Here is a 57,671-nt window from a genome sequence, read left to right on the forward strand (position 1 = left end):
CCGGCACCACGTCCGATCGTGGGCGCTCCTTCACCTTCGCCCTGCTTGGCGACACCCCCTACGGCGCAGCCCAGGAGGCCGCGTTCCCCCTTCTGGTCGATGACGTCAACTCCGACCGGGACGTCAAGCTCGTCCTGCACGCGGGAGACGTCAAGAGCGGCTCCACCACCTGTGACGACGCCCACCTGACCGCGACGGCGAAGCAGTACCAGACCTTCGAAGACCCGTTCGTGCTGACCCCCGGCGACAACGACTGGACCGACTGTCACCGCGCCGCCGCAGGTGGCTTCCTCCCCACGGAGCGGCTCGAAGCGTTCCGCCGGCTCTTCTACCCGGTCGCCGGCCGTACCCTCGGGCGTCACCCGATGAAGGTGGAGACCCAGGCACGCGACCAGGACCACCGCGACTACCTCGAAAACGTCCTCTTCACCGAGAAGCGCGTCGTCTTCGCCACGGTGCACGTGGTCGGCAGTTCGAACGACCTCGCCCCGTGGGGTGAACTGCCCGGCGGCGACCGGCCCGAGGCGCGGATGGCGGAGTACGAGGCACGGAAGGCCGCCGCGCTCGACTGGATCGACGACGCCTTCAACACGGCCAGGCGCACCCACGCCCCGGGCGTCTTGCTCATGATGCAGGCCGAGCCCACGCAGACCGAAGGGTTCGCCGACATCCGCGAGCGCATCGTCGAACGCTCTCGCGCGTACGGCAAGCCGGTGCTGCTCGTGCACGGTGACGAGCATGTCCAGGAGGTGGAGCCGAACTACGCGGGCGTGCCCGGCCTGACCCGGCTGGAGACATTCGGCGACACCGCGAGCCAGTGGCTGCGCGTAACCGTCGACCCGAAGTCGCCCGAGGTCTTCTCCTGGGAGCGGCGGACCGTCCCGGCGGCATGACACACCACGCGAAGCCAACGCGCGGCTGTACTTCGACGAGCTGTCCAAGGCTTGAACAGCTCCTCCTACGACGCGGCCGCCCCGTTCCGGACGGGACTGCGAGCGGTGCCGTTCGTGACCGGATATGGCCAGACCGGCGGTGGCCGCTCGGGAGATCCTTACCTCCTCACCGCGCTACCACTGCTCGCGCTAAGGCGCCGACGGCCTTGCCGAGCCGGTCGGGTAGGCCGTACCCGTTCGCGAGTACGTTCGCGAGGGTTTCGGCGGATGGGAAGGCGTGCGTGAGCCCGTGCCCGAGCCCGGCGATGGGCGTCCCGTAGGAGCGAGCCAGGCGGCCAAGACCGCTCCTCGCATCCGGGCCGCAGAGCTCTTGGCTGATGACCGCGTGAACGGCAACCTCGAACGGTCCCCATGCGCCCGGGACACGCACTCCCGGCCGGGAGGTGATCAGGGGCCCGAGTGCCGCGTCCGCGGCGAGCTGCCCCAAGGCGAGGATTGGGTCCGAGTCGATGCCTGCGAGCCGGGCCGCTCGCTCCACGACGTGGATGACCCCTTCCCAGTAGGGGAGGTGCGCTCGCAGCTGCAGGTGGTCGGTGCCTCCTGGCCCGATCTCGAGCATCCCGGGCGCCCCATCGAGCGCGATGGTCCGGCGGTACATGCCTGATTCGACCGACTCGACACCAGGGATGGCTCGCTCGGCGAGGAAGTCAATGGTGGCATCCCAGTCGTAGGGGGCCGTGAACGGCATCCGCAGCACGAGCCCTCCATCGGCGGTGAGCCGATCGCCTCGCCTGCGACGTTCCCGGAGCTCGCGCGGGGTGGACCGGAACACCTCCTGCATCGCCCGGTTGAACTGGCGAAGGCTGCCGAACCCGGAGGCGAAGGCCACCTCCGCGATCGACAGGTCGGAGTCGTCGAGCAGGCGCCGGGCGAAGTGCGCACGACGTGAGCGGGCGAACTGGTCCGGGGTCACGCCGAGGTGGTCGTTGAACATGCGCCGCAGATGGCGCGCGGACACACCGAGCCGAGCGCCGAGCGCCGCCTCGTTGGCGTCGTCCAGCACGCTACTGATGATCAGCTGGACCGCCCGGCACACGAGCTCGGGGGCGTCATCTCCAACCGTGCCGGCCACCCGGTAGGGCCGGCAGCGCAGACACGCCCGGTAACCCGCGGCCTCCGCGGCGGCCGCCAGTTCGAACGTCCGGATGTTCTCGGCGAGAGGTTTGGCCCCGCACCCGGGCCGGCAGTAGATCCCCGTCGTCCGCACGGCGGAATACGTCGTCACAGGCTAAGACTCGCCTTCGCCGGCGAACGGGTCTAGCCGGATTCGGACACGACGGATCGGTGCCTCGCGGGTGTGAAGCACAGGGCCGATGCCAGTGGGAACGCAGATCCATGACAGTTGCGCGCGCCCGGCGTATCGATGCGGGCGGTGCCCGCGGGGCGGACTCTGGTGTGGCCCAACAACGCCTGACGGTGGTGGACCTGCCGACGGGCGAGCGCTGGGAGTCGGCGCGATGAGCTTGTTCCTGACGAAAGTCAGGGGTGGTGGGTGTCGTTCGGGTCCTGTGCCGGGGGGCCGCGAAATCTAGCGTGACCGGCGTCGACGAGACGATCGGAGCACGTTGTGTGGCAAGGCAAAGGCTGGTGGCGGAGTGTTGCGGCCGTGGTGGCCGCCGGTTCGGTGGTTCTGGCGATGCCAGGTCCGGCATTCGCGAAGGGGGAACCGGACGAGGCGGCGGTCGAGCGGGTGGTGTCCGGCTTCGCCGGCAAGGCGGGCTACCCGGGCATCGCCGTCGCGATCACCAAGGGCGACAAGGTGCTGTATGCGGGCGGATACGGCCATGACTCCTCCGGCGCCGCGGTGACCGCGACGACGCCGATGCCGGTGGCGTCGGTCAGCAAGTCGTTCACCGCGCTCGCCGTGATGCAGCTGGTCGAGGCGGGAAAGGTGGCGCTGGACGCGCCGGTGCGCGACTACCTGCCCGAATTCCGGATCGCCGATCCTCGGGGGGCGCGGATCACGGTGCGTGAGCTGCTGAACCAGACTTCGGGGATCACCGACGGCACGCTCCCGGAGAAGAGCCTGCCGCAGCCGGATTCGCCGGCGGGCGCCGTGACGCGAGCCCGTGACGCGACGCTGGCCGCCGAGCCCGGCACGAGGCACTACTACACGAACACGAACTACCACCTCGCCGCCCGGCTGGTGGAGGTCGTGGCGGGCGAGCCGTTCACGGGCTATCTGCGGCGTCACGTGTTCGAGCCCATCGGCATGCGGGCGACCACCACGGTCGGCCAGACCCCGCGCGACCTGCCGGGTGACGTGCGCGAGGGACACATCTACGCCTACGGGGCGTCGATACCCACCCCCGAGCCGAAGCGGTTCGTCAACGGCTCCGACGGTGTGATCACCACGGCCGCCGACATGGCCAAGTGGCTGATCGTGCAGAGCGGCGGAGGCCTCGCCGCGAACGGCAGGCGCCTGGTCTCGACCGCGAGCGTCACGGCCATGCACACCTCGACGGACCGGCGGTGGACGTACGGGATGGGCTGGGACACCGACCAGAAGGGCCGGGTCCACCACGGCGGCATATGGTTCACCTACACGGCCGAGCAGCTTCTGCTCCCCGGCGGCTACGGCATCGCGGTCATCGGCAACAGCGGCATCGGCCTGGGCAACGAGGGCATCGGCGCGCTGGCGGACGAGTTGGCCGTCCTCGTGACCGGCGGCGAGCCGTCGACCGGCGCCCCGGTGCGGCTGATCGTCGACTTGACGCTCGCCGGCCTAACCCTGCTGAGCCTGTTCCTCGGGGTCCGCAACCTGCGGCGTACCCGGGCGTGGGCGGACCGGCGCGCCGCCCGGCCGTCCTGGCGGCTCGTCCTGCGGCTGCTGCCCCGGCTCATCCCCCTCGCCCTGCTGGTGACCCTTCCGGACCTGCTCGGCCGGCTCGTCGGAGGCGGGCGGGACATCACCTTCATCCAGCTCTGCTACTACTCGGCAGCGCTGGTCACCTGGACGGCGGTCGCGGCCGTGCTGAACGTCAGCGTGCTGATCTCCCGCGTCGTCGCGCTGGCCCGGCTGCGCCGTCCGGCCGGGAGCCCGCCCCTGCGGGACGCATCGGCTCAGGTCGGCGCGAGATAGTGTCGGCGCCGTGACGGGATACGGCCGCGGGCGGTTGACGACGTTGCCCGCCCCGCCATGGGCGCTCGGCGTGCTCGCGGGACTGCTGGCCGTCGTCGCCCTGTCGTATGCCGAACTACCGGCGTGGGCATGGGCAGGGGCCTTGCTGGCGCCGGTCGCGGCCGTGGCGCTGCTCGGGACGTACCCGGTGATCTCGCTGGGGGTGTGCGCGGCCATGAGCATCGCGACGGCACTGGGCATGGGCGACGCCGTCCCGGTGTGGAGCAGCGCGGTCGCCGGGGCCATCTTCGTGATCAGCCTGCTGGCCGGCCGCCGGATGCCCCGGCCGGCCCCGGCGCTGAGCGTGTTCGCGGTGGGGACGGCACTGGACGTCGCGCTCGGTCTGATCGCCGGTGATGTGTGGAGCGTCGGGCTCCTGCTGCTCGGTCTGACGGTGGTACTGCCGTGGGTGCTGGGCCGCTCCATCCGCCAGCAGGCCGAGTTGGTCGCGATCGCCGCCGAGCGTGCCCGGTTGCAGGAGCGGAACCGCATCGCCCACGACATGCACGACACTCTCGGGCACGAGCTGAGCCTGCTGGCGCTGCGCGCCGGAGCGCTCGAGATGGCGCTCGATCTCGATGACCGGCATCGGACGGCCGCGACGGAGTTGCGTGCCGGCGCCGGACTGGCGACCGAGCGGCTGGCCGAGATCCTCACCGTGCTGCGCGCCGGCGAGCCCGCGCCCCTGCGGCCGGTTTCGGACCGCATCGAGGACCTCGTCGATCGGGCGGCCCGGGCCGGCCTGGCGGTATCGCTGGAGTGGCACGGCGTACTGCACCTGCCGCCGATGGTCGACCGGGCCGCCCACCGTGTCGTGCGGGAGGCGCTGACCAATGCCGCGAAGCACGCGGCCGGGGCGGCCGTGCGGGTGCGGCTGGCGACGGCGGACGGCACCACCGTGGTCACCGTCACCAACGCCCTGCCGCCGCACGCGCGGCGGGGTACGGGGGGACGCGCCGGCCTGACAGGACTACGGGAACACGTCCGGCTCGCCGGTGGAACCCTCCGAGCCGGGCGGCGTGATCACGAGTTCGAGGTCGTGGCCACGTTGCCGCACATGGGGGAATCATGATCCGGGTCCTGCTGGCCGACGACGACGTGATGATCCGGGCCGGGGTGCGTGCCATCCTCAACACCGACCCGGACATCGACGTGGTCGCCGAAGCCGGCGACGGGCGGGAGGCCGTCGAACTCACTCTTGCGCACCGCCCGGACGTCGCCCTGCTCGACATCCGCATGCCCCGCCTCGACGGCCTCGCCGCCGGCGCCGAGATCACCCGCGCGGCGCCGTCGGTCGCCGTCGCCATCCTCACCACCTTCGGTGAGGATGCCTACCTGGCCCGAGCACTCGACGACGGCGCCCGCGGCTTCCTGCTCAAGTCCGGCGACCCACGCGAACTGATCGCCGGCGTCCACGCAGTGGCCGGAGGCGGCGCCTACCTGTCACCGAGGATGGCCGCACGGGTGATCGGCCGACTCCGAGCCGGCGGACTCAGCCGCGCCACAGCAGCACGCGCCAGGGTGGGGGCGCTCACTGACCGGGAACGCGACGTACTGGCCCTGCTCGGCGCCGGGCTGTCCAACGCCCAGATCGCCAACCGGCTGGGCCTCGTCGAAGGCACGGTCAAGGGCCACGTCAGCGCCATCTTCACCCGGCTCGACCTGCGGAACCGCGTACAAGCGGCCATCCTGGCCCACGAGGCCGGCCTCATAGCGGAGTGACGCTCTCGCCACCGTTCCCAACCTGAGCGCGGCCCCCAGATATACACGCTGGATTTCACGTACACGGGGGCGGGAGCCCCGAAACCCGCCGCGCCTGAGAGGCGGCACGTACGGTTTCGCCGCCGGCGCGTGCCCGCGCGACGGACGAAACCGTCCTGAAACCGCTACCCCCGTATACCTGTCCCCCATGTCTCACTGCCGGCGACTGGGCATCCGCCAAGGAATCCCGCGCGATGAAGCGCCTGCCGAAAACCAGCGAGCCGAAAGGACCACGTCCAGGCCGGCACCGTCCTTTCCCCGAATCCTCTCCCTAGATCCCTGGAGGGCACCTTGATGAGATTTCCAATTCGCGGACGTCTTGCCGTGCAGAAACCTCGCCGCTCGACATCCCTTCTCGCGGGCGCGCTGATGCTGGCCGCATCGGCGATCGCCGCCGCCCCGGCCGACGCCGAAGCCAAGGCGAGCAAGATCGACTGGCACTCCTGCTCTGCGCCCGCCGCCGGAGCGGTCGAGTGCGCGACCATCAAGGTGCCACTCGACTGGTCCAACCCCCATGGAAAGACCATCGACATCGCCCTGGCCCGCCGCAAGGCCACCAAACCCGGCGCCCGCATCGGTTCCATCCTCCTGGATCCCGGCGGCCCCGGTGTCCCCGGTATCGACGAAGTCAAGCGCAAGCCGAATTTGTTCACCCCGGCCGTGAGCGAACGCTTCGACGTGATCGGCTTCGACCCACGGGGCGTCGGCAGCAGCACCTCGGTCAAGTGCGACACGAAGCTGCTCGAGCAGGCCACGACCGCCAAAACCCTTGCAACCCGTAGTGCGGCCGACTACGCCGCCTTCGCAGGCGCCAACGCGAAGCTCAGCCAGAACTGTCGCAAGCTCACCGGCGCGCTGTATGACCACCTCGACAACCGGCAGGTCGCCCGAGACATCGAGGCCATCCGGGTCGCCCTCGGCGAGAAAAGGATCACCCAGGTCGGATACTCCTACGGAACCCTGACGGGTCAGCAATACGCCGAGATGTTCCCCGAGCACGTCCGGGCGATGGTCACCGACGGCAACATGGACCACAGCGTGCAGTCGATTTGGGACTTCCTGGATGCCCAAACCGCCGCGATGGAGAACAACTTCGTCCAGTGGGCCGACTGGTGCGACAAGACCTCCGATTGCGCCCTGTACGGAAGGGACGCCAGGAAGATCTACGGTGAGCTGCGCGAGCGGGCCAAGAACGGGAACCTGGTCGACCCGGCCACCGGCGAGAAGGTCGACTTCGTCAGATTGACCGGAACAGCCCAGCGCGTCAACGCCCCGGAATTCTGGAAGGACCTCGCCGAGACTTTGGAGACGCTCTACGACGGCACCAGTCCGACACCGGGTGAGACGCCCACGACCATGCCACCCCGGACGCCGCCTAAAGTACAGAACTACGCACGCCAGGCGATGTATTGCCAGGACTGGTCCTTCCGGCTCAAGAACTACGCCGAGTTGAAGAGCGGGCTCTCCCGGCTGACCAAGCGGTACCCCAATGTCAACTGGAACCCCAACGCCACCGAGGCCGCGTTGGACTGCGTGGGATACCGCGGAAAGGCCACCAATCCCCAGGCACCTCTGATGGTCAAGGGCGCCCCGCCGCTCGTCATGGTCGGCAACGTCAACGACTTCGCCACCGTGTACCCGTGGTCCAAGAACGCCGCCAAGCAGAGCGGAGCGACCCTCGTCACCTACAAGGGTTTCGGACACACCATCTACCCGTCCACCGTCGCCTACGGGCCGAGCAAGTGCATCAACGACGTGATCGACGCCTACCTCATCCACCTCAAGGTTCCCGGCGCCGGCGTCAAATGCCCGGCCATCGAAGTGCCGGGCCAGGGCAACCAGCCCGCACCGCCACAGTGAGCGATCGGGCCAGGCTTCGTACCGTTCGCCACTACTCGCTTTCAGCCCGGAACGGGCCTCCCCGCAGGGGGATCAGAGGCTAGTGCGGTGTCAACCGACGTTCGCCGGGTCTGCTACGAATGAACCAGCCAAAGTCGGCGCCGGGTCGAGCATCCGTGACGCGATCAAGGAGCTGGTGACCGATGAACGACTTCACAGCACAGACGGGGCGGGTCGCCGTCGTCACCGGCGCGGGCAGCGTCGACGGCATCGGGTTCGCCTGCGCGCGGCGCCTCGCTGCGGACGGGATGCGCGTGGTGCTGACCTCCACCACGGAGCGCATTCATGCACGCGCCGCCGAGCTGCGGGAGCAGGGAGCCGACGCGGTGGGCCTCGCCGCGGACCTCACCGACCCCCGCGCGGCCGGGGAGCTGATCCGCCTCGCCATGACGCAGTACGGCCGGCTGGACGTACTGGTCAACAACGCTGGCATGACCTCAGTGAGCGACCCTGATGACCCGGCCGACATCGGCCGGCTCTCTGACGACCAGTGGAGACGGTCGATAGCCCGGAACCTGGACACCGTGTTCTTCATGACCCGGGCGGCGCTGGAGCCCATGCTCGCCGGCGGCCACGGCCGGATCGTCAATATGGCCTCGGTCTCCGGACCGGTCCTCGCCTTCCGCGGCGACAGCGCCTACCACGCGGCAAAGGCCGGGGTCGTCGGCCTCACCCGCGGCGTGGCGATCGAGGTGGCGGATCGGGGTGTGACCGTCAACGCGGTGGCTCCCGGGTGGATCGCCACAGGCTCCTCCACCGACCGAGAGCTGATGCTGGGCGCGGCCACACCGGTGGGCCGGTCGGGCACCGCCGAGGAGGTGGCCGGCCTGGTGGCCTTTCTTGCGTCGCCGGAAGCGAGCTACATCACCGGCCAGGTTTTCGTGGTCGACGGCGGGAACTCGATCCAGGAGGAGGGGGGTGTCCAGCACCACCCCATCGACTGACCAGCATCGCCCGCGCCAGATCGCTGGCCGTGACGACGGATGCCGGTCACGCTGCGGCGTGGCCGGCATCCGTCACGTTCTCCGACGGCGTTCAGGCCCGCGAGTCGTGGTCGGGATCCGGGCGGTCGGCGGAATGCGTGGCCCCGGCGGCGTTGGGGCACGTTCCGGCGGTGCGGCTAAAACGGCTGGTGCGGCCTGTGGGAGGTAGGACAGATTGGTCCCATGGAACGCCAGTTCATCAGCCATCTCGCCCATCGAGACCATCCCATCGCCGCGCCGGTCTCCGGCGCGCACGTCACCCGGCTGCTACGGCGGGCACGGCTGCCCGAGGCGGCGAGGATCCTCGATCTCGGCTGCGGTGAGGGAGCCTGGACGCTGCGTGCGCTGGCGCTCTACGAGGACGCGACCGCCGACGGCGTCGACATCTCCGCCGACGCGCTCAAGGCGGCCGAGGGGAATGCAGAAATCCAGGGCGTCTGGGAGCGCATCCGGCTGCACGAGAGGCCGGCCGCCGACTTTCCGGTGGCCGAGCGGTACGACCTGGTGGTCTGCGTCGGGGCGACGCACGCGTTCGGCGGACTCGGCCCCACCGTCGACCACGTACGGCGCTACCTGAGGCCGAACGGGCTGGCGCTGATCGGCGAGGCGTTCTGGGAGCGCGAGCCGACGCCGGAGGCGCTCACCCGGCTGGGCGCCGAGCCGTCTGAGTTCCTCGACCTACCGGGTACCGTCGCCGCCGCCGAGTCCGCCGGTTTCGACACGGTCTATGCGTACACCAGCGACCTGTCCGAATGGGACGAATACGAGTGGTCCTGGACGGGGACGCTGCTGCGCTGGGCCAACGAGAACCCTGGCCCGGACGCCGACGCGGCCCGCGCTGCCGCCCTGGAGCACCGCGACATGTGGCTGCACGGCTACCGAGGAATTTTGGGCTTCGTCACCCTCCTGCTCCAACGGACAGGCTGACCCATCCGCCACGCGATCTTCGTATAGCTGCCGCGTCCACGGCAGGCATCACGACCCGCGATGCCTTGACCTGAGGTAATCGTCCACCGACTTCTTACTGCTGCGCCACAGACCGTCGTCCCCCTTGATCGCACGGAGTCGTCCCCGTGCGGCAGCGACCCGGAGGGCGTTTTCGCTGACGGCGTGCGTCGCAAGAACGGGTAGGGGGACGAGCTCGACCGGACCGGCCACCGCCGGCATGACGAAGCGGTACAGATTCGTCGTCACGCTGCGTGCGATGAGCTCACCCAATGGGCCGAGCTCGTCATTGTCGGCTCGACGCTCTGAGCGTCACCACTGGCGATCTGGGCCGGCTTGGCACTCGTGCCTTGGGCCGCACCCCGGTAGGGGCGCGACCCATCCACAAGAGGTCAGGCTTCGCCCGGTGGTGAGACCGATTGGGCAGCTCACGCCGGTGCCTACGAGCGTGTATCAATGTGACCCATGCGACGGGCTGCGATCTACTGCCGGATCAGCCAGGACCGCGCGGGTGCCGGGCTCGGCGTCGCCCGCCAGGAAGCCGACTGTCGAGCCCTTGTCGAACGCCGGGGATGGCAAGTCATCGACGTCTACTCCGACAACGACGTCAGCGCGTACTCGGGAAGTCCTCGCCCCGCATGGCAACGACTGCTCAGCGACATCGCAGCCGGGACGGTCGACGCGATCGTCTGCTGGCACGTCGACAGACTGACACGCTCACCGCGCGAACTCGAAGACGTCATCGACCTGGCCACCCCGACCGGGCGTCTGATCGCCCGGATGCTCGGAGCCGCCGCCCGCCACGAGGCCGAGCACAAAGCCGAACGGCAAAAGCGTCAACGACGGCAGAGCGCCGAGGCAGGGAGGCGGTCGTGGTGGACACCCTGGAGTCCACTCCGCGAGACGCGACGCACTGGTCTCGGTCCTCGATGGCGGCGAAGTCGGGGCTGTCGCGCTCCAGCGTCGGGCGGATCCACCGTGTCCGGTGGCGGAGGACTCCGGGGCTCTGTCCCTCGCCGCTCAGGCGGCGGCGTCGATGAGCGCCTGCAGCACGCGCTGGGGGTCCTCGGCCAGCCGGTTGCACACATACAGCCACCACTCGGTGCCGAAGACGACGTACTCGCGGGTGGGATGACCCCGTTCCGCCATCGCGGCGAGCCGGTCGGGCCCGAGGCCGAGCAAGGTCTCGAACTCCCAGGGCACGTCGGGACCAGGCGTGCCAAACTGGTGGTCGATCTGGTTGATTAGCTCCCAGTCATGGGTGGCGAACGAGCACAGATGTTCCGACGCGGCCAGCAGCTTGGCATAGCGCAGGTATGCCGTGGCCAGGGTCTGGTCCCCGCGCGCGTAGGCAATCGTCTCCGGCTCCAGGAAGGCCCCCTTGACCAGGCGGATCCGACCCGGCAGGTCGAGCAGCGCCGGCAGGTCCTCGACGGTACGGTGCAGCCGCGCCTGAACGGTGATCCCGACGTGGTCGAAACATTCGGACAGTTTGCGGTGCACGGACAAGACTGTGTCTGTACGGTCCGAGCCCTCCGCCGAAATCATCATCTCCCGCCCGGTGTCAGCTGTAGCCCGCGCGATGCGTGTGGCGTTTTCCAACGCCAGATCTTCATCGATCGCCAGGCCAATGTGCGACAGGTCGAGCGAGATTGAGCAGCCCGGCGGTAGCAGGCGCGCGGCGTCGACGAACACGTCCGTCTCCGTCCCGGCCCGCTGCGGGTCGCTGCAGCTCTCACCCATGTACTCGACGCTCGTGCGGTGGCCCTTCGCGAGAATCCCCTCGAGCCGGTCCAGCGCGTCCGCGAGGTTGTCACCGGCCACATAGCGCCGCGCCACCCTGCGGACGATGCCGCCGAGCACCGGGTCCGCGGGGACACGCCATTTGAGATCCTCGTCCAGCGCGAGCTTGCGCAGGACTTGGGCCGCCGCGTCGGACGTCTCCTCGATGCCAGGGGTGAACGTGCTCGTCATCGTGCGCCTACCTATGAAGATGAAGAAAAGAGGGAAACGCAGTCGCCGGCCCTCTTGGACCCGATCGCTCTGCTCTGTCAATCTTTCCGATGCCGCTCCGTGAGCGAGAGTGGCAGAGCAGCCGAATAAGCTGAAATTCCTGCCACCTCATGCGCCTCTCAAGGAGAACCGGATGCTGCACGACGTCGCGGTGCTCGCTCTCGATGGCGGCCACGCCTTCGAGTTGGGAGTGTTCTGTGAGATCTTCGGGATCGACCGCGGGGACGACGGCCTGCCCGTCTACGACTTCGCGGTCGTCTCGCCCACGGGAACGAGCGTGCGGACGAGGCATGGCTTCCGTGTGGAGACTCCTCACGGACTGGAGCGGCTGGAGTCGGCCGATCTCATCGGCATTCCGGCTTCGGATCCGAACGTGCGGCACTCGGGGGACCTGTACGAGGCGCTTAGGGCCGCGGTGGCACGGGGCGCGCGCGTGCTCAGCATCTGCTCCGGCGCCTTCCTGCTCGGCGAGGCCGGCCTGCTGGACGGCCGCCGCTGCACCACCCACTGGCGCTATGGCGAGGAACTCGCCCGCCGCTATCCGAAGACCCGGGTGGAGGTGGACGTCCTCTTCGTCGACGAGGACCCGGTCATCACCGGCGCGGGGACCGTCGCGGGCATCGACACCTGCCTGCACCTGGTACGCAAGGAGCAGGGTAGCGCAGTCGCCAACGACATTGCCCGGCGCATGGTGGCGCCTCCACACCGGGACGGAAATCAGGCCCAATACATCAAACGCCCGAACGTCGAGTTCGGCGTCGGGCCCTTCGCATCCCTGCAGGCCTGGCTGCAGGCCAACCTCCACGAGCAACTGACTGTGGAGAGCCTGGCGCGCCATGTGAACATGTCGCCGCGCACCTTCGCCCGGCGCTTCCACCAGGAGATGGGCATCACCCCGCTCCAGTGGCTCACCAACCAGCGCATCCTGCTCGCTCAGCAGCATCTCGAGAACACCGACGAGTCGATCACCACGATCGCCGAGCGGGCCGGATTCGGCTCGTCTGCCACGCTGCGCCACCACTTCGCCCAGCGCCTGGGAACCACCCCCCACAGCTACCGACGTACCTTCCGTGGCCGGCGCACGGGCCCGGACAGCGCCTTCCCGTGACGGCAGGCGTGGGTGGTGAGAGTTCTCGGCCATCATCACGATCACGTTCGGGCTCGAGTCAGGCATGATCGCCATACTCGAAGAGCTGTACGTCGCCTGTGGGTGCCCAGAATTCGGCCACCGAGTGTGACCTGGGGTTTCCCGTTCGCCGGGCAGACTCGGCCTGAGACCGGCAGGCTTCGGGTTCGTGGCTTTACGACTGATCTATCTGATCTTCATTCGGCTTTTCGATGCCCTTGCCCTATTCCTACGCTCGGACGTCTCCAAGGACGCCGAGATCCTGGTGCTTCGCCACCAACTCGCGGTGTTGCGTCGTCAGGTCATCCGGCCCAAGCCGTCGTGGGCCGACAGGGCCCCTCATCTCGGCACTGGTCCGACTGCTCCCGAAACCGCGCCGGATCGGGCTGCTGTTCACGCCCGACACCCTGCTGCGCTGGCACGCCGATCTGGTTAAACGGCGCTGGACCTACAAGCGCACGACACCCGGTCGGCCGCCGACACGGCCGACGATCCACGCGCTGGTGCTGCGCCTAGCAGCCGAGAATCCGACCTGGGGATACCGCAGAATCGCCGGGGAACTGGCTGGCCTGGGCCGGAAAGTGGGCGCTTCCACGGTCTGGAGGATCCTGCACGAGGCCGGCGTCGACCCTGCCCCGCGACGGTCCGGCCCAAGCTGGGAGGAGTTCCTGCGCGCTCAGGCGTCCGGGATCCTGGCCTGCGACTTTTTCCACGCCGATACGATCACGCTGGCCCGGCTGTACTGCTTCGCGGTCGTGGAACATGCCAACCGCCGCGTTCACGTCCTGGGTGTCACTCCGAATCCGACCGCAGGCTGGGTCGCCCAGCAGGCCCGGAACCTAATGCTCAACCTGGGTGACCGCGCCGCCGACGTCAAGTTCTTGATTCGTGACCGCGACGCGAAGTTCACCGCGATGTTCGATGAGGTGTTCCGCGCCGCGGGAATCCGGATCGTGCATCGGCGGCACCTTTCCCCTGTAGCGCTGGGCGCGGTTACTTGCTCGTCTGGCTCCGCCTACACGGGTGATCATTCATCGAACTTCGGCGGGCTCCCGGAGCGACTGTTCCGCCGTCGCAGGCCGAGTCGTCGCCTCCAATGCGAAGCTGGTGCCCGCGAGCGCGAATCCCAGCAGGCCGAAGCCGACTCCGACCCAGCTGGGCGCGATGTAGCCCAGGCCATGCGCGATGACGATGCCGCCGAGCAACGCGCCGAGGCTGTTGGCGACGTTCATCGCGGACTGGTTGAGGGCGGCGCCCATCATCTGCGCTCCGGGCGCCACCGCGATCAGGCGGGACTGCAAGGCCGGGCCCAGGAATACGCCGGTCGCACCGACCAGGAACGCGCCGAGGAACAGCCCGATATGTGACCGCGCGATGAGCGCGAACACGGCCATCGAGACGATGAACGCCGGGAACCCGGCCATTATGGCGAGGCGCATGTTGCGGTCCGACGCCCACCCCCCGGCGGCGTTTCCGACGGTCATGCCGAGCCCGACCACGGCGAGCACCCATGGAACCGTTGACGCCGACAGCCCGGCCACATGTGTGGTGACCGTCGTGATGTAGCTGTCGATCGCGAAGAATCCGCCGAAGCCGAGCGACGCGATGCCCGCGGTGAGCCAGACCTGAGGCCTGCGAAAGGCTCGCAGCTCACTGCGAGCCGTGCCGTTCGGATGCGCGGCGACGGACGGCACGGTCGCAAGCACGGCGAAGAGTGTCAGCGCGAACACGACCGCGATGGCGAGATAGGCGACTCGCCAGCCGGCCGCCTGGCCGATCCAGGTGATTGCGGGTACGCCGATGACGTTGGCCACGGTCAGGCCGCCGAGCGTGACCGCGAATCCCTTGCCGTGACTGCCCGGGCCCATGATCGACGCGGCGACGAGGCCGGCGGCACCGAAGTAGGCCCCGTGCGGCAGCGCGGCCACGAACCGGGCGACCAGGACGAGGCCGAATGTCGGGGCGACCGCGGAGGCGACGGTGCCGGCGATGAAGATGGCCAGGAGGATGAGCAGCATCTTCTTACGGGGGACCCGGGCGGTGCCGGCCGCGAAGAGCGGAGCGCCGATGACGACGCCGGCCGCGTAGATGCTGATCACCCAACCGGCGTGCGCGACGGCCTGCGAGGCGGACTGCTCGTATATCGCGGGAAACAGGCTTCGTGCGATGTCCGGCAGCAGACCCATCGCGACGAACTCCGTCAGACCGATGGCGAAGCCCCCGAGGGCAAGGGCAAGGAGCGCAGCCCAACGCTGCGCCGGGGTGAGGGGGCTCATGCGAGACTTTCGTGATCAGTGGAGCACGACTCCGCCGTGCGTCTTGGGGGGCGGTCAGTGCGCTCGTGGTGGCTGTTCGCCTAGTTTAGCCACGCTGCTGCGTAATACCCTCGCGGGTGGACAAGGCGGCGAACCTGGACTACCTGCGCGAATACAACGACGCGTTGGTGTCGCAATCGCACGCCGCATCGGCGACTTCGACCGTGCAATGATCACCGGCACACCTGCACAAACAGGTCCTGATCCGGACCGACTCCGGGGGCGCCACCCGCGCCTTCCTCACCTGGGTGAGTTCCCGGCGCCTGAAGTACTCCATCGGGTTCAACCGCACCGACGACATCTGCGCCGCGATCCTCGCCCTGCCCGAGGAGGTGTGGCAGGTCGCCTACGACGCCGACCGCCAACCCCGCGACGGCGCCTGGATCGCCGAACTCACCGGCATGCTCGATCTGTCGTCCTGGCCCAAGGGCATGCGGGTCATCGTCGGCAAGGAGCGCCCCCACCCCGGCGCGCAGCTGCGCTTCACCGACATCGACGGGCACCGCTTCGCCCGCCGCTGGGAACCCAAACGGCTGTACGCCCTCACCGAGAGGTTCACCCAGGCAATAGATCTTGGCATCAACCAGAGAAATGCTCCTTGAGGATGATGCCGTGCACTCCGGTAGTCCGGTCGACGACTTGGGACACCTCGAAATTGGCGGCAGCGGACAGGTAGGCGTAGGCGACGGCGCGGTCCATGCCCTGGTCGTGTTCGAGGAAATCGAGCGCATTGACCACCGCCCGCCGCATGGCGATGTTGAGGTCGTTCACCTGTCCATTCTGAGCCCCGTCAGGGTCGGACAGCCCGATCGGCACCCATGCCTGCGCGGTCTCTGCGAACGGGTAGTGGAATGCGACGGAAGGAGCGTCGCCGGACCCGGCCTTGCATACCGTGAGCCGGAAGGTGCCACGCAGCGACCCCTCCATCGCGGTAAGCGCCACCTCGCCGTTGCCCATCGCGTGATGCGGGTCACCGGTGTAGAAAAGAGCCCCCTCGGTGAACACCGGCAGGTAGAAGGTCGCACCCACACCGAGGAGGTTGATGTCGATGTTGCCACCGCCGAGGGTGGGAGGAATCGAGTTGAGGGCGGGATCGGTCTGTTGGCCCGCGGACGCGAAGGCAACCCCCATCATGCCCATGAAAGGACGCAGGGGGAAGGTGACCGCGCCGGAGTTCCCTCGGCTCATGACGCCGCTCGGTACGCCTTTCGGCCCACGGCGCACCGGCGTGAACACTGACACGTTGCCGTAGCGGGCCGGGTCGCCCGTGGGCCGCCCGTCGGTCGCCACAGGCGGCATGATCTCTTCCAAGGTGATCCCAGCCGGCGCACCGCCGTTGGACGTCCGGGCCAGCGCACCTTTGCCATGCCGGCTCGACACCACGCCGTAGGGCACGCGCGGCAGCATCGAAAGCATTTCGACCTTGAGCACGTCGCCCTGCTGCGCACCGTCCACGTAGATCGGCCCGGTGACCACGTGAGGCCCGTCGAGGTCGAAGTTGCGCGTCGTCCGCGAGTAGCCACGGGCGATCGCGATCGCGTCCTCGAGCACGTTTTCACGAGGCACTCCGTGCTTGCCGAAGTAGGCGACCGGGTCGCGTCCTTGGTCTTCAAGGATGCCCTCGTGGGAGACCGAGTCGATGGTGACGGTCTCACCCGATTTCATCCGGAGCGCCGGCTGGCTGCCCACCGCCGGCACGTACCCCCACCGGACCTGCTCGACCGCTGACGGCAGGTAGTGCTTGCCATGGATGGGGCCCTTCCCGGGCTGGAGTACCTCTCCAGGGAGTGCCACCGCCGGCGCGGCGGACGTCTGGGCGGTCACGGCGAAAGCGGAACCCGAGCCCAACAACCCTCCACCGGCCCCGGTCACAACTGCGGCGGCGCGCAGGAAGTTTCGCCGCCCCAGCCTCGTGATCAGTACGTCCCGCATATCACTCGGGCTCTTCGGCAGTTTCATGACCCTCCTCGCGACCTCCCGACCGAAATGGTCGAGTATGGGGTATGTCGCAGCAGATCATGGGATACGCGTGTTACAGCCCTGTATGCACGAGATTTCGGCAGGATAGTTCTTTACCGGGAAAGAACCCGCAAAGGGAATGCCGCCCCGCCAAAGCGCTGCGGCGACTCGGTGATCTCATGGCAGCTCAGACCTTCGCCGAGGAAGCATTCAGGTCCGCTGACACCTGCCACCTACGCGGCCAGACACACCAGCTCGCCACCGTCGCCCTCGTCTTGGCCAAGCGTCGCGAACTGGACCAGGCCGTCGCCACCGCCGAGACCATGTTGGAGCGCGCGCATGGCACGGAGTCCGACGGTACCACCGGACTGACCCAGCGATCAGAGCCCTGCGCAGCATCCACTTACGATCCTGCCGGACGACTGATCGCCCCCTATCTGCCGCCTTGCCCACGAACCGAGAGCATTCCTAGGGGGTGCGGGGCGGAGCCCCTGCCTTGGGCGGGAGCCCCAATGAGCACAGCCCGAGCGGACCGAGGCCCGTGTTCGAGCGGAGCAAGGGCCTGAAATTGAGCGCGGGCCGCACTGGTGCACGGCCCGAATCCTCGGCCCTCATGCGTCGGTGTCTTTCGGGTGACGGGGCGATGCGTAGACGCCCCAGACAGTACGGCTGACATCATCAATGGCATAGCGGACGCGTCCGCCGCTGGTGACCTCGAATTCCCACTGCTCCAGATCCTGGCCATTATGGCGATGAGTGGCGAGGTCGCCGCGTAGGCGGTGTTGACGCTCGTGATCAGCTCGTGAGCGCGGATCGGCGCGCAGCGCCTCAAGACATCGGCGTGTGTTGCCCAGGGCGTGACGGCACAATTCCTCCCAGCCCTTGACCGCATCACTGGTACCGAACCGGATATCCCATTCATCGTCAGGAGGAGGGACCGTGACCCGGTCTCCCCGCTTCGGGCTCATACCGAAACCTCCACCGGCCCCAAGTCCCCGCTTGTGGCCTTGCGGGCGTGGGCGTAGTGGGCGGGATCGGCCTTGATTCGAGCGGTTGCCCGCCACCCTGCGACGACTTCCTAGTAGCCGATGAACATCAGTCCGCGCTCTCCGATCGGCGCGAGGCAGGTCGCCCTGTCCTGTTGACATGAGTGGTGCCCACGAGCGATGTGGTCGCGGGACCGGGGCTACAGCGCGGAGATCGAGGCGGGCGCGCGTTCGGCGCGACTGAGTGCTCGCAGCACATTGATCGCGCCGTGCCGGCGCAGCGCGATTCGGGTCAGCAGATCGACGACGGTCTCGATGGCCTCGGCGGGCAGTTCGGGCGTCGGCACCCCTACGCTGTGGGCCAGATCGTCGCTGTGGATGGCCACCTCCAGCAGTCGGCTCGTCACGAAGTCGTCCAGGCTGATCGACCACGCTCCCCAGCTAGGGCGTCGTATCGGCCGCGACGGCGCGACTGGCAGCACAGTGCGCAACTCTTGGACAGTGGCGTCTACCTGGGCCGCCAGGGCCGCGGGGCCGTCGGTGGCGTCCTCTTCGCCGCTGGTGCGGATAAGCACATTGAACGGGTCGTCGAGATCTGATCCGATCCAGCTCACTCGTGCGTAGTACTCGTGGATCGAGATGATTTCCTCTGAGGGCACCGGCTCGGCGAGCACCTTGGGAATGAAGAAGATTTGCCCGGCCAGATGACCGGCGAGACCCCGGACGCTGAGCTTGGGCAATGCGCTTGGCTCATGCCACGAACTGGCCACCTGGGGGGTGGCGAGCAGTTTGGCCGCTGACGCGGCCGCCGTGAGGTAGAGGTCTCTGATCTGGGCCATTTCCACGCCTCCAAGGGGAATGCGATCTACCGCCAGCCAGAACCTACGCTGCGAGCGAGCAGGATGGGTAACCTCGGTTGACGTTGGTGCCGCCGATGCCGCAATAGCCATTTGGCACCTAAAAAGGTACTGCTGGTGCCAGCACTTCTCTCAAGCAGAAATTCGATGTCGACATCCTCCCCATCCACCACCCCACGAGGTGATCAGCGGCTCGGCGGATCCACCACGGAGTCTCCCGCGAAGCACCGTGAAACGGTACCTGGACCTGCTCGAACTGATCTACGTTCTTCGTCGCATCCCCGCCTGGTCCTCAAATGCGACGACTCGGGCCGTCGCCACCCCGAAGCTCCTCATGGTCGATTCAGGGCTCGGCGCTCATCTTTGCGGGCTCACTCCTGGACGGGTCGCCGACGTGACCGCACCCGTGGGACCTCTCATTGAGAACTTCGCCCTTGGTGAGCTGGCCAGACAGCTCACGTGGGCGGAGGAGCCGGTGCGGCTCTACCACTATCGAGATCGCGATGGCGTCGAAGTGGACGGCCTACTGGAACGAGCATCGGGGGAAGTGGTGGCATTGGAGATCAAAGCCACCGAAACGGTCCGCGCCGACGACTTCCGAGGGCTCCAGCACCTGGCTCGCAAGCTTGGCGACCAGTTGATCGCAGGCTTTGTCCTCTATGCCGGCCCCGAAACCCTTCCCCGAGCCGGGCAGCGGGCTCCGGTGCGACGGCATCCATGCGGGGGTGCGGCAGCGAGCGCGTCGTTGGTCAGGCCGGGAGAGATCCAGGAGCGGCGTGGGATGCGCCGCTCGGGTTGAAGAGGGAGTGGTAGCCGCCCGCCATGTGCGGGCGGCCGTCGGCATCGGGACGACCCCGACTTGCAGGATCGCCTCGTTCTCGCGGTCCTGACTGCCAGTGCCGTCTAGCGAACGCTAGCGGCCTTGCAGTGCCTTGACGTTGTCACCGAAGGTCCAGCCCTTTGATCCATCCCAGTTGATGGACCAGGTCATCAGACCCTTGAGGTTGCCGCTGAAGCTGTTCCAGCCCTGGGACACGAGAGAGGGCGCCATGTAGCCGCCTCCGGCTCCGCTCTGGGCGGGTAGACCGGGGACCTGCTTGTCATAGGGGATCTTGATCGTCGTGCCCTGGATGACCAGGCCGTTGTTCAAGCAAGTGGTCTGGGCGGTGAACCCCTGAACCGTGCCCGCGGAATAGGAGTCACCGGAGCAGCCGTACATGCTTCCGTTGTAGTACTGCATGTTCAGCCACCAGAGGCGGCCGTTGTCGGCGTACTTCTTGATGATCGGCAGGTACGCTCCCCAGATCGAGCCGTAGGTGACGCTGCCTCCGGTTACGTACGCTGTCTCAGGTGCCATGGTCAGGCCGAAGTTGGACGGCATCTGGGCGAGAACGCCATCGATGATACGGATTAGATTGGCCTGGGACGGGGACAGCTGGCTGATGTTGCCGCTGCCGCTGAGGCCGGTCTCGATGTCGATGTCGATGCCATCGAAGTTGTATCGCTTAAGGATCGGCACGACCGTGGCGACGAAGCGGTCGGCGACGGCGCTGGAGCTAAGGTCGATGCCGGCAGTCGCTCCGCCGATGGACATCAGGATCGTCAGACCGGCGGCCTTGGCCTGGCACATTTCGGCCGGGGTCGCGACCTTGACGGTGGAGTCCATGCCGTCTTCCCACAGGACGGTTCCATCGGAGCGGATGACCGGGAACGCCGCGTTGATCACGTTGTAGCCGTGGGCCTTGATGCGGGAGTCGGTGATCGGAATCCAGCCGAGCGGCGGGTGCACACCATTCGACGCGCCGTCCCAGTTCTCCCAGTACCCCTGAAGAACCTTGCCCGTCGGCCTTGACTTCACCGCGCACGTGCTATCCGTCGGAGTGGGAGTGGGAGTGGGAGTGGGAGTGGGAGTGGGAGTGGGTGTCGGAGTGGGTGTCGGAGTGGGTGTCGGAGTGGGTGTCGGAGTGGGAGTGGGAGTGGGGGTGCTCGAGGGGGGAGCTCCGGGCCCGTCGAAGCTGACGTCATCGGCATAGTAGGTGCCCTGCCCGTACCACCCGTGCAGGTAGACCACCGCGGTGGTCTGGCCGGCCGCGGTGGTGAAGGCGACAGAGAGCTGCGTGTACGTCGTCGCCGACGAGGTCCAGTTGGACCCGCCGCCGTTCACTCCGAGGTAGACGTAATTACCACGCACCCAGGCGGTCAACGTGTAGGCGGTGCTCGGCTCGACGGTCACCGACTGGGTGCACTGGGCGTTGTCGGAGGTACTCGCCGCGCCGGCGAGTGCCTTCGTGCCGGAGCGGACCGGGGAGTTGACCGCCGAACCGAGCCCACCGGTGCAGGACCAGGGCGAAAGGGATCCGGTCTCGAAGCCCGGATTCGCGAGGAGGTTCGCGGCCTGAGCCGACGTCTGCGTGACGAGGACGCCTATGACCGCCAGCAACAACGAAACTGCCAGCGCCAGAAGGCGGGGGGTTCGCTTCATGGGGTAAACCCTTCTAGCGCCCGGGTGCAAGGGATCACCGGGCATCGACGGCGGACGGAAAGTGCGGCTTCCCTCGAACACCCGACTTCACCCGGCGGCCTTGACGAGGGGCGCGGCCGGAATGCCGTCCTGGCGGCCTCGAGCGCCATGGCGGTCACGGCGGGCAAGAGGATGAGGAGCGGACGACGGGATTCGTTCGGGCGCATGAGGGTCTCATCCTCAGGGATGGTCTGGGGTACAGTTCTTATAAGAAACTTTCCTAAGAGTTGTCGCGATCGTAGCCTCGACTTCAATGCCGTACAAGGCCCAAACGGGACGTCCATGTGGCGCGTGAAGTGCTTGCGGCCGTACTCGTAACTGGAGCATGCGGCCCTGGTGGAGTAGCACCCACGCATAGGTGCCGTGCAGCGTCGCCCACAGCAACTCGTCGTTCCCGCCGTGCGCGGTGGTGATGGCTCGTTCGGCGCCGATCGCGGCCAGGTCGTCACGGCCGAGGTGAACCATGAGGCTAGCGGCCAGGTCGTAGGCCATCACCAACGGGTAGAGCGCCGACTCACCCACAGCGGAGTGTGTGAGGCGTGCTTCGGCGATCAGGCCGAGCAGGTGAGCGACCAGCCACGGGAAGTCGCCGCGCCAGTAGCGGGCGCAGGCGCTGTCCACGGCGGCCGCGATGTCCTCCAGCCGTGTCGGTTCGCCGCCATGTCCGTCGTCCAGGTCAGGTAGGTACGACGGCGAGAGCAGCGCATCCCGGAGTGCCAGGACGCCGCCGCCGGCCCGCTCGGCGCCCATGCGGTCCCGCTTGCCAATCAGGGCGCTCAGCTCTGCGTCTAGGGCGTCGCCGCCAAGATCCATGCCCCGGCCCTGGACACCCACGACCGGATCATCGGTCTCGCACTGTCCGAGATATCCGTCGACGGCTGCATCGCCAAGACTCCATCAGGTGGCGAGAAGGCAGGACGCTCACCAACCGTTGCGGGTCATGACGTTGCTGACGGCCGACTCCGTAATCCCTGATGCCGTAACCCGACGTTGGATGATTCGGTGTGTTACGAGATTGCGCGGAGTCGGCCGGGGGGCCGGAGTTGATCGATGGCCTGGGCTGTCTTCTCGTCTGCGGGGAGGAAAACGACCAGCTGTTGTGCGTCCGAGGAGAGCTCGAGCATCTCGCGGAGCAGTAGAAGCTCATATCCGGAGGGGTGGTTGAGTCGGAGAACGCCACGTGGCGGAACCACGTGGCGGTTGAAGCGCCGCGTGAAGTCAGGGCCGGCGATGGGCGCGAGTTCCGCGATGAGCCACTCGGAGTTTTCGACAGATGGTGCGAGCCACAGGTCGAAGGCTTGCTCGTCCGCGACGTCGTCCCAGTCGGCGAAGAACGTCCGAGCGTCGGGGTTGGTGAGGACATAGCGAGTGAGGTTCGGCGCGTCGACATCGAGCAACCCGATTCCGCCCATCACCAACTCATAGCCGCTGGTGTAGGCGAGGACGTCGCCCAGCCGGTTTGTCACCACCGCGATCCCCGGTTCAAGGAGGCGGAGTGTCTCCAGGACGGACGGCCGGACGTCACGACGCGGTGGTGCGGGCTGCGTATGGGCGGAACACTCACCGCCGGTGATCTTCGTGAGGTAGCGCAGGTGGTTGCGCTCCGAGGGGTCGAGGCTGAGCGCGTCGGCGAGCGCGTTCACCACCGGCACCGAGGGGTTGCGGTCACGGCCCTGCTCAATACGGGTCAGGTATTCGACGCTGATGCCGGCCCGAGCAGCCAGATCCGTACGGCGTAGACCAGGCGACCGGCGGCGGCCACGATCCGGTAGCCCCAACACGTCTGGCTGGATGCTGTCGCGCTTGGCTCGAATGAAGTCACCCAGCGGCGTACTCATGCCGTGAAGCATACGGCGCCGCATTCTGATCGCGGAGTGCTGTGGGTGGCCCTGTGGGGGCCAGCCTAAGCGCGGCCTGGTTGTAGCCACCACAACGGCGTGATCGTGGTGGGCATGGATAACAAGCACAAGTTGGTAATCATCGTCGGAAGCGTCCGGGAAGGACGGTTCGGTCCGGTGGTGGCCTCGTGGGTCGCCGACCAGGCCCGCACTCACGGTGGATTCGATGTGGACGTCGTCGATCTGGCAGATGTCGAGATCCCGCTGGCCCTGCCCGCGGCATCGCCGAAGTTCGCCGGTGAGAGCTACCCTCGCCCGGCCGGGATGGCGGCACTGACCTCGGCGCTGGAAGGCGCTGACGCGTTCATCGTGGTCACGCCGGAGTACAACCACAGCTATCCCGCGTCGCTGAAGGCGGCCATCGACTGGCACTTCACCCAGTGGACGGCCAAGCCTGTCGCCTTCGTCAGCTACGGCGGCGCAGCAGGTGGCCGGCATGCCGTGCTGCACCTGGAGAACGTGCTGACCGAGTTGCACGCGGTGACGATTCGCGATGGTCTGGCCTTCCCGAACTACTTCACGGCGTGGCAGGACGGTTGTCCGCTCGCCCCTGAGACCTCCGGGTACGCCAAGACGTTGCTTGACCAGCTGGCCTGGTGGGCAGGCGCGCTTCGGTCGGCGCGCGATGCCGCTCCCTACCCGGCATGAGCGCGGCGACGATGGAGGGCGGCGATGGAGTACGTCCCGCTCGGGCGCACCGATCTGCTGGTCAGCCGGATTGCCCTCGGTTGCATGGGGTTCGCGGATCCGGCGCAAGGGGTCCACCACTGGGCCTTGGACGAGCAAGCCGCGGCACCGATTTTCCGGCGAGCCGTCGAGCTCAACCGATGCGCTGGGCTGCCTGCGTCTGGCCTGGTCAGCCGTTCTCCAGGGTGAGCAGGCCGCGCCGGAAGGCGGCGGCAACGGCGGCCGCCCGGTCGTTGACGCCGAGTTTGGCGTAGATGTGCAGCACGTGGCTCTTCACCGTGGCCTCGCTGATGAACAGGCGCGCGGCGGCTTCGCGGTTGGTGGCACCCTCGGCGATGAGGTGGAGGATCTCCAGTTCCCGGGCGCTCAGCGGGTCGGCGGGCGCGCGGACCTGGCCGAGGAGGCGGGTGGCAACCGACGGGGACAGCACGGCTTCGCCCCGCGCCGCCGTACGGACGGCACGGATGAGCTCGTCCCGGCCGGTGTCCTTGAGGAGATAGCCGGTGGCCCCGGCCTCGATGGCGGGCAGGACGTCCCTGTCGGTGTCGTAGGTGGTGAGGACGAGGACGCGGGCCGCGATGCCCAGCCTGGCGAGTTCCTTGATGGCCGCGACACCGTCCATCCTGGGCATACGGAGGTCCATGAGGATCACGTCGGGGTTCAACGCCCGCGCGAGTTCGACGGCCTGGGTGCCGTCTCCGGCCTCGCCGAGCACCTCGAAGTCCGGGTCGCCGGCGAACATGCCGCGGATCCCGTCACGGACGATGGGGTGGTCGTCGGCGATCAGCAGCCGGATCAGGGTCTCAGCCACGTGCCACTGCCGGAACGCTCGCGGAGATCGCGGTGCCAACGCCGGGTTCCGACTCGATCTCCAGCGTGCCTGCCAGGCGGCTTACCCGCTTGCGCATCGAGGTCAGGCCGAATCCGCCGCCGCCGCGGACGCGCTCGGGGTCGAATCCGGCGCCGTCGTCGCGCACGTCCAGGGTGACCACGTCCTCCATGTACGACAGGGTCAGCCCGACTCGGGACGCGCCGGCATGCTTGGCCGCATTGGCCAGGGCCTCCTGCGCGGTGCGGAGCAGCGTCTCCTCAACCTCCGGATGCATGGGACGGACCGTACCAGTGGTGGTGAAATCCGCACGTACCTCGTTGAGCTCGCCCCACTGGGTGACGACGTCCTTCAGCGCCTCGGGCAGCGGCGCCGCCGCCAACTGGCCAGGTCCCACCGCGCGGACGGAGCGCCGCGCCTCGGCAAGGCTCTCCCGCGCCAGCCGTACCGCGTTATCCACATGACGCCGCCACTCCTCGGCCCGCTGCGCTGCCTGGAGCTGGGTGATGATGCCGGTCAGGCCCTGAGCGAGGGTGTCGTGGATCTCCGCCGCCATGCGCTGCCGCTCGTCGAGAACACCCGCCTCGCGGGCCTGGATCAGCAGCTGGGCGTGCAGTCCCGCATTCTCCCTCATGGTCGCCTCGAGCTGCGCCACCATCCGCTTGCGCTCGGCGCTCCGCTCGGCCGTGATCTCGCCGACGAAGCTGAACAGGCCGACCAGAGCCACGATGGCGCCGGTGAAGAACAGGTAGGTGAGGATTCCGGACGGGGTCGGATCGGGCAAACCGCCGTTGTAGGCCGCGACGCTGATCGCCGCCGTGGCGGTCACCCCGGCGAGCCGCCACTTCCCCTTCAGGTACTGCCAGGAGTGCAGGTATCCGGTGAAGCCGAAGAAGCTCGCGAACCACATCCCCTGCGTGCAGAGCGCTCCGATCAGAACCACCAGCCCGGCTACGTAGACCGCGCCTCGCGGCACCAGCCAGATCCAGGCGGCGGCGAGCGCGGCCAGGCCGAACGTGACCCACGACCTGCCGTCAGTGAGCAGGGAGAGCACCGTGGAGGTCGCCAGCAAGACGTACGGCATGGCCGCCATCTGGCGCTCCAGGAGCCGCTCCCATCGGTCGAGCCGCCCGGTCATACCTCATTCACTCCCAGCGGAAGAACTTCGCCGCAGCGATGCTGATGACCACGGCGTACACGGCCATCACACCGAGCAGCAGAGGGCTGGGAGCGCCGCCCGCCCAGACGTCCCGCAGGCTCTGCCGGAAAGCGCCCAGAGGGGTGTACTCCCCAATGCGGGCCACGATATCGGGCATCTGGTCCGTGGGCTGCATGAGTCCGGCGAGGTAGGCCATCGGGAAGTACAGCAGGACGCCGATCCCGTTGGCGGCTCGGCCGTTCGGAGCGAGGGCCGCGATGAGCAGGCCGACAGCGAACATGGCCGCCGTGCCGAGCAGGAAGGTCAGCGCACCGGGCAGTACCCGGGTGGGCAGGTGAGCGCCAAGGACGGTGCCCGCGAAGACCAGCAGCAGGGCGCATGCGATCAGCGCGAGGACGAGCTGCAGAAGCAGCTGCACCACCAGCAGGTTCCCTGGGCGTACCGGCGTGGTGGAGAGCCTGCGCAGGATGCCCCGCTCACGGTAGGTGGCCATGGTGGTGGGCAGCAGGTACAGACCCACGAGCCCTACGGCGATCGCCAGCGCCATCGGCAGGAGCACGGTGTCTCCCGGCTCGATCGAGCTTCCGAAGACCACCAGGATGAACAGCGGGATGAGAAGCGAGAACATCGCGCCGGGTTCCCTGGTCAGCAGCTTCAGTTCGACGATGGTGAGCTTGGTCATGGTTTTTCTCCGTTAGTGGGTGGGGTCGAGCGAACGGCCGGTCAGGGCGACGAAAGCGTCGTCGAGGGTGCGCTTGTCGATGCGCAGATCGCTGACCAGGACGTGGTGGCGGGCGAGCTGAGCGGTAACCGCCGTGGCGAAATCACCCCTGCCCGTGACGACCACCCGGTTTCCGGTCCTGGTCACGCCGGTCACCCCGGGCAGCCCACCCAGCTCGACCATGTCCCCCGCCATCAGCGTGAACCGCATCTGGTGTTCGGCGTCGATCCCGTCGACCAGCCCGGCCGGGGTGTCGATAGCGACGACCTTGCCGCGGTCGAAGACGGCGACGCGGTCGCAGAGCTCCTCCACCTCGTCCATGAAGTGGCTGACCAGCACCACCGTCACACCGCTCGCCCGGACGCGCTTGATCAGCTCCCAGGTGGTACGGCGAGCCTGCGGGTCGAGCCCCGTGGTCAACTCGTCGAGAAAAGCCACCCGCGGATTGCCCACCAGCGCCAGCGCGATGAACAGCCGTTGCTTCTGGCCACCGGACAACTTCCCGAAGCGGGCATTGCGCTTGTCCGCCAGCCCCCACTCCTCCAGCAGGTCCCGCCAGTCCCGCGGCTTGGCATAAAAGGACGCATACAGGTCGAGCGCCTCCCACACCTTGATGTTCTCCGGCAACTGCGTGTGCTGGAGCTGCACCCCGATCTGCTCGCGTACCTTGCGCCTGTCCTTGACCGGGTCGAGCCCGAGCACCTTGATCGACCCGCCGTCGGGCCGCCTCAACCCCTCCACGCACTCCACGGTGGTGGTCTTGCCGGTGCCGTTCGGCCCGAGGATGCCGAAGATCTCGCCCTCCTCCGCAGAGAATGACACCCCGTCCAGAACTGTCAGGTCCGCGTACCTCTTGCGGAGGTCTGTGACTTCGATGACTGCCATGGCTCAAGCATCTTTTGCCCGCGCCCGGGGCGAATCGATCTGCCGGCCATACTCGTCCGCGAATGCTGCTGACCCGAAAATCCACCGATCGGTTGATGCCGCCGAGGAGCGGTACGCCTGTACCGCGTGGCGGTGCGGCGCGGTACAGGCGGGATTTTCGGCGTTGCCGTGGCTCTGTCGGCGGTGACCAGCAACAACTGGTCCCCATGCACACAGCACCCCCGGAAAGATCCGTTATCGTGCTTTGCGTAGCTTGAGAATGTATGTCGCAGTAAGCGCAACGGCACGGTCTTCGTCATGTGACAGATCTGCGAGGGCACGTGACGCTGTGATTCCCGGGATATCCGCGAGCGCCTGTGTCAGCCGTCGACGTGCAGACGATTCAACGGTGCCGTGGGCGAGGCAGTCAACGAGCCTGGTAGCGATCTGATCCGCCAACGCGGGATCACTCGCCAGCGCGCTCAGTGCATCGGCTGCATCGACGTCATTCGTTCCCTCGACGACCATATCGATGAGCGTCGGGACCGCGTCGGCCACTCCACGTGCCCCGAGCGTCAGAGCTGCATACCTGCGGACCACGATGTCGGGGTTCGCGAGGGCGTCATGCAGCAGTGCGGTCGCCTCACCGTTCGGAATCTCAGCGATGGACTGGAGGGCACGTTTCCGCACCTCGGCTGCTGGTGAGCCGAGGCCCTCCGCGAGCAGTGCCAATCCGCCCTCGCCCGATTGCGCCAGAGCCCATCGAAGGGCTCCGGCGACGTTCGGGTCCGTCTCGCTCAGCGCTGCCTCGACCAGTGCTTCCACTGGCACCGGAACCTCTTCGACTGAGGACAAGGCCGCGCGCTGGCGCTTCCCAGCGCTCTTTGACCCCAACGCCTGGAGGAGTGCGACGATCTGGAGGACGTCCTCCCAGCCGGCGGGTTTTGCGGCACCGATCCGACGGAGTCGCGTGAGCAGCTCCGTCTCACCGGCAATGCGTTCTCGCGTCTGGCGGATGAGGTCGTCGACGAGTTCCGAGGGCGTGAAGCCGGGATCATCGAGCGCGCGCCTGACTTCACGCAGCGACAGCCCCAATGACCGCAGGCTCTCGATATGGAAGATCCGCCGGATGTCCTCGCTGGAGTACTCTCGATAGCCAGCCTCGGTACGACCCGTTGGCCGCACCAGGCCGAGCGAGTCGTAATGCCTGAGCATGCGGGCGCTGACCCCGGACCGTCGTGCCACATCACCGATCAACACTGCCTGTCACCCCTCCTGGCTGGTCGTGCCGAGGGCTACGACGCGCTTCGCCTCCTCGATCGCGAACTCGAATCCGGCATCCGGGTTGCGCAACAGCCGTTCCGTGGCGATCGCGTGCTGACGCACGCCAGGGTCGAGATCCGTCATCGCGGCGCGCAGGGTCGGCATGACCACCTCACCGAGCGCGATCAGCGCCCGGCTGAGGCTCAAATGCGTCTCACGCTCGCCGCGCCCGAGCTGTGTCACCAACACTCCGGCCAACTCGGGTTCTTCACCTTCGGGCACGAGTACGACCGCTGCTCGCCAGGCGCTCCGCGCTACCTCGTCGTCGGCGTCGGTCAGAAGCGCCCGTGTGATCGCCGGCCACGCTTGCCGATCCCCGATCTTGGACAGTGTGTGCAACGCCTGGCTTCGTGCCTGCGCACGCTCCGAGCGGAGTTCATCGATGAGCTTTGGGACCGTCATTGATGCTGAGTGGCGGGTGAGTGCCCACGTAAGCATGTCGCGCACGTAAAAATCGGGCTCGATCGCGCATCGTTCGATGAGCTTGTCGATGAACCGCGGGTCTGGGGTCGTGCCGAGCGTCAGCGCTGCCTGCAGCCGCACCGACGAGCTACTCTCCAGCCCCTGGAGAGCTCGCATCGTATTCGTGTCCTCTTTCGGCATGGTCATCGGGACCACCTCCTTGGCTACAGTGAAGACCTTGTCACTGTGTCAAGGTCAAGCGAGGCCACGCCGTCAGATGGCCAGGCAACCTCTGCCCATCGAGTCCGGTGCTTGTCACGTCAGACGAGACGTGCGTGACGTCATGAGGCTTGTGGCTGCAGTTCCCGGCCTCGTGGTGGCCGTCGATCCACGACTGCCAAGGTGTCTCGGGTGGCTTCGAATGACAGGAGAAGCGTTGGGGTACCGTGCGATGGGGGCGCAACCGGTCGCGAGGAGGGCCGGGAGTGCAGGGGGCGGAGCCCTTGCGGTTCTTTCCGGAGCCTCGGCAGACTGGTCGCCGTCGAGGTCGTGGACGTCGCCCGCCAGGAAGCCGACTGTCGGGCGCTGGTCGAGCACCGAGGCCGGCAGGTCGCTGACGTGTACTCGCGGCGCGAGCCCCAGGCGCGAGGCGATGGCCGTCGCTCGCTTCGGGGCGGCGTTTCTGGTAGCAAGCCCAGCACGGCCGAGGACCGCATCAAGGCCGCCGTCGAATGCCGCACCGGTTCGTCTATGCCGCGTCACGCCGTAGAGGGTTTGCGATCAGGTCACGAAGGCGGCCAAGTGGCCTCACGTTTACTAGCCTCACCGGCATGCCCCTTGCCTCGATTCCCAGCCCTTCCGAAGGGGTCTGGTATCTCGGATTCATCCCGATTCGGGCCTACGCATTGTGCTTCGTCCTCGCGATCGTCTTCGGCGTCTGGCTTAGCGAGCGCCGCTGGCGCGCCCGCGGCGGCGAGAAGGGCACGATCAGCGACATCGCAGTCCCCGCAGTGATCTTCGGCCTGATCGGCGCTCGCCTCTACCACGTCATCACCGACTGGCAGACCTACTTCGGCCCGCGCGCGATCAAGGAGCCCTACCGGGCGCTGTTCATCTGGGAAGGCGGGCTCAGCATCTGGGGCGCGGTCGCCCTGGGAGGCGTGGGCATGTGGCTGGCCTGCCGCCGCCGGGGGCTGCCTCTGGGCGCCGTGGCCGACACGGTCGCGCCCAGCATCGCATTCGGGCAGGCGATCGCCCGCTGGGGCAACTGGTTCAACCAGGAGCTTTACGGCAGTCCGACCACGTTGCCATGGGGCCTGGAGATCGACCAGGCGCACGGCGGCGAGCCAGGCGTGCTCTACCACCCGACGTTCCTGTACGAGTCGCTGTGGGACGCGGCGCTCGGTTTCGGACTGATCCTGGCCGGCAGGCGGTTCACGCTGCGCCACGGCCGCCTGTTCGCCCTCTACGTCGCCGGCTACACGTTCGGGCGGTTCTGGATCGAGGGGCTGCGGATCGACCCGGTGGGCGGAGTCGACCACGCGGTGACGCTCCTGGGGCTGCGGATCAACCAGTGGACCTCGATCGTGCTGTTCATCGGCGCGCTGGTCTATCTCTGGGTGACTCGTAACAAGGACACCGAACAGATCGTGGTGCCGGCCTCACAACACAAGGCCTCGCACGAGGAGAACGGCGGGCAGGCCTCCGATCCGATCGAGAGCACCTGACGCGACCAACATGCCGTAAGACTCCCGAATACTGTTGTGGCAAGTGCACACTTCAGGTACTTGCCGCTTGGCGCCGAATTACGAGGGCGGGTCATCGGACGAGGTTGCTGTACAGCAACGTTGCCGAGTGATCAACTACGACCCGACGCGACCCAAGTGGGTGCAGATCTACGAGGTCGTATGCGCACGCATCCAGTCGGGCGAGTACCCGCCCCGCTACCCGTCTCCGAGGTCCGCATGGAAGGCGAGTTCGGCGTCGCCCGCGTGACCATAGCCTCGCCGACCTCCTCCACGCTCCGAAGAGGCCGGTACCCGGCATTGTTGACGGCGACGTCGATCCCGCCGAAACGCTCGACCCCTCGGGCCGTCGGACCACCCGGTTACTGCGCCGCAGCGCCGCCCTGCGCGCATGCGCCACATCAAGAAGGGTCCGGGAAAGGCTCTCGGCTACGACCCGGCCCGAGGCTGGTCCCTTCGTGCGTGTCTCCCAGCGCGGCACCGACCGTGGCAGCCGCTTCGCGGACCAGGGCACCGTAGGCTGACCGGCTTTCGTCGGCCATGCGGCTGGTCGGCACGTTGATGCTGATGCTCGCCACCGGCTGCCCGGAGTCGTCCCTCACGGCCGCCGCGACGGCTGAGACGTCGGAGCGCCACTCTCCGCTGTTGGTCGAGTATCCGCGCTCGCGGATCTTCTCCAACTCCGCGAGCAACTCGTCGGGGTCGGTGATGGTCGTATCGGTGTACCGCGGCAGTCCGTCGGCGATCAGTCGCTCGACGATCGCTTCGGAGCCGGCCGCCAGGACCGCCTTGCCGTGCGCGGACGCGTGTAGCGGGAGGCTGTGGCCCAGTGCCAGGACGATACGTACCGGCTTGGATGTCTCAAGACGCTCGATCAGCACGACCCTGTCGCCTTCGGGGATCGCGAGGTGGATCGTCTCGTCGATGCGCCGCCGCAGGTCCTCCATCACCGGCACGGCCACGTCGCGCAGGCTGAGGTCCCCTGCGGCGTGGCGACCCACGTATAGCGCCTTGGTGGTCACGGCCCAACGGGTGGCACCGCTGCCGGCCGGGCGGATCCACCCGGCGGCTTGCAGCGTGCGCAGCGCGCGCTGCACGGAACTCTTGGGGATGCCCGTGGCCCGGGCCAGTTCGGCCACCCCGGCCGGTTGCCGTGCGGCCACCTCCTCTAGTACGCGAAGGGCATTCAGGACGGTTTGCACCGTTTGACTCCTCAATCGGGCGACACTTAAGCTCGTCGTGCCATCATACGACACAATGTGCCGTGTAGCGGCACAACGAGGAGTCGAGCCACGTGACCATGCATACCGGTCGTCATTTCCTGCAGATCCCTGGTCCCACGAACGTCCCCGACCGAGTGCTTCATGCGATGGCGGCGCCGACGATCGACCACCGCGGTCCCGAGTTCGCGGCACTCGCCCTACGCATCCTCGAAGCGATCAAGCAGGTGTTCGGCACCGTCAGCCCCATCGTGATCTATCCCGCGTCCGGTACGGGAGCCTGGGAAGCCGCCCTGGTGAACACTCTGAGCCCCGGCGACCGGGTACTAAGCTTTGAAACAGGACATTTCGCCACATTGTGGCAGGATATGGCCCGCGGCTTGGGGCTTGACGTTGACTTCGTCCCGGGTGACTGGCGCCACGGGGTCGCCCCGCAGACCGTGGAGGAGAAGCTCGCGGCCGATACCTCTCGGTCGATCAAGGCGGTCTGCGTCGTGCACAACGAGACGTCGACCGGAGTGACGAGTCGCGTACCGGAGATCAGGCGGGCGATCGACGCGGCGGGGCACCCGGCTCTGCTGCTCGTCGATACGATCTCCTCGCTGGGCTCGATCGACTACCAGCACGACGAGTGGGGCGTCGACGTGACCGTGGCCGGTTCCCAGAAGGGGTTGATGCTCCCGCCCGGCTTGAGTTTCAACGCCGTCAGCGCCAAGGCCCTGGAGGCCTCGCGCACCGCGACGCTGCCGAAGTCGTTCTGGAACTGGAAGCCGATCATCGAAGCCAACAAGAACGGCTTCTTCCCCTACACCCCAGCCACCAACCTGCTTTACGGCCTTGATGAGGCACTGCGGATGCTCGAGGCCGAAGGGCTGCCGGCGGTCTTCGCCCGCCACGCCCGCCACGCCGAGGCGACCCGGGCCGCGGTCCGCGCCTGGGGCCTGGAGGTGCTGTGCGCGGATGAGCGCGAGTATTCCGGATCACTTACCGCGGTGCTGATGCCAGAGGGGCACGACGCCGACAAGGTGCGCGAAATCATTCTCGAACGGTTTGACATGTCCCTGGGGACGGGCCTCGGCAGGCTGGCCGGCCGGGTCTTCCGGATCGGGCACCTCGGCCATTTCAACGACCTGACTCTCGCAGGCGCCCTCGCCGGTGCGCAGATGGGACTCCAACTGGCCGGCACACCCATCGACCCGGTCGGCGTGGACGCCGCCCTGGATGTCCTGCGCCGCGACTAGCGCCCGGCCGGCCCAGCCTTCCTCACCACGTTTTCGTTTTTAGGAGTATGCGGACGTTGACCCGCGTTTCCTCCCCCCGCCGGAAGGCGGGGGTCTCAACGCTCAAGGAGTTCTGATGACCGCGTTCAGTGTCGACGCCTCCGCCGGCGGGGCCCTGCCCGCCCAGGAACTCGAACTCCGGCTCCGGGGCGATCTCGACGGCGAGGTCAAGTTCGACGACTACACCCGGCACCTGTTCTCCCGGGACGCCAGCATGTACTCGATCATGCCCGTCGGCGTGGTGTTCCCACGCCACGCCGACGACGTGGCGGCCGCGGTGACCGCGGCGGCCGAGCACGGCGTGCCGGTCGTCTCCCGCGGGGCCGGGACCAGCCTCGCGGGCCAGACGGTGGGTCCTGGGTTGGTCCTGGACATGTCCCGGCACATGAATCGGATCATCGAGCTCGATCCGGCGAGCCGTACCGCCCTGGTCGAGGCCGGTGTAGTCCAGGACCAGCTGAACCGCGCGGCCGCCCCGCACGGCCTGATGTTCGGCCCGGACACCTCGACCAGCAACCGCGCGACGATCGGCGGCATGATCGGGAACAACTCGGCTGGCAGCGGGTCGATCCGGTACGGCATGACCATCGACCACGTCCGGCAGCTCGACGTGACGCTGGCGGACGGGAGCCGGGCTCACCTGGACTCCACGGACGCGGCCGAGTGGGCGCGCCGAGCCGCGCTGCCCACGTTGGAGGGCTCCATCTACCGGCAGCTGCCGGAGATCCTGCGGGCGAACTCCTCGGCCATCGCCGAGGGCTTCCCGGACTTCTGGCGCCGGGCCTGTGGATATCGCCTGGACCGGCTCGCGAGGGACGAGAGCCGGTATGACCTGGCGAAATTCGTCGTCGGCTCGGAAGGCACCCTCGTGGTCATCTCCCAGGCCCTGGTGGACCTGGTACCCAAGCCATTCATGACCATGATCGCCGTCGGACATTTCACATCGACCCCGGACGCCATCGCGGCCACCGAGGACGCGCTGTCGTGCGACCCGGCCGCTGTGGAACTGATGGACCGGACGATCCTGGACCTATCGCGGAAGAAGCTCGAGTACGCCTCGCTGGGCAACATCCTGGAAGGCGATCCAGAGGCATTGCTCTTCGTGTCCTTCACCGGCGACGACGAGCAGGAACTCCGCGGCCGGTTGGAGCGGCTCACCGCACTGTGGAAGCGCCACGGACACGGCTACCACACCTTGCAGGCAGTCACTCCCGTCGAGCAGGCATCCCTGCTGAAAGTGCGCAAGTCGAGCCTCGGTCTGCTGATGGCCGCCAGCGAGGGCACCCGCCGTCCACTCGCATTCGTCGAGGACACCGCCGTCGACCCCGTCCACCTCGCCGACTACACGCGGCGCTTCAAGGAGGTGCTGGACCGGCACGGGATGACCGCCGGCTTCTACGGGCACTGCTCGGTCGGCTGCCTGCACATCCGGCCCTTCGTCGACCTCACCGACTCGGACGAGGTGGGCAGGATGCGCGCCGTAGCGGAAGAGATCAAAGATCTCGTCCGCGAGTACGGCGGCGTCAACTCCAGCGAGCACGGCGACGGACTGGCCAGGAGCGAGTTCAACCGAGAGATCTTCGGCGATCGTCTTTACGAGGCGATGCGTCAGGTGAAACGCGTCTTCGACCCCTCCAACCAGCTGAACCCGGGCAAGATCGTGGATGCCCCCTCCATGACCGACAACCTGAGGGACCAGACGCTGCGGCCGGCCGTGCCCCTCAGGACGCGGCTGTCCTTCGAGGTCATCGGCGGGATGCGCGGCGCGGCGGACCGCTGCATGAACATCGGGCTGTGCCGTAAGAGCGAGTCCGGCGTCATGTGCCCGTCCTACATGGCCACGCGGCAGGAAGAGGACTCCACCCGTGGGCGTGCCAACGCCCTGGTCAAAGCGCTGTCGGAACCGGACCCCCAGAAGGCGCTGGGCGACGAGCGACTGCACGAGGTCTTGGACCTGTGCCTGATGTGCAAGGCGTGCAAGAGCGAGTGCCCCCTCGGCGTGGACATTGCCACGCTCAAAGCCGAGGCTCTCTCCCACCAGCACGACCTGCACGGGGTTCCGCTCCGGTCGCGGGTTTTCGGTGCGATCCGGACGCTGAACCGTTTGGGGTCGGCGACCGCGCCGCTGTCCAACCTGCCGGGACACAGCCGTCCCCTGCGCCTGCTGATGGACCGGCTGCTGGGCATCACGCCGGCCAGGCCGCTGCCATCCTTCGCCCGGCCCAACCTGGAGCGGTGGTTCCGCCGGCGCGCGTCCGGGGCACACCCCGTCTCCCAGGGGCAGGTCACTTTCCTCGCCGACTCCTTCACCACGTTCACCGAGCCGGAGATCGGCCAGGCCGCGATCGAGCTGCTGGAGCAGTCCGGCTGGCGGGTCCGGATGGAGGCGGGCGGCTGCTGCGGACGGTCCAGCCTGTCCAAAGGCCTGCTCGACAAGGCCAAGAACGACGCCCGCAAGCTCGCACGCTCGCTACACGATGCGACGGAGCCAGGCTCGCCGATCGTCGGCTGTGAGCCCTCGTGCCTGATGACGCTGCGCGACGAACTTCTGGCCATGCTTCCCGGCGATCCGGCGGTCAAGGATGTCTCCGGACGGGTACGGCAGGTCGAGGAACTGCTCGTCGAGGCGATCGACGAGCGTCGGCTGCGCTTGCGGGATGATTCCTGGCTGGCCGGGCGCAGACTGCTCTACCACGGCCACTGCCACCAAAAGGCGGAGGTCGGGACCGCTGCGACGGTCGCACTGCTGAGCCGAATCCCGGGAGTCACGCTGGAGGAGCTGGACGCGGGATGCTGCGGCATGGCGGGATCCTTCGGTTTCGAGTCCGAGCACTACGACGTGTCCATGAAGGTGGGCGGCGACCGCCTTTTCCCGGCGATCGCCGCAGAACCCGAGAGCACCGTCGTCGTGGCCACCGGCGTCTCCTGCCGGCAGCAAATCTTCCACGGCACCAAGCGCGACGCCTGGCACCCCGTCCAACTGGTACGCGAGGCACTGGCACGCTCCTGATGGGAGCGGCGAGTCTTCGCCAGGGGGTCAGTCAAGCAGAGCGAACTCGGGCAGGGCGTCGATGTCGTGGTCGACGAGGCCCTCGAACTCGACGACGCCGTCGATGTCCTGACCCATGGCGATGTTGGTGATCCGCTCAAGGATGACCTCGACGACGACGGGCACCCGGAATTCGGCCATGAGCTTCCTGGCCTCGTCGAACGCGTCCTGCAGGTCCTCTGGTCGGCGGACCCGGATCGCCTTGCAGCCCAGGCCCTCGGCGACCTTGACATGATCGACCCCGTACTCGCCCAGATCGGGCGAGTTGACGTTCTCGAATGCCAGCTGGACGTTGTAGTCCATATCGAACGCGCGTTGTGCCTGGCGGATGAGGCCGAGATAGGAGTTGTTGACCAGCACCTGGATGAAGGGCAGGTTGAACTGGGCTCCTACCGCCAGCTCTTCGATCATGAACTGGAAGTCGTAATCGCCCGAGAGCGCGACCACGGTCGCTTCAGGCTGGGCGACGCAGACTCCGAGGGCGGCGGGCACGGTCCAGCCGAGTGGGCCGGCCTGGCCGCAGTTGATCCAGTGTCGCGGGTTGTAGACCCGGAGAAACTGCGCCCCGGCGATCTGCGACAGCCCGATCGTGGACACGTACCGGACGTCTCGCCCGAATGCGGCGTTCATCTCCCGATAGACGCGCTGCGGCTTGATCGGAACGTTGTCGAAGTCACTGCGGCGGTGCATCGTGCGCTTGCGTTCCAGGCACGCGTCGACCCAGCTGCTCCAGTCGGGAAGCCGACCGGCGTCCCCGCGCTCGCGCGCCGCCTCGACCAGCCGCTCCAACGCCGCACCTGCATCGGAGACGATGCTGTAGTCCGGGGCGAAGACCCGCCCGATCTGGGTGGGCTCGATGTCGACGTGGACAAAGGTACGTCCCCGGGTATAAGTGTCCAGTCCGCCGGTGTGCCGGTTCGCCCACCGGTTCCCGACACCCAGCACGAAGTCCGACGCGAGCATCGTCGCGTTCCCGTAGCGATGCGCCGTCTGTATCCCGGCCATGCCCGCCATCAGCCGATGATCGTCGGGGATGGTCCCCCAGCCCATCAACGTTGGGATCACCGGAACGTTCAGCATCTCTGCCAGCTCGACCAGCAGGTCCGAGGCGTCGGCGTTGATGATCCCGCCGCCCGCCACGATCAGCGGGCGCTCCGCGGCGACCAGCATGTCGAGAGCCTTCTCCGCCTGCGCCCTGGTCGCCTGCGGCTTGTAGACCGGCAGCGGCTCATAGGTGTCGATGTCGAACTCGATCTCGGCGAGCTGGACGTCCAACGGCAGGTCGATGAGCACCGGACCGGGACGCCCTGATCGCATCAGATGGAACGCCTGCTGGAACGTGCCGGGAACCTGCGCCGCCTCGTACACAGTGGCGGCGCTCTTGGTGACCGGCCGGGCGATCGAGGCGATGTCGACGGCCTGAAAGTCCTCCTTCTGCAGCTTCGCGACCGGCGCCTGCCCGGTGATGCACAGGATCGGGATCGAGTCCGCCCATGCCGAGTACAGCCCCGTGATCATGTCAGTACCGGCGGGACCGGACGTGCCGATGCACACACCGATGTTGCCGGGTTTGGCGCGGGTGTAGCCCTCTGCCATGTGGGAGGCGCCCTCCACATGGCGTGCCAGGATGTGCTTGATGCCACCATGTGCGCGCATGGCGGAGTAGAACGGGTTGATAGCGGCTCCGGGCAGGCCGAAGGTCTGGGTCGCGCCCTCGCGCTCCAGGATCAGTACGGCGGCATCAACGGCTCGCATACGCGGCATGGCGTCTCCGGTCTTGTCGATGTTCGGGTGATGTTTCCCGTTCACGCCCCTGCACGGCCGGACAGCTCATCGACGAGCAACAGCAGTGCGGAGTGGTCCAGCGAACCGTGCCCACGCGCGCGTAGCGCGCCCATGAACTGGGCCACGGCGGCGCCGAGCGGTATCGCGACGCCGACCTCGCGGGCAGCCGACGTGACGATCCCCATGTCCTTGTGGTGCAGGTCGACCCGGAAACCCGGGGTGAACTCCCGCGCGATCATGCTTCCGGCCTTCCGGTCGAGGATCCGGTTCCCGGCCAGGCCACCGGCGAGGACCTTGACGGCGGCCTCGGTTTCCACGCCGTACGCTTCGAGGAACACCAGTGCCTCGGCGACCAGTTGGATGGTGCCGGCGACGATCAGCTGGTTGGCCGCCTTCACGGTCTGCCCGGAGCCGGACGGCCCCACGTGCACGATCGTCGAGCCGACCGCCTCCAGCACCGGCCGGACGTCCATCACGTCCTTGGCGTCCCCGCCGACCATGATCGACAGACTGCCCTCGCGGGCGCCGGCCTCCCCGCCGGACACCGGCGCGTCGACCGCACGTATCCCGCGCTCCGCCGCCGCCTGCGCCAGGCGGACGGCCACCTTGGGTTCGATGGTGCTGGAGTCGATCCACAGAGTGCCGGGAACCGCGTGCGCGAACACGCCCTCCTTCCCCGCGACCACTTCCTCGACATCCGGCGAGTCGGGCAGCATGGTCAGCACGACCTGCGCGTCCTTGACCGCGGTGGCGACACTCGCCGCCCCGCGCCCCCCCTGGCTGACGAGGGCGTTGACCTTCTCCGGGCTGCGGTTGTAGCCGACGACGTCATAGCCCGCCTTGATGAGGTTGGCTGCCATCGGCCCGCCCATGACACCAAGCCCGATGACGGCGATCGTGGTCATGTCAATGTGCTCTTCCTGTCGATTGCGTAGTGTCTTCACGGCGTCATGCCGTGCGCGCAGCGGAGCCACGACGCTCGCGCGGCAGCCAGGCGAACGGATCTGCGGCCTCGGACTTGTACTCCAGGCCCACCCATCCCGAATAGCCTGCCCGCTGCAGGGCGGACATCCAGCCGTCCAGCGGCAGCTCGCCGGTCCCCGGCTCGCCCCGGCCCGGAGCGTCGGCTATCTGCACATGTCCGATGAGGGCGGCGTCGCCTGCGATCACCGCGGCAACGTCGTCACCATTGACCGCCAAGTGGTAGAGATCTGCCAGCATCCGGACATTGGCCGCATCCGCCTCCCGCGCCACCCGGTCGATGATCGCGGTGACTTGGGCCGCTGTGCGGATCGGGTACCGGTCCGCCCCGCTGACGGGCTCGATCAGCACCGTGCCACCGATCCGGCCGACCGCCGCGGCGGCCAGGGCCAGGTTCTCGACCGCGAGGTCGTCCTGTTCCTGTTCCGACACCCCGTCCACTCGATTGCCGTAGAGCGCGTTGAACGCCCGGCAGCCCAGCCGCTGGCCGATATCGGCGACGACGTCGAGATTGTCGCGCAACTCTGTCGAACGGGCGGGCCAGGACACCAGCCCACGGTCGCCACCCGCCATGTCACCCGCCGCGAAATTGAGCCCGACCAACCGCACTCCGGCCTCTTCGATCGAGCGCACGAAGGCGTCCACCTCCGCGTCAGCGGGAACCGCCGAGTCGAACGGCCACCAGAACTCGACGCCGTCGAACCCGCTCGCACGGGCCGCCGCCGGGCGCTCGAGCAGAGGCAGCCCCGTGAGCAGGATCGAACAGTTCACCGCATATGGGAGCATCCGAACACCATTTCTTCCGCGATGCGGAAAAAGATTTCCGTTTCGTGTATCTAGAGTATTGGTCGCCCTCAACCGGTCTGTCAATCGAGCGGTGCCCGGGGCGTACGTCCGAGGGCCCGCCGTAAGCTCCCTGACGCCGCGCAGACGCCGCAGGTCGCGTACCACCACGGCAGGCCAGAAAGCGTCGCGTACCGAGAGGTCTCAACCCTTGTAGGCTTTTCCGCATCACAGGAGGCGCCACATCGCGTCTTCGCCGACTCACGGAGGACGCAGGTGACTGCACGTATGGAGGAGGGCGCTCCGGGCGGCGTTCAGTCCATCGCCCGCGCCTTCTACTTGCTTGAATTGATCAACGCGGCCGGGGGTGAGCTGGCGATCAGCGAGCTCGCGGACCGGTCCGGGCTTCCACTTCCGACGATCCACCGCATCATCCGCACCCTGATCACCTCGGGTTACGTCATCCAGCAATCGTCTCGCCGGTACGCCCTAGGTCCCCGCCTGATAGGGCTCGGCGAGACCGCGTCACGCGCGCTCGGAGCATGGGCCCGCCCGCGGCTGACCGAGCTCGTGGAGGCCGTGGGCGAGACGGCCAACATGGCGATTCTCGACGGAGACAAGGCCGTCTACATCGCTCAGGTTCCGTCCAAGTATTCGATGCGAATGTTCACCGAGGTGGGACGCCGCGTCGACCTGCACTGCACCGGCGTGGGCAAGGCCCTCCTCGCGCAGCTTCCACCGGCGAACGCCCTGGAGATCGTCCGGCAGACCGGAATGCCCGCCTCCACAGTGCGCTCCATCACCGACCCTGACGAGCTCATGAAGGTGCTGGCCCGAGTGCGCGAGCTTGGCTACGCCATCGACCACGGTGAGCAGGAAATCGGCGTGCGATGCGTCGCTGTGCCGGTGACCGGCGCTCCTACGCCCACCACGATCTCCGTCTCGGGGCCTGAGACTCGTCTCACCCCAGAGGTCGTCGAACGCGTGGTGCCTCACCTGCTCGAGGCGGCAGCCGGGCTCGATCGTCAGTTCCGGCAGCCGGGTACGCAATAGTCCGCACCCGCGCGATCCGTCAACTGAACCGTACGGCGACCTCGCCGATGCCCGAGAAGACGGCCCGCCAGCTACCCGGACCTTGCACTGTCTCGTTGCAGAACGAGCCGGTGATCACTCGTTGACCCGGCTCCAGCCCGCGGCCGTAGCGGTGCAGCAGGGCGCACAGACGTGACAGCGAGAGAAACGGATCGTCCATGGAATCCCCGGGCGTCCTCGTCGTGACCAACTCCCCGTCGCGCCACAACTCGACCGTGATATCGGTCAGGTTCGACCGTACGGGCGCCTCCGTTCCCACCACGATGCCCCAGTTGCTCAGGCCGTCGGCCAGGATCGCCGGATGCCCGGCTCCCGGCGGCAGCCGGGACTCGTTCAGTTCGAACGCGGGAACCACCGCGCGAACGGCGTCTCGCGCCGTCACTGGATCGACATCCTCGCCCCACAGGGGCGCGCCGAGGACCAGGCACAGTTCTGGTTCGATAAAACACGACGTGATCCGGTCGTGCGGGAGGGCGTCTCCTGATCGCATGATCCGGCCGTCAAGGATGTATCCGAACGGCCGGAAGTCCGAACCCATCATGCCTCGGCGACTGCCCGAGGTGTGCCCGACCTTCCAGCCGCCCAGTCGCTCACCCGACGCCAGGAACCGATCGAGGACGCCCAACTGCAGGCCCAACCCCTTCCGCAGGCCATGCTCTGCCGCGATCAGCTCGGGATCGGCCAGCTCACGACCGGCGACGCCCTTCCGCCGCGCCTGAAAGAGAGCCTCTACCAGGGCCTCATCGGACATACCACGATCTCCTCACGGGGCTCGTCGGCTCGACATCGCACGCATGACATTGAGTGCGCATGGCCTGAAGAAAGCGGCTAGGTAGTCGCCCCTCGTCACCGGTTGCCGCCAATTGTCCGCAATGCGGAAATTTTCTATCGCATGGCGGATGTGGGGTCAACCGCCGGCGGCGCCGACCGCTCGGCGATGTCGGCCGTCATCCGCGGGCCGGCCCGGAGATCGAGACGGCGAGACAGCCTCACCAAGCACCGCCACGGCGCACAGGACACTCGGATCCCCCATTCGCCGTCGTCGTCGCGCACCCCTGGACCCGCACCTGTTGCATGGAGGACCGAACGGCGGGAGCGAAGCACGACGGGTCTTGACCTGCGCCTGTGACCTAGCTAATACTCAGCGGCTAAACGGGCACATAAATGGAACAAAGTTTTCACATCGTGGAAAAGATTCTCTGATTTAAGCAGCGCGAGGCGGGGGGCAACCTGGCGCAGACCATCCCTAGACCCACACCGCTAACGCGGGAGGCTTCCTTGTCCGTCGAAGTCATCTCAATCCTCGTCCTCGCCGCCATGTTCCTCATAGCCACCGTGCGACCGGTGAACCTGGGCGCGCTCGCCATCGTCGCCGCGTTCGTCCTGGGCATCTCGGTACTAGACGGGGCAGACGTCGGAGAGAAGACCGACGCAATCTTCGCCGGTTTCCCCGGCGACCTGTTCGTCGTCCTCGCCGGTGTCACCTACCTGTTCGCCATCGCCAAGAACAACGGAACCGTCGACTGGCTCGTCCATGCCGCCATCAGAGCGGTGGGCGGGCGGGTCGGCCTGATCCCGTGGGTCATGTTCCTGGTCACGGCCTGCCTCACGGCAATTGGCGCCGTGGTGCCGGCATCAGTGGCGATCATCTCCCCGATAGGGATGGGCTTCGCCGCCCGCTACAAGATCAACCCGCTCTTGATGGGCCTGATGATCATCAATGGTGCCAGCGCGGGCGGGTTCTCGCCGATGAGCATCTTCGGCGGCATCACCAACGGCGTGGTCGCGAAGGCAGGCCTGCCTGGCAACCCGACGCTGCTGTTCCTGGCCTCGTTCCTGTTCAACCTCGCCATCAGCCTGGTGGTGTTCTTCCTCTGGGGCGGCCGCGACCTGCTTGGCCGCCGTGCCGATGACGCCGGCGAGGAACCCACTGAGGCTGATCCCGGTTCCGGGCCCGCCAGCAGCCGAACCCTCGCCCCCGCGCCGGGTTCCGGATCATCGGGCGGAGACGTCGCGACCACGACGATCGCACCAAGCAGCGTGGACGAGACGGCCACCGCCTTGGACCGTGACCGGATCCTGACCCTGATCGGCCTGGCCATCCTCGCCGTCGGCGCACTCTTCTTCGACCTCAACGTCGGCCTCGTCGCCATCACCGTGGCAGTAATCCTGACGCTCATCTCACCGGCGTCAGCCAAGGGCAGCATCAACCAGATCGCCTGGCCCACGGTGCTGCTGGTGTGCGGCATCGTCACGTACGTCAGCCTCATGGAGAGCATCGGCACCATCAAGTGGCTGGGCAGCGAAGTCGCCACCATCGGCGCTCCGTTGCTGGCCGCGCTCATCATCTGCTTCATCGGAGGCGCGGTGTCAGCCTTCGCCTCCACCACCGGCATCCTCGGCGCGCTCATCCCGCTTGCCGTGCCGTTCCTCACCGGCAGCAACGCCGTCGGCGCGGTCGGGCTCATCACCGCACTGGCCATCTCCTCCTCTGTCGTCGACTCCAGCCCGTTCTCGACCAGCGGCGCGCTCGTCGTCGCGAACGCGCCGGAAGACAGGCGCGACACCGTCTACAAGGGCCTCATGCGGTGGGGCTTCAGCATGGTGCTGGTCGCGCCGCTCGCCACCTGGCTCATCTTGGTGGTGCCTGGGTGGCTGTGATCACGATGTGCAACGATGGCACCGGCGGTCAGCGGTCCCGTCCCAGCCCCGGCCCGACACGGAACCCGGAGACCGCGGCCACGGTCGGCACACGCACACTCGCCAGTCGGCTCACCACTCGGCTGATCTTCTCCTCATAAGCCGGTACGGAACCCGGCGAATTAGCCGATGTCGGTGCCGGCGACGAAAGCAGCGTCGTCGGCACCACGTCCGGAGGCAAGCCTGATGTGCGTGAGACGGCGACCACTCTCGCATCGATCAGTTCCCCGATCGTGTCCGGCCCGAAGCCGAACTCGGCGAGCAGGGATGGTCCCCCCTCTGGTTCCCGTCAGGAGACGCCCGTGCCGCCGAGGCCGCGCTGTCCTTGTGGGAGTCCTGCGGGAGACAGGCGTGGCCCTGCGGGTCAGCGGTCGCCGCCCTCAGCGAGCAGGCGCAGGGTCGACGCGAGACCATCTCGCCGTTGCCCTTGGCCATCTTCCAAGGGGCAACGACTCACGATGCGCCCCGGCGACCGATCAGCTCTCACCCGTGACCAGGCCCACCGGGCAGGAGACACCCGTACCTACGAGCGTGTATCTATGTGACCCATGCGACGAGCTGCGATCTACTGCCGTATCAGCCAGGATCGTGCGGGCGCTGGACTGGGCGTGGCCCGTCAGGAAGCCGACTGCCGGGCGCTGGTCGAACGCCGAGGATGGCAGGTGGCGGACGTCTACCCCGACAACGACGTCAGCGCGTACTCGGGAAGCCCCCGCCCCGCATGGCAACGACTTCTCAGCGACATCGAGGCCGGGACGGTGGACGCGATCGTCTGCTGGCACGTGGACAGGCTGACACGCTCACCCCGCGAGCTGGAAGACGTCATCGATCTGGCCGATCGGCGCGGCATCGAGCTGGCCACCGTGACCGGAGAGATCGACCTGGGCACCCCGACCGGGCGTCTCATCGCCCGGATGCTCGGAGCCGCCGCCCGCCACGAGGCCGAGCACAAAGCCGAACGGCAAAAGCGTCAACGACGGCAGAGCGCCGAGGCAGGCAATGTCTCCGGTGGAGGAATGCGTCCGTACGGCTACGCCGACGACCGCATCACCATCATCGGGGAAGAAGCCGAGGTGATCCGCGAGGCCGCCCGCCGCGTGCTGGCCGGCGAATCGCTGACAAGCGTCTGCCGCGACTTCGAGAAACGCGACATCCGAACCCCGGCCGGACGTCACTGGCTGCCCACCACCCTGCGCCGACTCCTCGCCTCAGCCCGAATCAGCGGGCGTAGAGAACACACTCCGCGCAGCAGCTTCCAGACGACAAGGCCGCTGTTGGGGGAGATCGTCGCCGACGCGGTATGGCCCGCGATCATCACCCCCGTCGACTCCGACCGCCTACGGGCACTGCTCAACGACCCCGCCCGCGACTACCGCCGCCAAGCCGCCACCGGCCGCACCTACCTACTGTCCGGCATCCTGCGCTGCGGCAAATGCGGACACCGAATGAACGGACGCCCCCGCTCCGGCGTCCCCCGCTACGTCTGCCCGAACGTCCCCGGCAGCGGATCCTGCGGCGGCGTCGCCACCAACGCGCACCACACCAACATCCACATCCGCGACATGCTCTTGACCGCGCTCGACTCCCCCGCCCTGGCCCAACGCATCCGCCACGACTCCGGCGACGACGACAACCTCGCCGAACTCGTCCGCGCCGATGAAGAACTCCTCGAAGAACTGGCCGAAGCCTGGGCCGCCCGAGAGATCACCCGTAAGGAGTGGATGGCCGCCCGCGCCCCCATCGACCTGCGCCTGAACAACAACCGCGCCGCACTCGCCAGCCTGTCCCGAACCTCACCCCTCATCACGTTCATCGGAACCATGCAGCAGATGCTCACCCGATGGGACGCGATGAACACCTCCCAACAGCGCGCCATCGTCGCCGCGACCGTCCACCGCATCACCGTCGCGCCCGCCAAGCCCCGCTGGGACCCCGACCGCTTCACCATCGACTGGATCGCCTAAGCCGCCAACAGGCGGAGCTCCGGCTGCTGCTCCCCCACGAGTCGGAACACCGCCGCCACTCGCTCCAACACGGCCAAATCCTCAATCACCGGCGGCAACCCCTGCGCCGCTCGAGACGCCGCCACCCGCGCCCGCATCTCGTCATTCACCCACAGCCGCCACCTGGCAGCCGCCTACGCACGACACCCGTCCCGCGGCACCGCGCTCCCGGATCCTTCCTCCGCTGCATGCTCGCCTCCCCTCTCGCTCCTTTCGGTCGATGACGAGATCAAGAATGCGACAAACAGCCACAGCCCGGACACCACCCAGCCGGACACCGTCGAGACGTCCAAGAGGTCCCTGATGAGACAGGACGTCCCCAGTCGTCCTCAACGCTGCCGTGCCGGCCAGCCAGCGGAAGACTCATGACCACTCGACCAACCGGCGAAGATGTGAACCGGCCAAGATCGAAAGTAACTTATCTGTACATGTATCAAGGGCAGCCCGCCTGCGGCGGCCTGCCGCGCGTCGGGGCGGTCACTGGCCGCGCTGCGGCTCTCCGGCCGATCGCGGCCAGCACCGCCCACGCGCCGTCCCACCACAGCGATCAAGATCTCAAATCCTGTGGTCACCGACTGCAACGGCACGTATGGTTCAGACCGTGGGGAAGAAGAGAGAGAGGGCTCGAAGCCGGGCGGAACTGCTGGAGCGATTCAAAGAGATCCGCATGGATTACGCCCATGCGATGGAGCAGGCACAGGAAATCGAAGCGACCCTAGTACTGGTGTCGCTAGCAATGGGGACAGCTTCCACGGCGGAGGCAATTGAGGCCGATGCAATAGATCTGGCTCGTAAACCCATCGAGCGACTCCGCAAGGCATTAGGAACACGCTTCGGTGGCGAGTTAGGGCAGCTAGAACGAGACCTTGACCGAGTGCGACGGATCCGCAATTTTCTTGCTCACAACTACTTCCGCCAACGAGCGTTCGCCATGACTTCCTTAGAGGGCTGCGAGTACATGAGTGACGAGCTACTGCGGGCTTCTATGTTCATGGGCTTAGTCAATGAGCGATTGATGGAAAAGTTCGAAGACCCCATAAACGCATTCAGCACAAATCTAACCGCAGAAGAGTCGGAGAGAATCGAAGCACTCATCGAGCCCGATGCGGATTCCTATGGAAGTCCAATCCCTGGCCTTCCTGAACCAGGAACTGTACCTGGAATGTTCTGACGCTGTGGAATTTAGATGCCCCCCCGGCGCGCCGCGCTCCAGTCTAAGCGCCCAACACGTCCTTAATCGCATCGAAGATGAAGTTTCCAGCAACCCCCATGCTCAGCCCGCCTGCAATGCTGGCCACCACAGCCAGAGCTCTCCGCACTTTCGAATCCGGTAATTTCGGCTCGTTGAGTGCGGCGCGCAACTCTTCTAGTGCATTCATAAGCGCATTGGGGTCGCTTGTCTCAGAAAAACGATGGCGCTCTGCATCTAGAAGTGCGACAGTAGCAGCCACAATGTCAGCAAGGTCCACGGGGTGAGCGTGATTGATTACGTCACCAGTTCCGCCTAGATTCGACCCGCTTACCGGCGAATTAAAGAAGACGAAGTTGTTGTTAGTCACTGAACCACCACGCTTAATTTGGGTTTCCGGCTTAGCTGGATAGAGATGCGTCCGCGCCCACGCTTCCCCGAGAGTGTTCAATGAAAGCCGACGTCCTTTCGACGAACGACTGGACGACCCTAAAAAACTCCGAACTTTCGGCACGACATCCAGGTGCGTACGCCCGCGACGGGAATCGTGGGCAAGGAAGCCAGTCGCCAATGATGCACGTATTGCATGCTGGATCAATTCATCATTATGGCCACGCTTCCGAAGAGTTTCTACCAGATTCGCCTCCTCGTCCCAGGTCGTTGGCGCAAACAGTAAGAGATCTGTCACAACACCAGCGAATTCCGAAACCTCCTTTGGGGCACGAGCATGAGAATCCAATTCAAGGCGAAGTACACGGTCCTCTGCGGTTAAAGAGAACGGATCCCTGCCCATACACCAAATATCGACCTCAGGGCTAGAGCCTTTATAATCGAGAACTATAATTGGGAAGAAATTTGGTTCAGGCAGCTCTGGAAGATCGGGTTCGTAAATGGGATCAAAATGTCGTCGCCGCGGAGCGCTGCCAGGATAGCGATTATCTGAACCTTCGGCACGCTGCGTCCACTCATCGAGCTCCTGCTTAAAGCGAATATCCTCATCTGCCTCCCTGGCCTCCCGCTCCTTCAATTTTTCGTCATGTAGACTCTTTAGCCATTCCCGCCGCTCGCGTATGCGCTTTGTTGCCTTGACATATTCGGCTTCAGGGCAGACCCAGTCTCCGACTCGGAGATCATCAATGGTGGCGATGAGGTGGGAGCCTTGTGGTCGCGTAAATAGAGTGTGCGGTTGCTTGTATGCGCGCCCCTTTCGCTCCGCGTCCCTCTGAAGAAGTTCGCTGCCATCAGCAAACCAAACGGCTACTATAAAGACTATGGCTACCCCCGAGAACCACCAGTCGGTTCTAGTATTCACGCTAACCCAATAGGCAAGGGCAGCAGGAATAAGAGAGATTGTAATGCCGAACCAAATTCGGCGCCGGAAGAGTCGCGCCGGGCTGACCCGCGGCACTGCGGCGGCTATGACTGCCGGGGCGACTCTAAGATCATGAAGCTTCCTAGCTCCCACGCCCACAATTATGTCCGCTACGCGACTGGGGGGCACCTGAATCTGATAGATGTAAAAGCTGATGTGTCCCGCAGAGTCCTGTCGACGTCGCGATCATGAGCGTGGTAAAGGGTCAGGCTTGCTCGAGTGATGAGCGCTGCCTCTGACCTCGTTCTCCATCCTGGTTGATCACCGCGGACCTGCCTTGGGTGGTCCTGCCACGCGGCTTCCGGTGCTAAGGACGGTTGGGGTGGTCACGTCGTGGCCCGGCTCGCGTCGAGGATGCCTACTTCCGATGCAGGATCCCTGAGACTGGTACTGACTCGATCGAAGGGCACGACGTGACCCCCTCTGATACAGCGAGAGTAGGCCGCTCGTGCCGCCAGCCCCCTATTCAAGATCGTGAGCGGTGAGCCCTCAAGACCGGGACTGCGCGTGCTGCCGCGTGGGATGGCGACGACCTTGCCGGCGGGCCACCGAGCTGCACACCGCCGCGACCGCCCACATCACCGCCCCGCAACAGGAGGCCGCCGACCGGCAGCGCGAAATTACTGTCGCGACACACCCGAACTTTCCGACTCGTATGCGATGAGCTGGCTCTTTTCCGGTGGTCACCGTTTGCGGTTGCGCGCCAGCCGCGCGTGCTCCTAGCGTTGGACCACAACATGTAGCGGTGTTATCGAGGTAGATACTCCACAACTTGTGTTTCTTGGGCATGTCCGGACAAGCCTGCGGTCCTCGCCTGCCGAAGAGGCCTGTGGACTGCGGAGTTCGCTGGATCAACGACGATTGGCGGGCGAGAATGGCGTGTGGCGAGCGGGCCACCGGCACTACTGCCGAGGCCGCCCAGGTAGAGCTGAGCCAAGGTCGGCCAGGCTCGGCGACCGTGGCGCTCTTGCAGCGGCTGGGACGCCAATGCACGCGGTCCTCGCGGACCACGTTCCCGCCCCCTGAGGGATACACCTGGTGGAGCGACGACGCCGTCGACCATCTGCTCGCCGACATGTTCGACCGGGAAGATCGTGATAATCCTGGGCAGGGACACAAGTTCCTCCTCAACTGCTACCTCCGGGCCACGGATGAGCCGTCCCTAGAGCGACTGCTCCTGGCCACGATGCAGAACTTCCTCAAGGATCAGGCCAAGGGCACCACCCGCGGCCGGCTCCGGCGAAGGCTGGAGACCCTTTTCGAAGCCGACGAGCGGTTTCATCTCGGCGAGAAAGACCGCTGGGCGCTGACCAGCGGGTCATCTGTGCCGTGGCAAGGCGATCGGGCGACCTTGGAGCGTGTCGCCTTCGGCGTGCGCGGAGCGGAGATCACTCAGTGGAACCATTCCGGTCAGACGCCGCGGGCGACCAGAGAGGCTCTGTTGACGGTGGCAGAAGCAGTGCTGGAGGCGGCTCAGGGGGCTGTCCAGATCGAAGATCTTGCTCGGGTGCTGCAACAGCGTTTTCGGCTGCTTCGTGAGCCGAACTTCGTGCCCTTCGAGGATCAACATGATCAGCTTGGCTGGGTTAGCCGAGTTGATGTCGGCATGCGGGCGCGGGCGCTGTTTTCGCTGCTGTCGCCGGAGGAGCGCCGGTTGGTGCCGGTCCTGGGCCAACGGAGTCGATGGGGGGAGGTTTTGGGGACAGGACAGGCCCGGGCTGGTGTGATAGGAGAGACCCTCCTCGAACAACTGCGTCTGGCCACTGTGGATGACGCCGACCATGACATGGTGGCGCTCGCCTTGGTGGAGTTGTGCGGTGGGCTCAACGATCCGGGTTAGGTCGTCTGTCGATAGAGACGGGAGTGGCGCCAGGTCGAGCGGAGGGGCAGCATGTCGTCAGTGGGACGAGGCGGAGAGCAGGGACTGGGTCGACTTATGGCCGCGGTTGGTGCGGTCCGGATACCCGACGAGGTCCGAGCAGTCGTCCAGGCGGAGCCTGATGACCCCGCTCCAGGTCAGCTATGGCGGGCCCGCTGGCATGAGGTTGTCGAACTACTACTGATCTTGAAGGTGAACGACGCGGTCGTCGCCATGCCAATCATGCTAGATGACCGGCACGCCGACGCGCGGACGCTCATACTCGCGCCTGATCAAACCTCTCCCGCCGTGACACTGGCCGTCTGGACGGATCTGGCACGCCGGATTCCCCTATGCGTACTCGACCGTCAGGTCGGGACAGTCACAGTGGACGTTTCGCGATCGGGATGGGAGGCCGCTGCGATCGCGGGAGGCGCCCGGTGGGGCAGCGACCCGGTCAGTGCGACCGATCCTCGGCATGATGTACGGGCCGGGCTGGACGATGCCGTGCACGAATTCGCCGAGGCGGCGTGGGCGCCCACGGGGACTGGAGAGCTTGCCCGGCTGCTGGCTTCAGCCGCCGTCAGCCCGCAGAAGCTGGTCGAGGTGCTAAGCGTGACGCCGCAGCGGGCGCTGGCGCTGCGCCGGGGGCAAGTTCCAGTGTCGGACGTGGAGGCGACAGCGCTGGCGCCGATGCTGGGCATCAGCGAACAGGCGGTGTTAGAGGCCAACGCTTCACCACCCGCAGCGTTGGTTGTGCAGATGAGCAGGCCACGTCGCCGGGCTCAAGTGGTGCGGCTGGCCCAGAAACGGGCCATCACCGAGCACAGCGCCAGGCTGGCGGCGACGTACGGGGTGAATTCGCAAGCGGCGCGCCAGACTGGCCAGTCTCGCGAGCCGGAATGGGACGAACGCATCGACCGCTACTTCCAGGTGTCCTTGGCGGACTGATGCCGTTCGTTCCGCGTGAGCTGGTCGCGGCCCAGGTGGTGGCGATGCTGCGAGTGCTGGAGCAGCTCTCTCCCGGAGCGGCCCTACGGCTCGGCGTCGAGCCGTTCGCCATGTTGTCAACCTTCGCCGACCTTGAGGTGCGGCTAGTGCCCGAGGCCGAAACCGGTGACCGCGCCGGTGGCTCGGGATGCAGCGTGGCGGGGGTGTACATCCACGATGCGGTGCCGCCCGTGTTAGGGGTAGCGACCTCCGCCAGCGTCGGCCGCCGGGCCTTCACCGTGTTGCACGAGTTCGGCCACCATCTACAGCAGAACCAGACAACGCTGGCCGACCTGCTGCTGGAGCAGCCTGACGACGGGATCGCGCTGGAAGCCGGGGCATGCGACGCCTTCGCCGCCGAGATCCTCTTGCCCACCTCGCTGGTCGACCGGTTCATTGGGCCCCGTGGCCCAACCGGCGCTCACGTCGTGGATCTATGGCAGGCGTCCGTGGCCTCGCGGGCTGCCTCCTGCGTTCGAGCCGCGCAACGCCTCTCAAGCCCAGGACACGTCGTGCTCCTAGAAGGGGACGGCAAGGTGTCCTTCAGCGCCAGCGTCGGCCTTCCTCCGATCGCCCGCGGCAGCACACAGGGCGACATCGGCACCGTACGGGAGGCCTTGGCCGGCTCCGGGCGCGCCACCGGACGTACCCAGCTGCGTTACCGCGACGGCATCCATGGCGATGACCTGTATGCACAAGTTGTGCCCATGGGCGGCTATCTCCTGCTGGTGGCGGTCACCGACGGCGCGCCGTGGCTGAATTTCTCCCCGTCCTCGTTCACCCCGGGACCGGTAGCCCCGAGCTGGGTGTGCGAGCACACTGAATGCGGCCACGAGTTCTCCTCCTTCGACGCTCAATGCCAGGGATGCGGACGCCCTCGGTGCCCGGAATGCCAGCGGTGCCAGTGTCCGCCCAGAGTGCGCGAACAAACCTGTCCCAGCTGCTTCCAGCGGCTGCCCGCTGCGATGTTCCCGGCGGGGGCGGCGTCCTGCTCTGATTGCTCCTGACATTTATCTGCCTGCTGTGGCGACAGAGCCGAATTAGGTCGTCTGTTCTTGGTGTGAGGCCCGATCCTGCACGGCCGCACCAGGTGCCGCGCCGACGCCGACGACGCCCACCTCGCACCACAGATCGGCGGAATAGGAGAGACGAACGAGTTCATGGATCCGACAACTATCCCGGCGGCCTTCGGCCACTTCGACACCGAGCTCAACCTCGACCCCACCGAACGAGACAAGGCGATGGACCGTCACCAGGAGATCACCGACGTCCTTACGGAAGCGGGGATCGCCGCCTCCGCGTTCCTGCAGGGCAGCTTCGCCCGCAAGACCATGCCCAAGCCGCTGAAGGACGTCGACATGGTCATTCTCCTGCCCGAGGCATATCGCACGGCATGGTTCGACCCGGGCAAGGGCGGCCCCGCAGCCGCGATGGCCCGGCTTCGCCACGAGATTGAAAAACGCTGGCCGGACGCGCGCTTCGATGTCGACGACAAGCCCGCCCATGCGCTTCAGGTCACTTTCCCCGACTGCAGCTTCACCTTCGACCTGGTCCCGGCCTTCGCCGACGCCGCCGGCGGCGAGGACGTGTTCATCGCCGACCGTGAGCTTGACCGCTGGGAGCGATCCAACACCCGCACCCTGCGCCGAGTGGTGACCGAACGCAATCAGGCGACCGGGGGCGTGTTCGTCCACCAGGTCCGCATGGGCAAGGCGTTCAAGAGCGACAAGCCGCAGCTGCACGACCTGTGCGGGTTGGTCATCGAGTCGCTGTGCTACGCGGCGATCACCAAGAAGATGCCGCACGCGACCGCCATGGTGACCTTCTTCGAGCACGCGGCCACGGCGGTGATGGGGAAGGTGATGGACCCCACCGGCGTCGATGACCTGGCCGAGAAATGGACGTCATCCGACCGAAAGGTTTACAGCCAGGTGTTCGCGACGGCGGCGGCACGCGGCAAGGAGGCCCTCGGGTTGGCCTCAGACGGCGAGCACGAGGCCGCCATCGAGATCTGGCATTCGGTGTTCGGCGACCCCTTCCCGGCACCATCTGCGCAGACCCCCGCCCAGGCGCTGGTCGCGCTGACCGCTGGCAGCATCACCTCCACCGGCCGCGCCGTCACTTCGCGGCGCGGGGTTCAGCCGAACAGGCCGGCGAGGTCATGGCGTACCCCGTGACCGAGGCCCTCGACCATCCGGCCGAGGCAGCCGAACACCTCCTCCACCACGCCGACCTGTACGGCGTGGTGGAGGCCACCGGCCGCACCGGATGGCAAGGAGCTGCCCTGTTCGAACTGACCCTGCTGCCCCTACCCGCACTCGCCCGCGACGGATATCCTCCCGAGCGCGTGCGGCTGGTGATCATGCCGCCCGGCGATCGGATCCACGTCTATCCGCGTTCGGGCCCCGGACGTCGCTTCAAGCACCGCAACTCTGAACCCGCCGACCTGTGCCTGCAGTACGACCGCGATGATCCCGCGCTGCGGTGGCTGCCCGAGGACGGCCTGGAACCGCTCATCACCCTGGTCCACCGGCATCTAATGTTCGAGGAGACATGGCGACGCACCAACGTCTGGCCGTGCGAAGATGCCCCGCACGGTGACAGCAACGAATTGCCCCACCGTATTCGCACGCTCCAGATGCGGAGGGAACGGCACCGATGGGTCCGACCCGGCTGAACACCTACTTAGCCACCAGCCAGGCCTCCGAGCAGTCGGCCCTGCTCTCGGTCGGCCTGGCCGTTCTAGGGTCGAGCGTGCTCGCCGGGGTGCTCGGTACCCTCCTGGGTAACGCCAGGGCCAACGCCGCCGTCCGGCGCGACCACTACGCACAGGTCGTCCGCTGCCTGGTGGCCTGGGCTGAATATCCCTACCGAATCCGCCGACGCACTGATGACGAGCCCAGCACGCTAGCGACGCTCGCCAATCACGGACATACCCTGCAAGAGCAACTGGCCGAATCCAAAGCCTGGGTTGCTGCCGAAAGTCAGGCCGTCAGCAAGATCTTCGACTCCTGTCTGGAGGAGCTCAGCGCTCGCGTCTCACCAGCATGCGTAGCTGCCTGGCGGACGCCACCCGTGACGACCGCCGCAGGAATGGTCCTCGGCGATGTCGGCCCCCGAGGAGTAGATCAGATCGTCACCCGCATGGAGCTCGCGGTCATCTACCGATTTGGACTTCGCCGCCTCATGTGGCGACGGTGGACGATGCGGCGTCTCCGGCGTCGTGGTTGCCTTCCTACCCTCAAAACAGCAGAACCCGACCCTGCGCTGGAGAAGTGCTGTACTTGCTCCGCAGCAGGAGATACAGGCAGCGCGGCGTCACCGGATCGACCAGCGTGAGCGACCCGGGGGTCGAAGGTCACGGACGCGGCAGGTTGCCGCACCCTCCACGTGCACACTGGCCGGACGCTCTCCGCAAGCGCACCGGCGCCCGGCGCTCACCAGAAGATCATTGCCCGCACGGCCGAGCCCGCCGGTCGAAGCGGTCCTCCTGAAGGTGCACGGACCGGTCAGGCCATCCGCATCGTGAGGTCTTCTTCACCAAGGTCCGCAAGTACCTGGCCCTGCCGAATTCGCTCGACGAGCTGTGGAGCGGATACCGCAAGCGCATGCCCCACCTGGTCCGCTGTCGCACCGAAGTCCTTGATGGGCTCGCCGGGCTACGAGCGTCCGGGTGGCGGGTGGCGATCGTCACGAACGAGATGGCCGACAACCAATTCGGCAAGATCCGTAACACCGGCTTGGCCAATATTGTAGACGCCTGGGCACTGTCCGGCGCAGAGGGCATCCGCAAACCCGACGTCGGCATATTCGAGATCGCGGCTCAGCGCTGCGGTGTCACTCTCAATCGGGGCGGCTGGATGATCGGGGACAATCTGACTGCCGATGTGGCCGGCGGGCGCGCGGCGGGGCTGTGCACCATCTGGATCGACAGAGGAAAATGGCTGGACGAGGAGTGCAAAGCCGATCACGTCGTCACGGACGTGACTCAGGCGATGGAAATTTTGCGCAAGCTGAAGTAGCTAAACAAAGTTAAGTTGAAAAATAGTCTCACACCAGCCCCTCATTGAGAGGAGCCACCTCTTCGCGCAGAGACTCGATGCATCCGTTCAGGTTCTTGGTGATCTTGTCTAGCACGTACGGGGCATACGCAGCTATGTCACGCAATGTGGAGCTGTCGTCCAGCGGCCGACCAGGCAGCATGCCTCCGTGGTACTGGTTGAGGTATTTGATGACCTCATCCTTATGCTCGTACGCCTGAAACGGATCTACCTCTGCGTAGTCGTGCGCGTCGGTCAGGTGCACGAACCTGTTTCCGAACCTATACACGGCATCTACCCAGCCCTTGTCACCGGTAGCGACATCATCGATCATGCTTCGATCAGGGATGCGGACTCGGTCGTCCTTAAATCCCTTGCCGGTAACGCAGGAAGTCAAAATACGGTCCCGCACATCCGGGTTGTGCAGTAGGTAGATGACGCGGATCATGGAGTCGAGCTCCATGGCGCAGCACGCTGCCGGCGATCGCCCACCAGCCCCGTTTCAGCGCGATGTCCATGGCTTGGTGATGTTCCTGCGAACGGGCCTTGACCGTCCTGCAGAAGGTATGGAAGTCATCGGCTGCCGTCACAAGGGGGATATTACGGCTCGAGTCGCCGCCCCGCGCCCGTTGCGGGACCCCTGGCGTCATCAGGACTCGCCCGGGGCAGCATTCGTGCAGAGCAGTCAACGACGCCATGGCCGCCTCGCGGAGGAGTGCTCTACCCTCTTTGTCGTGTTCCTGGACGACTGGCGTGAATGTGAAGCTGATCTCAGCGAGACGCAGCGGGTCTTCATGACACGGATCGAAACACGAGTGGCCGAATGGTCAGCGGACATATGGCTAGAGCGCACCGACGAGGGCGCGTTTCCCGTCGTCTTCGTCGATCTCAAGTCACCAGGCGAGAATCTCAGCCTGCTCACGGCCGGCGTTCGGGTCCAGGACGGCTGCATCCACGCAGACAAGCTTCACAACCAGCTGTTCACCCTGCCCGATGAGCCCACCAGCCTTAGCCTCACCGCTTCCGGTCCTTCGGACGAGCTGGCGGACCGCGCCGCGGAGTGGTTCGACGCCCTGGTGCGCCGCCGTGTCGTGCGCTACGAATGGGCTCATCAGGGGCGGGTCTACGCCAGCAGGTATCTCTTCTCCGACACCGGCGAAGGGTTGTGTCAGATGTACAACGACACGCTTGCGCCGCCAGGACAGCGGGATCGGCTGGTGGCCGCCGGGCACACGAATGGCCGAGGCTGGATCGATACGCAAGGACTTGGACAACCAGATCGGATCATCACTGTCCGTGATGGCACTGCTCATCACACAGGTTCTGCTAACCCACCCAGGTAGCCGGGAACACGATGGCGTGGGACATGTACGAGATGATCATCTGAGCGCTACGGCAGAGCAAGGCGTTCCCTCAGCTCCCAGTTGCTATGTCGTGCCCGGCGTGGTGACTGCTATACAGCAGCCCCGTACAGCAACACAGGCTCACAAGGCCGCACCCAATCACTCGTCATCACACGCTTGGGCAGGCCCGTAATGCATCAACCTTGGCCACGCCTACAGTTCGGGACGAAGAGGCAGTATGGGCATGTTGCGATCGAGTCCCCCGGTACCCGGTTCTATTGCGTCTTCCACTGAAGAGCCATCAGTTCGTTCCGCGCTTCTGGCGTCAGACCGTAGGCGTTGCAGAGGGCGTCCACGTCTGTGGCGTCGGGCGTCAATGTTCCTTCTTCGAAGCTGGCGATCTCGGACTCTGACATGCCAGCCTGTGTTGCGGCTTGCACTCGTGACATTCCTGCGTGCTGTCGAGCAGCAGTCAACGCCTGCGCCAAGTCAGCGTGGACTCCGGCCAGCCGTACCGGAGCGGTGGACGCACCGCGTCCTGGGACAGCGGGGGTCTGGCCCGTTTGGGACAGGATAAAACCGATACCGAAAAGCATGAATAACGCCACAATGAGACCGCCACCGCCCACAATGACCGGGTTTGTCGGCAGGCGACGCGGATGCGCTCTAACCTGTACAACTCTACCGTCGCGAAGTCGCCGCAGGTGTTTTCTGACATTCGTGGTTGGCATGGCCAGGACCGTATGGACCATCGGTGACGTGGCCCAGTCGCCACTGGGAGACGATTCGCTATCCGGTAGGCAACGAAGACCCACCGTCAGCATCGGCGGCAAGACAGCTCAGTCAACGACGCGAAGCATGTGCGAAATGATCTACGGGTCATCGATCTCCTCATCGGAAGTTCGTGCAGGTCAGCGCC

At 66.7% G+C, this 57,671-nt stretch carries 46 protein-coding genes and 4 pseudogenes (1 of these 50 cut by a window edge); 27 read left to right on the forward strand and 23 right to left on the reverse strand.

Going from position 1 to position 57,671, the window contains the following annotated elements; translation table 11 throughout:
- On the forward strand, nt 1-893 hold the 3' portion of the coding sequence (locus MYF83_RS19920) for a metallophosphoesterase (protein ID WP_248961980.1). Its footprint begins 94 nt before the window's first position; 893 of the gene's 987 nt are visible here — the last part of the coding sequence; its start codon lies beyond the left edge, outside the window; the stop codon is at nt 891-893.
- A gap of 166 nt (nt 894-1,059) precedes the next feature.
- On the opposite strand, the gene MYF83_RS43840 is transcribed toward MYF83_RS19920, so the two are convergent.
- Entirely contained in the window at nt 1,060-2,178 is a 1,119-nt protein-coding gene (locus tag MYF83_RS43840; protein ID WP_248961981.1) for an AlkA N-terminal domain-containing protein, read from the reverse strand.
- 411 nt (nt 2,179-2,589) lie between these two features.
- Between MYF83_RS43840 and MYF83_RS19930 the strand changes: the two genes are divergently transcribed.
- The 8 genes and pseudogenes from MYF83_RS19930 to MYF83_RS19960 all read left to right on the forward strand — a co-directional run.
- Nucleotides 2,590-4,035, forward strand: coding sequence for a serine hydrolase domain-containing protein (locus MYF83_RS19930; RefSeq protein WP_248961982.1), 1,446 nt, complete (start codon nt 2,590-2,592; stop codon nt 4,033-4,035).
- 10 nt (nt 4,036-4,045) lie between these two features.
- Complete coding sequence (locus tag MYF83_RS19935; RefSeq protein ID WP_248961983.1) at nt 4,046-5,146, forward strand: sensor histidine kinase; 1,101 nt, start codon at nt 4,046-4,048, stop codon at nt 5,144-5,146.
- Nucleotides 5,143-5,796, forward strand: a complete 654-nt coding sequence (locus MYF83_RS19940) for a response regulator (RefSeq protein ID WP_248961984.1) — start codon at nt 5,143-5,145, stop codon at nt 5,794-5,796. Before MYF83_RS19935 ends, MYF83_RS19940 begins: the two co-directional genes overlap by 4 nt.
- Nucleotides 5,797-6,159: 363 nt before the next feature.
- The gene (locus MYF83_RS19945) at nt 6,160-7,695 is read left to right on the forward strand and encodes an alpha/beta fold hydrolase (RefSeq protein WP_248961985.1); all 1,536 of its coding nucleotides are present in this window, start codon (nt 6,160-6,162) and stop codon (nt 7,693-7,695) included.
- Nucleotides 7,696-7,877: 182 nt separating this feature from the next.
- Nucleotides 7,878-8,678: an SDR family NAD(P)-dependent oxidoreductase gene (locus MYF83_RS19950; protein ID WP_248961986.1), complete on the forward strand. Its 801-nt coding sequence runs from the start codon at nt 7,878-7,880 to the stop codon at nt 8,676-8,678.
- A gap of 222 nt (nt 8,679-8,900) precedes the next feature.
- Nucleotides 8,901-9,644 carry an SAM-dependent methyltransferase gene (locus tag MYF83_RS19955; RefSeq protein ID WP_248961987.1) on the forward strand — a complete coding sequence of 248 codons (744 nt, stop codon included), beginning with the start codon at nt 8,901-8,903 and terminating at the stop codon, nt 9,642-9,644.
- Nucleotides 9,645-10,127: 483 nt separating this feature from the next.
- A pseudogene (locus tag MYF83_RS44350) lies at nt 10,128-10,397 on the forward strand (recombinase family protein); the annotation flags it as partial.
- 128 nt (nt 10,398-10,525) lie between these two features.
- Nucleotides 10,526-10,675: pseudogene (locus MYF83_RS19960) on the forward strand (IS630 family transposase); the annotation flags it as partial.
- A gap of 7 nt (nt 10,676-10,682) precedes the next feature.
- Here MYF83_RS19960 and MYF83_RS19965 read toward each other — a convergent pair.
- Nucleotides 10,683-11,636, reverse strand: coding sequence for a proline dehydrogenase family protein (locus MYF83_RS19965; RefSeq protein WP_248961988.1), 954 nt, complete (start codon nt 11,634-11,636; stop codon nt 10,683-10,685).
- A 172-nt stretch (nt 11,637-11,808) separates the two neighbouring features.
- Between MYF83_RS19965 and MYF83_RS19970 the strand changes: the two genes are divergently transcribed.
- The gene (locus MYF83_RS19970) at nt 11,809-12,783 is read left to right on the forward strand and encodes a GlxA family transcriptional regulator (RefSeq protein ID WP_248961989.1); all 975 of its coding nucleotides are present in this window, start codon (nt 11,809-11,811) and stop codon (nt 12,781-12,783) included.
- 1,049 nt (nt 12,784-13,832) lie between these two features.
- On the opposite strand, the gene MYF83_RS19975 is transcribed toward MYF83_RS19970, so the two are convergent.
- Complete coding sequence (locus MYF83_RS19975) at nt 13,833-15,077, reverse strand: MFS transporter (protein WP_248961990.1); 1,245 nt, start codon at nt 15,075-15,077, stop codon at nt 13,833-13,835.
- A gap of 230 nt (nt 15,078-15,307) precedes the next feature.
- Between MYF83_RS19975 and MYF83_RS19980 the strand changes: the two are divergent.
- Nucleotides 15,308-15,622, forward strand: a pseudogene (locus tag MYF83_RS19980) (transposase); the annotation flags it as partial.
- 73 nt (nt 15,623-15,695) lie between these two features.
- Here MYF83_RS19980 and MYF83_RS19985 read toward each other — a convergent pair.
- The 3 genes from MYF83_RS19985 to MYF83_RS19995 all read right to left on the reverse strand — a co-directional run bounded on the left by MYF83_RS19985 (nt 15,696) and on the right by MYF83_RS19995 (nt 18,900).
- Nucleotides 15,696-17,075 carry an acetamidase/formamidase family protein gene (locus MYF83_RS19985; protein ID WP_248961991.1) on the reverse strand — a complete coding sequence of 460 codons (1,380 nt, stop codon included), beginning with the start codon at nt 17,073-17,075 and terminating at the stop codon, nt 15,696-15,698.
- Nucleotides 17,076-17,686: 611 nt separating this feature from the next.
- Nucleotides 17,687-18,043: a hypothetical protein gene (locus MYF83_RS19990; protein WP_248961992.1), complete on the reverse strand. Its 357-nt coding sequence runs from the start codon at nt 18,041-18,043 to the stop codon at nt 17,687-17,689.
- Nucleotides 18,044-18,261: 218 nt separating this feature from the next.
- Nucleotides 18,262-18,900 carry a maleylpyruvate isomerase N-terminal domain-containing protein gene (locus MYF83_RS19995; RefSeq protein ID WP_248961993.1) on the reverse strand — a complete coding sequence of 213 codons (639 nt, stop codon included), beginning with the start codon at nt 18,898-18,900 and terminating at the stop codon, nt 18,262-18,264.
- Nucleotides 18,901-19,147: 247 nt separating this feature from the next.
- Between MYF83_RS19995 and MYF83_RS20000 the strand changes: the two genes are divergently transcribed.
- On the forward strand, nt 19,148-19,717 hold the full coding sequence (locus MYF83_RS20000) for a DUF4143 domain-containing protein (protein WP_248961994.1): 570 nt from the start codon (nt 19,148-19,150) through the stop codon (nt 19,715-19,717).
- 114 nt (nt 19,718-19,831) lie between these two features.
- Here the strand turns inward: MYF83_RS20000 and MYF83_RS20005 are convergent, their stop codons facing one another.
- From MYF83_RS20005 to MYF83_RS20020, 3 genes are all read right to left on the reverse strand, one after another.
- Nucleotides 19,832-21,400: a glycosyl hydrolase family 18 protein gene (locus tag MYF83_RS20005; RefSeq protein WP_248961995.1), complete on the reverse strand. Its 1,569-nt coding sequence runs from the start codon at nt 21,398-21,400 to the stop codon at nt 19,832-19,834.
- Nucleotides 21,401-21,619: 219 nt separating this feature from the next.
- On the reverse strand, nt 21,620-22,252 hold the full coding sequence (locus tag MYF83_RS20010; protein ID WP_248961996.1) for a hypothetical protein: 633 nt from the start codon (nt 22,250-22,252) through the stop codon (nt 21,620-21,622).
- Between the two features lie 194 nt (nt 22,253-22,446).
- Complete coding sequence (locus MYF83_RS20020) at nt 22,447-23,277, reverse strand: helix-turn-helix domain-containing protein (protein ID WP_248961997.1); 831 nt, start codon at nt 23,275-23,277, stop codon at nt 22,447-22,449.
- Nucleotides 23,278-23,376: 99 nt separating this feature from the next.
- Between MYF83_RS20020 and MYF83_RS20025 the strand changes: the two genes are divergently transcribed.
- The gene (locus MYF83_RS20025; protein ID WP_248961998.1) at nt 23,377-23,985 is read left to right on the forward strand and encodes an NADPH-dependent FMN reductase; all 609 of its coding nucleotides are present in this window, start codon (nt 23,377-23,379) and stop codon (nt 23,983-23,985) included.
- A 208-nt stretch (nt 23,986-24,193) separates the two neighbouring features.
- Here MYF83_RS20025 and MYF83_RS20030 read toward each other — a convergent pair whose 3' ends face one another.
- From MYF83_RS20030 to MYF83_RS20055, 6 genes are all read right to left on the reverse strand, one after another.
- Complete coding sequence (locus MYF83_RS20030; protein WP_308201474.1) at nt 24,194-24,835, reverse strand: response regulator; 642 nt, start codon at nt 24,833-24,835, stop codon at nt 24,194-24,196.
- On the reverse strand, nt 24,828-25,991 hold the full coding sequence (locus tag MYF83_RS20035) for a sensor histidine kinase (protein WP_248961999.1): 1,164 nt from the start codon (nt 25,989-25,991) through the stop codon (nt 24,828-24,830). Before MYF83_RS20035 ends, MYF83_RS20030 begins: the two co-directional genes overlap by 8 nt.
- Before the next feature lie 7 nt (nt 25,992-25,998).
- Nucleotides 25,999-26,694, reverse strand: coding sequence for an ABC transporter permease (locus tag MYF83_RS20040; protein ID WP_248962000.1), 696 nt, complete (start codon nt 26,692-26,694; stop codon nt 25,999-26,001).
- A gap of 12 nt (nt 26,695-26,706) precedes the next feature.
- Nucleotides 26,707-27,618, reverse strand: a complete 912-nt coding sequence (locus MYF83_RS20045) for an ABC transporter ATP-binding protein (protein WP_248962001.1) — start codon at nt 27,616-27,618, stop codon at nt 26,707-26,709.
- A gap of 234 nt (nt 27,619-27,852) precedes the next feature.
- A complete protein-coding gene (locus MYF83_RS20050; RefSeq protein ID WP_248962002.1) occupies nt 27,853-28,857 on the reverse strand; it encodes a MerR family transcriptional regulator in 1,005 nt (334 codons plus the stop codon).
- Between the two features lie 6 nt (nt 28,858-28,863).
- Nucleotides 28,864-29,529 (reverse strand): HEAT repeat domain-containing protein, encoded by a 666-nt coding sequence (locus MYF83_RS20055; RefSeq protein ID WP_248962003.1) that lies wholly within the window; start codon nt 29,527-29,529, stop codon nt 28,864-28,866.
- Nucleotides 29,530-30,152: 623 nt separating this feature from the next.
- Here MYF83_RS20055 and lgt point away from each other — a divergent pair.
- On the forward strand, nt 30,153-31,049 hold the full coding sequence (gene lgt, locus MYF83_RS20060) for a prolipoprotein diacylglyceryl transferase (RefSeq protein WP_248962004.1): 897 nt from the start codon (nt 30,153-30,155) through the stop codon (nt 31,047-31,049).
- Between the two features lie 419 nt (nt 31,050-31,468).
- Here the strand turns inward: lgt and MYF83_RS20065 are convergent, their stop codons facing one another.
- Nucleotides 31,469-32,482: an IclR family transcriptional regulator gene (locus MYF83_RS20065; protein ID WP_308201475.1), complete on the reverse strand. Its 1,014-nt coding sequence runs from the start codon at nt 32,480-32,482 to the stop codon at nt 31,469-31,471.
- Between MYF83_RS20065 and MYF83_RS20070 the strand changes: the two genes are divergently transcribed.
- A complete protein-coding gene (locus MYF83_RS20070; protein WP_248962030.1) occupies nt 32,368-33,528 on the forward strand; it encodes a pyridoxal-phosphate-dependent aminotransferase family protein in 1,161 nt (386 codons plus the stop codon). The two genes, MYF83_RS20065 and MYF83_RS20070, sit on opposite strands and share 115 nt — an antisense overlap.
- Nucleotides 33,529-33,643: 115 nt before the next feature.
- Nucleotides 33,644-36,577 carry an FAD-binding and (Fe-S)-binding domain-containing protein gene (locus tag MYF83_RS20075; RefSeq protein WP_248962006.1) on the forward strand — a complete coding sequence of 978 codons (2,934 nt, stop codon included), beginning with the start codon at nt 33,644-33,646 and terminating at the stop codon, nt 36,575-36,577.
- A gap of 27 nt (nt 36,578-36,604) precedes the next feature.
- On the opposite strand, the gene gcl is transcribed toward MYF83_RS20075, so the two are convergent.
- The 3 genes from gcl to MYF83_RS20090 are packed head-to-tail and all read right to left on the reverse strand — an operon-like array spanning nt 36,605 to nt 40,168.
- On the reverse strand, nt 36,605-38,425 hold the full coding sequence (gene gcl, locus MYF83_RS20080; RefSeq protein ID WP_248962007.1) for a glyoxylate carboligase: 1,821 nt from the start codon (nt 38,423-38,425) through the stop codon (nt 36,605-36,607).
- Complete coding sequence (locus tag MYF83_RS20085; protein WP_308201476.1) at nt 38,422-39,345, reverse strand: 2-hydroxy-3-oxopropionate reductase; 924 nt, start codon at nt 39,343-39,345, stop codon at nt 38,422-38,424. Before MYF83_RS20085 ends, gcl begins: the two co-directional genes overlap by 4 nt.
- Nucleotides 39,346-39,349: 4 nt before the next feature.
- Nucleotides 39,350-40,168, reverse strand: coding sequence for a hydroxypyruvate isomerase family protein (locus tag MYF83_RS20090; protein ID WP_248962009.1), 819 nt, complete (start codon nt 40,166-40,168; stop codon nt 39,350-39,352).
- A gap of 285 nt (nt 40,169-40,453) precedes the next feature.
- Here MYF83_RS20090 and MYF83_RS20095 point away from each other — a divergent pair, with 285 nt between their 5' ends.
- Nucleotides 40,454-41,218 (forward strand): IclR family transcriptional regulator, encoded by a 765-nt coding sequence (locus MYF83_RS20095; RefSeq protein WP_248962031.1) that lies wholly within the window; start codon nt 40,454-40,456, stop codon nt 41,216-41,218.
- Between the two features lie 19 nt (nt 41,219-41,237).
- Here the strand turns inward: MYF83_RS20095 and MYF83_RS20100 are convergent, their stop codons facing one another.
- Nucleotides 41,238-42,008: a 2-keto-4-pentenoate hydratase gene (locus tag MYF83_RS20100; protein ID WP_248962010.1), complete on the reverse strand. Its 771-nt coding sequence runs from the start codon at nt 42,006-42,008 to the stop codon at nt 41,238-41,240.
- 527 nt (nt 42,009-42,535) lie between these two features.
- Here MYF83_RS20100 and MYF83_RS20105 point away from each other — a divergent pair.
- The 3 genes from MYF83_RS20105 (at nt 42,536) to MYF83_RS20115 (ending at nt 47,131) form a co-directional block, all read left to right on the forward strand.
- Entirely contained in the window at nt 42,536-43,918 is a 1,383-nt protein-coding gene (locus tag MYF83_RS20105; protein WP_248962011.1) for an SLC13 family permease, read from the forward strand.
- A 587-nt stretch (nt 43,919-44,505) separates the two neighbouring features.
- Nucleotides 44,506-45,921 carry a recombinase family protein gene (locus MYF83_RS20110; protein WP_279339779.1) on the forward strand — a complete coding sequence of 472 codons (1,416 nt, stop codon included), beginning with the start codon at nt 44,506-44,508 and terminating at the stop codon, nt 45,919-45,921.
- Between the two features lie 640 nt (nt 45,922-46,561).
- The gene (locus tag MYF83_RS20115; RefSeq protein WP_248962013.1) at nt 46,562-47,131 is read left to right on the forward strand and encodes a hypothetical protein; all 570 of its coding nucleotides are present in this window, start codon (nt 46,562-46,564) and stop codon (nt 47,129-47,131) included.
- A gap of 43 nt (nt 47,132-47,174) precedes the next feature.
- Here MYF83_RS20115 and MYF83_RS20120 read toward each other — a convergent pair whose 3' ends face one another.
- Nucleotides 47,175-48,461 (reverse strand): hypothetical protein, encoded by a 1,287-nt coding sequence (locus tag MYF83_RS20120; protein ID WP_248962014.1) that lies wholly within the window; start codon nt 48,459-48,461, stop codon nt 47,175-47,177.
- Nucleotides 48,462-49,350: 889 nt separating this feature from the next.
- Between MYF83_RS20120 and MYF83_RS20125 the strand changes: the two genes are divergently transcribed.
- From MYF83_RS20125 to MYF83_RS20150, 6 genes and pseudogenes are all read left to right on the forward strand, one after another.
- Nucleotides 49,351-50,361 carry a hypothetical protein gene (locus MYF83_RS20125; protein ID WP_248962015.1) on the forward strand — a complete coding sequence of 337 codons (1,011 nt, stop codon included), beginning with the start codon at nt 49,351-49,353 and terminating at the stop codon, nt 50,359-50,361.
- Between the two features lie 231 nt (nt 50,362-50,592).
- Nucleotides 50,593-51,330, forward strand: coding sequence for a hypothetical protein (locus MYF83_RS20130; protein WP_248962016.1), 738 nt, complete (start codon nt 50,593-50,595; stop codon nt 51,328-51,330).
- Nucleotides 51,330-52,376, forward strand: a complete 1,047-nt coding sequence (locus tag MYF83_RS20135; protein WP_248962017.1) for an ImmA/IrrE family metallo-endopeptidase — start codon at nt 51,330-51,332, stop codon at nt 52,374-52,376. The genes MYF83_RS20130 and MYF83_RS20135 overlap by 1 nt, the downstream gene beginning before the upstream one ends.
- 153 nt (nt 52,377-52,529) lie before the next feature.
- The gene (locus tag MYF83_RS20140) at nt 52,530-53,546 is read left to right on the forward strand and encodes a nucleotidyltransferase domain-containing protein (RefSeq protein WP_248962018.1); all 1,017 of its coding nucleotides are present in this window, start codon (nt 52,530-52,532) and stop codon (nt 53,544-53,546) included.
- A complete protein-coding gene (locus MYF83_RS20145) occupies nt 53,543-54,046 on the forward strand; it encodes a hypothetical protein (protein WP_248962019.1) in 504 nt (167 codons plus the stop codon). Before MYF83_RS20140 ends, MYF83_RS20145 begins: the two co-directional genes overlap by 4 nt.
- Before the next feature lie 859 nt (nt 54,047-54,905).
- Nucleotides 54,906-55,391, forward strand: a pseudogene (locus MYF83_RS20150) (HAD family hydrolase); the annotation flags it as partial.
- Nucleotides 55,392-55,419: 28 nt separating this feature from the next.
- On the opposite strand, the gene MYF83_RS20155 reads toward MYF83_RS20150, so the two are convergent.
- Nucleotides 55,420-55,857, reverse strand: a complete 438-nt coding sequence (locus tag MYF83_RS20155) for a hypothetical protein (RefSeq protein ID WP_248962020.1) — start codon at nt 55,855-55,857, stop codon at nt 55,420-55,422.
- Between the two features lie 13 nt (nt 55,858-55,870).
- Between MYF83_RS20155 and MYF83_RS20160 the strand changes: the two genes are divergently transcribed.
- Complete coding sequence (locus MYF83_RS20160) at nt 55,871-56,752, forward strand: hypothetical protein (protein ID WP_248962021.1); 882 nt, start codon at nt 55,871-55,873, stop codon at nt 56,750-56,752.
- 275 nt (nt 56,753-57,027) lie between these two features.
- On the opposite strand, the gene MYF83_RS44355 is transcribed toward MYF83_RS20160, so the two are convergent.
- Nucleotides 57,028-57,576 (reverse strand): helix-turn-helix domain-containing protein, encoded by a 549-nt coding sequence (locus MYF83_RS44355; RefSeq protein WP_372500202.1) that lies wholly within the window; start codon nt 57,574-57,576, stop codon nt 57,028-57,030.
- Nucleotides 57,577-57,671 lie beyond the last annotated feature (95 nt).

The organism is Sphaerisporangium perillae, assembly GCF_023276435.1.
In the GTDB taxonomy this organism is placed as follows: Bacteria; Actinomycetota; Actinomycetes; order Streptosporangiales; family Streptosporangiaceae; genus Sphaerisporangium; species Sphaerisporangium perillae.

Coding starts and splice junctions, on each gene's coding strand:
- MYF83_RS20075 (WP_248962006.1), top strand. CDS start 33,644: ATGACCGCGTTCAGTGTCGACGCCTCCGCCGGCGGGGCCCTGCCCGCC.
- MYF83_RS20140 (WP_248962018.1), top strand. CDS start 52,530: ATGGATCCGACAACTATCCCGGCGGCCTTCGGCCACTTCGACACCGAG.
- MYF83_RS20055 (WP_248962003.1), bottom strand. CDS start 29,529: ATGACCATGCCGAAAGAGGACACGAATACGATGCGAGCTCTCCAGGGG.
- MYF83_RS19995 (WP_248961993.1), bottom strand. CDS start 18,900: ATGGCCCAGATCAGAGACCTCTACCTCACGGCGGCCGCGTCAGCGGCC.
- lgt (WP_248962004.1), top strand. CDS start 30,153: ATGCCCCTTGCCTCGATTCCCAGCCCTTCCGAAGGGGTCTGGTATCTC.
- MYF83_RS20100 (WP_248962010.1), bottom strand. CDS start 42,008: ATGTCCGATGAGGCCCTGGTAGAGGCTCTCTTTCAGGCGCGGCGGAAG.
- MYF83_RS20010 (WP_248961996.1), bottom strand. CDS start 22,252: ATGGATCTTGGCGGCGACGCCCTAGACGCAGAGCTGAGCGCCCTGATT.
- MYF83_RS19985 (WP_248961991.1), bottom strand. CDS start 17,075: ATGAAACTGCCGAAGAGCCCGAGTGATATGCGGGACGTACTGATCACG.
- MYF83_RS20035 (WP_248961999.1), bottom strand. CDS start 25,991: ATGACCGGGCGGCTCGACCGATGGGAGCGGCTCCTGGAGCGCCAGATG.
- MYF83_RS19950 (WP_248961986.1), top strand. CDS start 7,878: ATGAACGACTTCACAGCACAGACGGGGCGGGTCGCCGTCGTCACCGGC.
- MYF83_RS20095 (WP_248962031.1), top strand. CDS start 40,454: ATGGAGGAGGGCGCTCCGGGCGGCGTTCAGTCCATCGCCCGCGCCTTC.
- MYF83_RS19965 (WP_248961988.1), bottom strand. CDS start 11,636: ATGACGAGCACGTTCACCCCTGGCATCGAGGAGACGTCCGACGCGGCG.
- MYF83_RS20045 (WP_248962001.1), bottom strand. CDS start 27,618: ATGGCAGTCATCGAAGTCACAGACCTCCGCAAGAGGTACGCGGACCTG.
- MYF83_RS20005 (WP_248961995.1), bottom strand. CDS start 21,400: ATGAAGCGAACCCCCCGCCTTCTGGCGCTGGCAGTTTCGTTGTTGCTG.
- MYF83_RS44355 (WP_372500202.1), bottom strand. CDS start 57,576: ATGCTGACGGTGGGTCTTCGTTGCCTACCGGATAGCGAATCGTCTCCC.
- MYF83_RS20135 (WP_248962017.1), top strand. CDS start 51,330: ATGCCGTTCGTTCCGCGTGAGCTGGTCGCGGCCCAGGTGGTGGCGATG.
- MYF83_RS19970 (WP_248961989.1), top strand. CDS start 11,809: ATGCTGCACGACGTCGCGGTGCTCGCTCTCGATGGCGGCCACGCCTTC.
- MYF83_RS20155 (WP_248962020.1), bottom strand. CDS start 55,857: ATGATCCGCGTCATCTACCTACTGCACAACCCGGATGTGCGGGACCGT.
- MYF83_RS19990 (WP_248961992.1), bottom strand. CDS start 18,043: ATGAGCCCGAAGCGGGGAGACCGGGTCACGGTCCCTCCTCCTGACGAT.
- MYF83_RS19955 (WP_248961987.1), top strand. CDS start 8,901: ATGGAACGCCAGTTCATCAGCCATCTCGCCCATCGAGACCATCCCATC.
- MYF83_RS20090 (WP_248962009.1), bottom strand. CDS start 40,168: ATGCTCCCATATGCGGTGAACTGTTCGATCCTGCTCACGGGGCTGCCT.
- MYF83_RS20020 (WP_248961997.1), bottom strand. CDS start 23,277: ATGAGTACGCCGCTGGGTGACTTCATTCGAGCCAAGCGCGACAGCATC.
- MYF83_RS20160 (WP_248962021.1), top strand. CDS start 55,871: ATGGCGCAGCACGCTGCCGGCGATCGCCCACCAGCCCCGTTTCAGCGC.
- MYF83_RS20040 (WP_248962000.1), bottom strand. CDS start 26,694: ATGACCAAGCTCACCATCGTCGAACTGAAGCTGCTGACCAGGGAACCC.
- MYF83_RS19975 (WP_248961990.1), bottom strand. CDS start 15,077: ATGAGCCCCCTCACCCCGGCGCAGCGTTGGGCTGCGCTCCTTGCCCTT.
- MYF83_RS19940 (WP_248961984.1), top strand. CDS start 5,143: ATGATCCGGGTCCTGCTGGCCGACGACGACGTGATGATCCGGGCCGGG.
- MYF83_RS20070 (WP_248962030.1), top strand. CDS start 32,368: ATGCATACCGGTCGTCATTTCCTGCAGATCCCTGGTCCCACGAACGTC.
- MYF83_RS20110 (WP_279339779.1), top strand. CDS start 44,506: ATGCGACGAGCTGCGATCTACTGCCGTATCAGCCAGGATCGTGCGGGC.
- MYF83_RS19930 (WP_248961982.1), top strand. CDS start 2,590: ATGCCAGGTCCGGCATTCGCGAAGGGGGAACCGGACGAGGCGGCGGTC.